The organism is Vibrio sp. 99-70-13A1, from assembly GCF_013114625.1.
GTDB lineage: Bacteria > Pseudomonadota > Gammaproteobacteria > Enterobacterales > Vibrionaceae > Vibrio.
Map to the genome: position 1 here is coordinate 57672 of NZ_VTXD01000006.1, position 57671 is coordinate 115342.

Here is a 57671-nt window from a genome sequence, read left to right on the forward strand (position 1 = left end):
CTATTGTTCAAAGCTTGCTGTCGTTCACTGGCACAATTCTAGGCTTATGTGTAATAAGCGCTGCTGTTTACTACGGTGTTGGTTGGACAAAAGATGTATTCGGCGATGCAGCAACACCTATCGTAACGATTGCTCTACTCATCTCTTACGTAGCGTTAGTTCGAGTATCAGCGAAATACGCAGTTGAAGGTGGACTCGAAATCGATGAAAACCTAACTGAAGTTCCTGAACCAGGTCCAACAGTGAAATCTGGTCTTCACTTTTTATTACCTATCGTTGTACTGGTTTGGTGTCTAACCGTTGAGCGTTTCTCTCCAGGCTTATCGGCATTTTGGGCAACGGTATTCATGATCTTTATCTTGATTACACAACGTCCATTAATGGCATTAATGAACAAGTCAGATGATCTTGCGACCCAAACTAAAGCCGGATTTATCGACCTTGCTGAAAGCTTAGTGTCTGGTGCGAGAAACATGATCGGTATCGGTGTAGCGACAGCGGCCGCAGGTACTGTTGTTGGCGTAGTAACGCTAACAGGTATTGGACTTGTAATGACTGATTTCGTTGAGTTTATCTCAGGCGGAAGCATCATTCTTATGCTTCTGTTCACAGCGGTTATCAGCTTGATCTTAGGTATGGGTCTACCCACTACAGCAAACTATATTGTTGTATCGACTCTAATGGCTCCAGTTATCGTAACGCTAGGTGCAGCGCACGGCTTAATCATCCCACTGATTGCGGTTCACTTATTTGTGTTCTATTTCGGTATTCTGGCTGATGATACTCCACCCGTTGGTTTAGCCGCATTTGCAGCTGCCGCTATCGCGAAATCAGATCCAATTCGTACCGGTATCCAAGGTTTTACCTACGATATCCGAACCGCGATTTTGCCATTCATGTTCATATTCAATACTCAACTGCTATTGATGGGCATTGATTCTTGGTGGCACTTAGCACTCACAATTTTCTCATCGGTTACAGCTGTCCTTATTTTTGCAGCAGCAACACAAGGTTGGTGGTTTACGAAGAATAAATGGTGGGAAACGATCCTTCTGATCGCACTTACTTTCACATTCTTCCGCCCTGGCTTCTGGTGGGACATGGTGTACCCAGCTAAAGTTCTTTCTCCAGGAGTTGAGATTGCTCAAATCACTGAAAATCTTTCTGTGGGACAATCACTTGAGTTAAGAATTGGTGGTGAAAACTTAGAAGGTGACTATTCTGAGAAAACCGTTCGTCTTCCATTTGAAGATTCAGCGATAACAGCGGATGACAGAATCGCATCAATGGGATTAATGCTAACGGAAACTGACGGCAAGATGATTGTTGATATGGTTGAATTTGGTAGCCCTGCAGAAGCGTCTGGTATTGATTTTGATTGGGAAATTAAATCCATCATCCAACCAGCTGAAAGACCAATGAAAGAATGGGTATTTTTACCAGCATTGCTAATTTTAATTGGCTTAGCGATGAATCAAAGAAGACGTGCTCGTAAGGATGAGATTAGTGCGTAATGTATTTAGCCATACGGGCTTTATACTATGGAAAGGATCATTACAGCACCTAGCCTAACCTAGGTGCTGGTTAAAAAGAGAATAAAACATGTATAAACAAATCCTTGTTCCTGTTGATCTTAATGATAAAGGCTTTGCTGATAAAGCCGTTGAACTTGCAGTTTGGCACGCAAAGCACAGCAATGCAGAAGTACATTTACTGAATGTTCTACCGGGCATTCATATGTCAATGGTCGCATCTTATTTTCCGAAAGATGCAGCAAATCAGATGAAGTTGGATGTAAAAAACCAGCTGAAAGAATTTGCTGATAAACATATTGATGATGAAATCATTTACAAAGTACATGTATCGGAAGGTAAAGCTTATTCGACTATTTTAGATTTCGCAGAAAAGCTTGGAGCAGACCTAATCGTTATGCCAAGTCATAAGCGTTCTAAGATCGATAAAGTAGTACTTGGTTCAGTGGCGAGTAAAGTCGTACAAAATTCACCGATTAATGTTTTGGTCGTAAAGCCTCAAGGCTAAACATGCTTTTCTAATAAAGATCAAAAACTTCAATTCGATATCAAAAAAGGTTGCTCTAACGGCAACCTTTTTTATTTCCTAACTCGTCAATTTATACCACTCGATTAAGCCTTTCATCACGCATAAAACTATTCAGATTTTCTATCAGGATATCGGATAAAGCTTGAATTGCAGAGTCACTTCCCCAAGCAACATGCGGCGTTAAAATAAGATTTGGCAAATGGCTATTCGCCAACAATGGATTACTTTTATCGGCGGGCTCTTCACTAAAGACATCAACGCCAGCCCCTGCAATCTCGCCAGTTTGTAATCCATCCACTAATGCTTGTTCATGAACTAAGTTACCCCGACCTGCGTTAATTAGCACGGCACTTCTTTTCATCAACAACAGCTCACTTTTACCAATGAGATGATGAGTTTCTTCATTTAAAGGGCAATGCAGAGTGATAGCATCAGATTGTTGAAGCACTTCTTCAAATGGCAAGTAACCCTCTCGACAAATGCTTGCGCCTTTTCTTTCTGAAAAAAGTACATTCATCCCAATAGCTTTCGCCAGTAAGGCTGTGGCTTGACCTAATCCGCCACTACCAATAATTCCAAGCGTACTACCTGATACATCTTGAATAGGGTGAGTAAAAAAACAGAACTGCTTATCTTTTTGCCATTCACCCTTTTCAATATCTTGATGATAGCCTACTAAGTTTCTCTTCAATGCAAATAGCATCGCGATAACATGCTCAGGCACGGATTGAGTGGCATAACCTTGAACATTAGCGACCCCTATCCCATTAGCCTTACAGTAGGCTGTGTCTACGTTATTCACACCGGTTGCCGAGATTGCAATAAGTCGTAAGCGAGTCGCTTGTGATAAATTTGGGGCATTAAGAATGACTTTATTGGTAATCACAATGTCTGCATCAATAATGCGTTCTTGAACCTGTTCAGGCTTCGTAAAATCAAACTCTACCCAAGTATGCTCAAAGTTAGGTTTCTTTAATTGGATCTGAGATGGAATCGTTGCGCGATCTAAAAATACAATTTTCATTTGTGCTTTGGCATCCTTGCTTTTACGTATTTATGCTTAGAAAAATTCGAGAGCTGTAACGGTTAAACTTAAGCTTTTAACTTTTTATAGTCTGGTAGCTCTGTCGCAATCTCAAAATGTTGGCGGACTTGCGGCTCTGCTTCTTTATAAAAATCACACGGAACAAAGGCACTGAATAATTGATTATCAGCAGGGTGATAAAAACTCAGCTCACACGCATGTAACTCTAAGCGGTCAGAAAAAGCATACGCTTCAGGTGAAGCATAAAACTCATCACCGACAATTGAGTGACCAATTTCCATGGAATGCACTCGTAATTGATGTGAACGCCCAGTGATAGGTAATAGGCGTAGCAGCGTAGTATTCTGATCATACTGAACAACTTGGTAACGGGTTTGCGAAGGCTTGCCATGCTCATAGCACACTTTCTGTCTTGGTCTATTTGGCCAGTCACAGATGAGCGGTAAATCAATCATTCCCTCTTGCTGTTCTACTTTTCCCCATACTTTCGCGTAATACACTTTATGGGTAAGCCTGTATTGAAATTGTTTTTTCAATGAACGCTCAGCTTCTTTATGTTTGGCTAAGAGCATCAATCCTGATGTCGACATGTCTAAACGATGTACTACTTGGATTTCGGGAAACTCGGCAACCAAGCGACTCCACATGCTGTCGTAATGTTCAGGCGCTCGCCCCGGTACAGACAGTAAACCAGGTGGTTTATTGACAACCAAAACATCGTCATCTTGATAAACAATATCAATCCAAGGTTCTGTTGGAGGGGTGTACTCGAGCATCGCCATAATTGTTCTCTTCTATATGTTAGCTGCGGAATGTTAGTTAGCTTCGGAATATTAGTTAGCTGCGAAATATTGGCTGCAGAATGTTAGCCGCGGAGTATAGCAGAGCAAACACGATGAAAATATTTCCCAAACATCAATTAAACCGTACAGATGTATTGACGACAAAATCAAATGTGTTAAAGATGGTTTCCTTAACAATAAAATAACACATCAAAGGATGGATGATGGAAAATACGGCTCACCCGACAAAAGAACCCCAAAAATCTAACGCAATAACAAAACTGCTCAATTCTTTAGGTCCTGGGATCATGATGGCAGCTGCGGCTGTTGGCGGTTCTCACCTTGTAGCTTCAACTAAAGCAGGTGCCATTTATGGCTGGCAGCTCGCGGGGCTCATTCTTTTAGTCAACGTTTTCAAATATCCATTTTTCCGAGCCGGTGTTCAGTACACGATGGGGACGGGACAAAGCTTAGTTGAAGGTTACTCACAATTAGGTCGTCCTTACCTTATTATTTTCTCAATTCTGAGCAGTATTTCTGCTGTCGTAAATACCGCCGCTTTATTGTTATTTAGCGCCAGTCTGCTCAGTTATTTTATTCCTGTCGAACTCGCCACCACCACGCTGTGTATGATTGTCCTAGCCACTTGCCTGATTATTTTATTTGCAGGGCACTACCGCGCTTTAGACAGCTTATCCAAAGTGATCATGGCAACCCTAACCATTACGACATTAGCTGCCGTTGCGATGGCTCTTGGTTCCCCTGTTGAGCCTGCCGACGCATTTGTTCCGCCATCGCCTTGGTCTTTAGCCGCAATTGGGTTTATCGTCGTAACAATGGGCTGGATGCCTGCGCCAATCGAGATTTCAAGTATCACTTCAATGTGGTTAAAAAGTCAGGTAAACAAACAGGATGTTACCGCTAAGTCTGCTCTATTTGATTTTAATATCGGTTATATCGGCACAGCGTTATTAGCCATTGTATTCCTTGCTCTTGGTGCTTTAGTCCTGCACGGATCTGGTGTTGAATTTTCAAGATCAGGTATGGGGTTTGCTCAACAACTTGTTGGGATGTATGCCACAACGATTGGTGAATGGTCTCGACCGCTTATTGCCGTGATTGCCTTCTTCTGTATCTTTGGCAGTACAATTACGGTTATTGATGGCTATGCTCGTGTGTTAGCTGAATCTCAACGTTTACTCTTCAAACAAGAAGCAAAACCTGGGTTCACTCAAGCCTGGATTATTGTTATTTCAGTACTGGCTTTGGCAATTGTTGCCTTTTTCACTTCAGCACTGATGCCAATGCTTAACTTTGCGATGATTATGGCTTTTGTGACGACACCATTTTTTGCCCTTCTTAACTACATTCTTGTAAGCAAAGCTGAGTTGCCGGAAGAACTGGCGATGGGTAGTAAGCTCAAAGGGCTTTCAATTATAGGCTTAATCTACCTCTTTGGTTTTCTTGCTGTATTCGTTTGGTGGAAATGGTTTATTTAATCAGTTCTTTAAACCGCTTACTTAGAGTAAACCTCCGAAACCTAGATACAAATAAGGCCTTCAAATGAAGGCCTTATTTAATATTTCATGATGCTTTTATTACTGATTAATTATGAGAAACCACAATCAGACGTAATGAATCTAGCTGTACTTGCGCTTTACTGATGTAACCCGTTAGTTGAGTAATTTGAGTCTCAATCGCTTCAAGTTCTTCATCACGGATATTAGGGTTAACCGCTTTCAAGGCCTGTAAACGTTCTAACTCACCATTAAGATTCGCCAGCATGTCTTGTTGAGCTTGCTCTCTCACTTCCTCAACCTTCGGCAATACCTGAGCTTCACCAGCTTCAATCAAACTATGAATATCGGCTTGAACTGAGCTTACTAGCTTACTTGCCAGGTGTCGGTTAACAGGACTTAATTGACGGTTAAAGCTATCAAATTCCACTTGAGCAGATAGGTCATTACCACGAGCATCCATCATTAGACGAATTGGCGTTTTAGGTAAGAACTGACTGATCCCACTTCGTTTAGGCGCTTGCGCATCCACAAGGTATACAAGCTCAAGTAAAATGGTGCCAACCGGCAGCGCTTTATTTTTCAATAATGAAACCGCAGATGTGCCCACGCCTTCGCTGAGTAGTAAATCAATACCACCTTGAATCATCGGGTGTTCCCAGCTAATGAAGTTCATATCTTCACGAGAAAGCGCTGTTTCTCTATCAAATGTGATCGTTGCCCCTTCATAAGGCAGGCCAGGGTAGCTTGGTACCATCATATGCTCTGACGGTGTTACTACTAACGCATTTTCGCCTTTATCATCTTGGTTCAAACCAATCGTATCGAATAGGCTCAAAGCAAAAGTAACAAGGTTTGTATCGCCGTCCGTAGAAGCTATTTTCTCTGCAATGTCATGCGCTTTATCGCCGCCATTAGAATGCATTTCTAATAGACGATCTCGACCTTTTTCAAGGTCCGATTTTAACGCTTTATTCAGTTTTGCAGACTCTGCAATGACTTCATCAAGCTGCTCAGTGTTACCTGAAGCAAGCATAGAAATCAGTTCACCTGAGAATTTGTCATACACGGTACGACCAGTTGGGCAAGTTTCAGCGAAAGCATTCAAGCCTTCATCAAACCAGCGAGCAAGAATTGCCTGAGATGTACCCTTCAGATAAGGAACATGCACATCAATGTCACGCAATTGACCAATACGGTCTAAACGACCAATACGCTGCTCTAATAAGTCTGGGTTAAATGGCAAATCGAACATAACCAGTTGATTTGCAAATTGGAAGTTACGACCTTCAGAACCAATCTCACTACAAATAAGAACCTGCGCTCCGCCTTCTTCTTGTGCAAAATACGCCGCTGCTTTATCGCGTTCAATAATAGACATGCCTTCATGGAAGACTGTGGCACGAATACCTTCACGTTCACGCAGAGCTTGCTCTAATTGCAGAGCGGTACTAGAACGAGAAGCAATAACCAACACTTTCTCACTGCGCTTTTCTTGGATTTTTTCAAGTAACCAGTTAACGCGAGAATCAAACTGCCACCAGCTTGAATCTTCCCCTTCAAACTCTTGAAAAATCTCTTCAGGGTAAAGCATTTTCATGGCACGAGCTTCAGGAGCCATCTTTCCACCAATCATGCCAGATACACGCATTGAAGTAGTGTACTGAGACGGGATGTCCATTGGCAGTAAATGTACGTTTCGCTTAGGGAAACCTTTAATCGCAGCACGCGTATTTCGGAATAACACACGTCCAGTGCCGTGGCGATCCATTAAGTTATCAATCAACTCTTGGCGTGACGCTGCTTTTTCTTCTTCGAGGCTATCGCCTTCAATAATGCGGAATAGTGGCTCTACATCTTGCTCAGACAATAGCTCTGTAATTTGGTTTTTAGCGCTATCTTCAAGCTTCATTCCTGAGAACAAAGCCGTTACAGCATCTGCAACGGGTGCGTACTGATCTTCTTCTGCAACAAAAGCCTCGTAATCATAGAAACGATCAGGATCCAATAAACGAAGACGAGCGAAGTGGCTTTCACGACCTAGCTGCTCAGGTGTGGCGGTAAGCAATAAGACACCAGCCGTTTGCTCAGCTAAACCTTCAATAACTTGGTACTGACGGCTTGGTTTTTCTTGGCTCCACTCAAGGTGATGAGCTTCATCAACAACCAGTAAATCCCATTCACCTTCAAGTGCTTGTTCAAAACGTTTGCGGCTTTTTCGTAAGAAATCAAGAGAGCAAAGTACATATTGCTGAGTATCAAATGGGTTATCTGATTCAGCAAAAGCTTCGATGCAGCGCTCTTCATCAAAGATAGAGAAATGCAGGTTAAAACGACGCATCATTTCAACAAGCCATTGATGTTGCAGCGTTTCGGGTACAACGATTAAGATTCGCTCAGCACGACCAGCCAACACTTGTTGGTGAATGATCATACCCGCTTCAATGGTTTTACCTAAGCCAACTTCATCAGCGAGTAATACTCGCGGTGCATGACGACGACCGACTTCATGAGCAATATAAAGCTGATGAGGAATTAGACCTGCACGCATTCCGCATAAGCCACGCATAGGGCTTTTATGCTGTTGATATTGATTGCTTAGTGCTCGGTAACGTAAAACAAAGTTGTCCATGCGATCAATCTGACCGGCATACAATTTATCTTGAGGTTTGTTAAAACGAATTTGATTGCTCAAAAAGATCTCACGAAGAACAATGCCGCCTTCCTCAGTGTCTGTACGCGTGCCTAAGTAAGTAAGAAGACCTTTATCTTCAATCACTTCTTCGACGCTCAAAGACCAACCTTCTTGACACTCGATGACATCACCGACATTGAACGTTACTCGGGTTACGGGTGCTTCAGTTCGTGCGTACACACGATTTTCTTCTGACGCCGCAAACATTATTGTAACTGTGCGAGCATCCATTGCTACAACGGTACCTAAACCTAAATCGCTTTCCGTATCGCTAATCCAGCGTTGCCCCAAAGCAAATGTCATGAATCGACTACCTCATCTTAATGTGTGTAATTTGGTCTTTTTCAAAATGGCTATTTTTATAGTAGTGAAAAAACGTTCAACTTTCCGCCACTTTTCTAATCAACGCTCGATAATAAAGCTTGTTAGAGAATGGTATAGAAAAAGGTCGCTAATCTTACTTGATGCTGTGATTTAGGTCACGTCTAAAGGTCGCTATTTCCATGCTTTTTTTTAGTTTTCTTAAATGAAATAAAACTGAAAAAAATTCATGCTTAATCTATAGATAGCAGATTAATAGAAGTGACGGTATGGAGCGTATTTCAAATAAAAATACCAAGCCCAATACTTTTTAATTTGCCTCATTGGTTAAGTATTTATCTACACTTACTCTAATACTTAACGACTTAAACCCGTATTCAATCAATGCAATACAAGCCGACTTTCGGCAAGGAGATGCTATGGGCGATACCACACGGAAACTGTTCGTTTTAGATACCAATATCCTACTTCATGAACCTTATGCGATTTATTCATTTCAAGAGCATGATGTCGTCATTCCAATGACAGTCCTCGAAGAGCTCGATCGAATTAAAGACAGTAAGCGCGATGTAGCTCGCGATGCTCGGGTTGCCATTCGAACTTTAGAAGATCTTTTTCACGATGCTACTCCTGACCAAATATCTGAAGGCATCCCTTTTTCTAAAGACATACAAGGTTCAGGGAATAAAGGAACTGAAGCATCTGGCACCATTTCGATACTTGCAGATTATGAGCTTCAAGAAACGGTCAAAGCTTTCAATGATGATAAAGCGGGCGATAATCGAATTCTCAACGCTGTTATCTATTTACAGAATAAACGAGCGCCTCGTGAAGTCGTTCTCATCACTAAAGACATCAACATGCGTTTGAAAGCTAAAGGCGCTGGCGTTCGCTTTGTTGAAGACTATCAAACCGATCAATTAATTGATGATATTCAATATTTAACGAAAGGGTTTCAACAGCTTGAAGGCACATTTTGGGATGGTATAGAGAATGTAGAAAGCCGAAACATTGCAGGTAAAACGCTGCATACCATGGATAGAGAACCTTTTGAGCCGACTTTTATTAATCAATACATCATCGACCAAGACAGTGACTTTGCAGGGCGAGTGGAAGAAATTACCACAGAACAGATAACGCTGAGAGATTTAAGCCGAGAAAGGATAATGAACCGCAGAGCGTGGGACATTACTCCTAAGAATGTTTATCAAGGCATGGCGATTGATGCTCTGCTCGATCCTGACATTGATCTGGTGATCTTAACCGGTGCAGCGGGAAGCGGTAAAACGTTATTAGCGATGGCTGCCGCCCTTGAACAAACCATCGAACGCAAGATGTTCGATAAGATCATAGTGACTCGAAATACTCCAGATATTGGTGAGTCCATCGGTTTTTTACCAGGTACAGAAGAAGAGAAAATGCTTCCTTGGCTGGCAGCAGTAACCGATACACTCGAAGCGTTACACAAAAACGATCACTGTACTGAAGGTTCGATGAAATACATTTGTGACAAAGCCAACATCCAATTTAAGTCGATCAACTTTATGCGTGGACGATCCATCCAAAATGCCTTCGTGCTATTGGATGAATGCCAGAACCTGACCGCTTCTCAAATCAAAACTATTATTACCCGTTGTGGTGAAGGCACCAAGATTGTGTGCTCTGGTAATTTAGCGCAGATTGATTCGGCTTATCTTACTCCAGTGACTTCTGGTCTCACCTATATGGTAGAAAGATTTAAAAACTTTGAAGGCAGCGCGAATATTCATTTAAATGGAGTAGTGCGCAGCCGACTAGCCGAGTTTGCAGAAGAGAATATGTAATACCTCTGTCGTATCCCAAAATGCAGATTCTAAACAGGTTTAACCTAAAGCCGATATAAATCGAAACCAATAAAAAAGCGCCTCACAATGGAGGCGCTTCTTATCTATTATTGGTATAGCTATTCGTTATTTTATCTATTCATTTTTAGCGAATGAGTTTTCACTAAGCCGATATGAGGTTCGGCTTACTCTGTACCACCGACAGTTAGAGAGTCTAGCTTCAATGTTGGCTGACCAACACCTACAGGTACACTTTGCCCCGCTTTACCACACACACCAACACCGCGGTCGATGCTTAGATCATTACCCACCATAGAAACTTGCTGCATGGCTTCAATGCCAGAACCAATTAACGTCGCACCTTTCACTGGGTGAGTGATTTTTCCGTTTTCAATCATGTAAGCTTCTGATGCAGAAAATACGAATTTACCAGAAGTAATATCAACTTGGCCGCCACCGAAGTTTGGAGCGTAAATACCTTTCTCAACCGTTGAAATAATTTCTTCCGGTGTATGCTCGCCCGGCAACATGTATGTGTTTGTCATACGCGGCATAGGTAAATGTGCATATGATTCACGACGACCATTACCTGTTGGCGCAACACCCATTAAACGTGCGTTCAACTTATCTTGCATGTAGCCTTTTAGCACACCCTTTTCAATCAAGGTATTGTATTGACCATTCACACCTTCATCATCCACGTTCAGTGAACCACGTAGGTCTGTTAGCGTGCCGTCATCCACGATAGTACATAAGCTAGATGTTACTTGCTCGCCCACTTTACCAGAGAACACTGAAGACTCTTTACGGTTGAAATCACCTTCTAAACCGTGACCTACGGCTTCATGCAGTAGAACACCAGGCCAACCAGAGCCTAATACAACAGGCATTGCACCAGCTGGTGCAGCAACTGCTTCTAAGTTGACTAATGCTTGGCGAATCGCTTCATCTGCAAATTGGAAAGCGACTTTAGAACCATTTTGGTCAGATAAGAAGAAGTCGTAACCGAAACGACCACCGCCACCAGCGCTGCCTCTTTCACGGCGATCACCTTTTTGTGCCAGCACGCTAATAGATAGTCGAACTAACGGGCGGATATCACCGGCGTAAGTTCCATCGGTTGCGGCAACAAGCATCTGCTCATGAACGCCACTCAAACTTACCGATACTTCCGTAACCATTGGCTCTTTAGTGCGAATGTACGCATCTAATGATTTCAATAGTTCTGTCTTCTGCTGTTTTTCCCAACTCGCTAGTGGGTTTACAGCATCATAGTAAGCTTGATTTTGATTACGTTTAAACGCTTGAACTGAAGCGCTTTGACCTTGCTGTGCAATACCACGAGCAGCAATAGCACTTTGCTTCAGACCTTCAAGTTGGATTTGGTCTGAATAAGCAAAACCTGTTTTTTCACCTGCAACAGCGCGTACACCCACACCGCAATCAATGTTGAATGAGCCATCTTTGATGATGCTATCTTCAAGTACTAAAGATTCGTGCCAGCTAGACTGGAAATAGATATCGGCATAATCAACCTGGCGGGTCGCAATGCTCGCTAATGTATCTGCGATGTCTTGCTCCGTAAGCCCTGTAGGGTTGAGTAGCGCTTCTTCAATTTGACTAATGCTCATATCTAGCTCTTATTATTTAAATTAAAATTGGTTGGTAAAACGAGTGTGTTGCGCTATCGGCATATTTTTTCTGATGGATTCACAACTTGTAATATCTAACTCGACCACCACACTTTCTGCTTGCTGTCCTAATTGGGTCACGATTCTTCCCCATGGGTCAATGACCATCGAGTGACCCCAGGTTTCTCTTCGGCACGGGTGAATACCACCCTGACCAACAGCAACAACCCAAGATTGGGTTTCAATAGCTCTGCATCTTAACAATGCTTCCCAATGCGCCTCACCTGTTACAGCAGTAAAGGCTGCAGGGACAATCATGACTTGCGCACCTTGCTTACGTAATTCCGAATACAGGTTAGGAAATCGCACATCATAACAAATACTCAAACCCAAGTGACCAAAAGGCGTTTCTGCGGTAACGACTTTATCTCCAGCCGTAAAAATATCAGATTCGCGATAATGTTTTTGCGCATCTGCAACATCCACATCAAACATATGCAGCTTGTCATAGTGGGCAACTATCGCCCCAAAATCATCAATCACTAATGTCGTAGTGGTGACGCCTTTTGAGGTCTGTATTGGCATACTTCCAATCACAATCCAAATTCGCTGCTCTCTAGCTAATTCGGATAACTGCGTTTGAATAACACCTTCGCCGATCTTTTCTGCGTATCGGTGGTAATCGGATTTCGCCCCGAATATTAATGCATTTTCAGGACACACGACCCATTTAGCGCCGAGAGCTTTACATCGAATCACTTCTTTGGTGATGTAAGCTAAGTTCAGTTCAGGGTCCGCTCCTGAAGTCATTTGGATTAAACCAACACTATCCATGTGTTTGCTCCATTCTTTATTGAGTATAGCCTGACTCAATAGCTGCTATTAAAAACAGCTATCTATTCGGCTAACTTTCTTAATTTTTCAGGTAATTTAAACTCACCTTTTCTTCGTGATAATTCACTAACCGTAGGCGAGTCTAAAGGCCCTTTCACTGAGTAGTTTACTTGAGTAAAGACTTCCACAACTGGCGAGATAACCGTTGTAATCGCAAGCACATACAAAGCTGTTTGTGGGGTTACCGCAAATGCAGTCAAAACTGGAATACCGGATGTGATATCAGGCGTGAAATTCACTTCAGCATCAACCAATCTAGTATTCAAGTTTGCAATACCATTGATCTGCATTTCACCCGCAACGGCATCCATATTCAGATCGTTGGTTAAGAAAATCCCACTTTGAAACTCACCAGTACCGGTAATGGAGTTAAATGCCATCCCTTTATCAAATACGTCAGAGAAATCGAGCTGCATTTTACGAATGATCGAGTCCAAACTAAACAGACCCAGCAATCGGGCAGCACCACTGACATCAGAAATGATCCCTTTACCAAACTTAGTCTCGACGTTACCGTCTAAAGTATCTGTCTTGATTCCCCATGGCGATCCGTCCCAAGTCATATTCGCTTGAAGATCAAATGGGGCTTTTTGGATCCCAGATGTGATACCAAAACGCTCCATTAACTCACTATTATTTTCACCTTCGATATCAACATTCAATGTCGACTGGCTAATATCACCATCCAGTTTCCACCAACCACTAATATCAGCTTTATTCGTACCACTGCGAACCTGAATCTTTTTCCACTCAATACGATCCTCTTGACGCAATAGCTCAACATTCACTTCACCGACCTTATAACCTTGCAGCCAGAAGTCGTCGATTAAGAGAGTGACATTCGGCATTAGATCATGGATCTTACGGTCAAAGTTTGAGATCAACGGAGCCTGTACTTCCTTAATTTTTAATAATTGATCTGATTTCTTTTCTGTGGACCATTCAGGAACAAACACGTGTAATCTATCCAGAGAAACACTCAGGTCATATGGCTCTAAATAGTGGATATCCCCTTCAACTTCTTGACTTTTAAGTTGTACTTTCCAAGCCGAGTTCTGCTTGCGAGCTTTAAAATCGACATCATTCCACTGAATACCCGCTAATGTTAACTGCTTACTTTCGAGAGTAACTCGCTCCGGCATTGGGATTTGAGGTGTGTTCATGGTACTCAGCACAGCCTTGCTATCCACGCCAGAGTACTCGGTTACACTAAGCCAATCATCCAGGTTAAACTTATCCGTGCGAATGAGGGCATGGTGCCCAACGACAGGGCTAATTTTGTATCCACCACGACCGAGCACTAAATTGGTTGCGGTCAGAACCGGCACTTCACCAGTTATATCAATCTCAGTTTGATACTTGCTATTCGGCAGTTGCAAGCGAGCAGTAATAGACTCTTGATTACCCGATGCTTGTAATCTCAAGGATCCGTTTTCTAGTGATTTTTTCGCTAACGGATAAGGGTATTCACTCGCAATAAATTTCAGATCAGACTGTAGATCGAGCTGGTAAGTAAAACCAATATCATTTAATTGAATATCAATTCCTGTTTGCCAAGGTGCATGACCCGAAATACGATTCAACCAACGCTCGCCAATGTACGGTACTAAAGGGTCAGTATCCCAGTCCCCCAGGGCATCAATACTAACAGCATAACCTGCGCCATCATTCTCACCTTTGAAATCAACAGAAATACCTTGCTCTAATAGTTCAGCGGCCAAACCATTAGCGGTGACAACATCATTATCAAATTCAATTCGACCAGTCACATTATCCAAGGTTATTGGCGGAGCTTCTATATCAACATGATTACCTTTTAAATCTGCATAGCCCCACGCTCGGGAGTCTGAATTGGAATCAAAAGGAATGTATAGCTGGAACTTAGAATCAACCTTTCCATCGACTTGTAAAGCAGTTAAAGCCGCACCCACTGAATCGACAAGTGGAGAGGATGTCATATAGTCACGTACCGCGTTACCAGAAGCTGCAGCACTGGCTTCAATTTCTATGTGCCCGCCTTCACCGAGGTAAGGAATACGTCCTGTAATTCGCTTCGCTTTCACATTCATTAATTGTGCAGAACGAGAGTCCAGGTACATAGCATCATTTTCAAATAAGAGATCTAATTGCAAATCAGTGATAAGTGGCCAGGCTGTATCAAAACTGAATTTCGTTTCTTCTAGCCCAACCCATACTTGGAAAATACCATCATTATTTGAATATGGATATTGAGCTAGTTCACCATGCCATAGTAGCTTCACGGTTTCCGCTTTACCTGCTTGGATAGCGGTAGAAAGGTAGTCGGTAAGATCTTGCCCTAACGCGAGAGTCGGTAAGTAGCGCCAAGTTTCACCCACATTGTACGCATCTGCCTCACCATAAAACGATAAGAACGGGCTACTATCATTGGGGAAATCTAAGCGAAACGCGCCCAACACTTGCAAATCTGGCGTGGCTGCAGTGACTTTATCTGACCATAGCCTCCAGCCAGATTCATCTTGTTGCCAAACAATGTCTACTTGACCTTGTTTAATGTTTAAAGGCGCTTGAAAGACTTCACCATACGGAAATACGTCATCAATAACTGACAGGCTGGTATATGCTTGATTAGATGAACCGGAAACCCTTCCTGAGACATGATTAAAACCAGGTAATAAATCCCACTGTTTTAATGACATATCACGGAAACTTGCAGAATAACGAAGACTTTCTATTTCTTCACCCAGTGAAATTCGAACATCTTCAATAACACCTGTAGGGGTGAGCCTTTCAATCCATTCGGTAGAAGTTGCTGAATCAGGCAAAAGTTTAATTAAAGGAGTAAGAGCAGCCACCTCAACTTGAGATACATTTAAATTCCATAAATCTTTTTGCCAATCAAACGCCACATCAAGTTCAGGCCATTGAGTATCATCCGTTCTCAAATTAAGTGAGTGACCATTTACTTGCCAGCCATTTTCAGTTGGAGACAACTTGAATATGCCAGATTCTACTAAAAAGTCGTGATCTCCATCTTCAGTCCAACTCAGCTCTGAAGGTAGGATTTCAATATATGCATCAACAGGTTTACTATTTTTTAGTGTCAACCAACTGTTTAAACTAATTGTCCCACTATTAATACCAGACTCGGCCTGCATGTAGTGAGTCAGCCAAGGTTGAATTGAAACGCTGTCCGCAGTGACATAAAATTCACCAGACACATCAATTAATGACCCATTATCAATAAAGTTAGCACTTACTGACAAAGAGTTTAAGTTGGCATCTTTTATACTGACGACGCCTTCAGCTAAATGTTGTTTACCTGAATTTCGCCATTTAAGGTGTTCGATGTCGAGTTGACGTTCTTCACCAGAAATAGAAATATATTGGATGGAGGAGTCTTTAACCGTAAAGTCTACAAGTGTTTTCAATAAGAAATTATCTAACTCTTCTATCATTTTAGACTTTGAGGACTCATCAGAATCCAAACTTTCTTGCGCCGTTTCTAATGACTCATCTTTTGGATTAGTACCTAAAATATCTAAAGAACGCACATCCAATGCCATGTCATTCATGATCAAGTCAGTAACAACAGGCTGCATAAGCAGAACTGACTGAATAAGGTCAAATTCAACTTCTACGCGATCAACTGAAAACTGTAAATTTTCCGATTGAGGGAAAACGGCTTTAACGCCTTGAATAGCAATAGAAGGGTGAGTATTGCGCCAAAAGCCACTCACATCTTGAATAGAGAACTCAAATCCTGAGTTTTGATTAACCCAGGATTCGATATCTGATTGATATTTATTTAAATTTGGTAAAGCAACACGCAACGTTGTTACTGCTATCGCCAACATGACCAATACAGTAACAACCAACCACAAAAGTGCGCGCAGTAAACGGGTAAGACCTGAACTCACAAAAGACCCACTACATCATGACTACGTCAAACTGTTCCTGAATATATAGAGGTTCAGCTTGGATTTTAACGTCTTTTCCAATAAAGACTTTAAGCTCAGCTAACGCGTGAGACTCATCGCCTTCTAATGTTTCAGCAACAGCTGGTGAAGCATAAGCAACAAACTTATCGGCATCATAAGCTCGGTTCACACGAGTAATTTCTCGCAAGATTTCATAGCACACCGTTTCCACTGTCTTGACGCTACCTCTGCCTTCACAAGTAGGACAGCTAGAACATAGGATATGTTCAATACTTTCTCGCGTACGCTTACGCGTCATCTCAACTAAACCAAGCTGAGTAAAACCATTGATGTTAGTTTTAACTCGGTCTTTATCAAGCGCAGCTTCTAATGAAGTAAGTACACGCTTACGATGTTCTTCTGAGAGCATATCAATGAAGTCGATGATGATTATGCCGCCTAAATTACGAAGACGTAATTGACGAGCAATGGCCTGAGTCGCTTCAACATTTGTATTGAAAATGGTTTCTTCAAGGTTTCGACGACCAACGAAGGCACCAGTATTAATATCAACCGTCGTCATTGCTTCCGTTTGATCAATGATCAAATATCCGCCAGATTTAAGCTCGACTTTACGATCAAGAGAACGCTGAATTTCGTTTTCGGTATCGTACATATCAAAAATAGGCTTATCACCTTCGTATAGCTCAAGTTTATCTGTTAGTTCAGGAACATACTCAGAAGTGAACTCTTTCAAGTTTTCAAACTCTAGGCGAGAATCAACTTGGATTTTGCTTAATTCTGTACCAACAAAATCACGTAAAATACGCTGGCTTAAACACAACTCACCATACAAGCGAGTGCGGGCTTTATGCTTACCTTTACGCTCAAGTACCTTGAGCCATAAACGCTTTAAGAAAGCGGCATCTTGAGCCAGCTCATGAGAATCAGCGCCTTCAGCGGCAGTACGAATAATAAAGCCGCCATGCTCATCACAATATTTAGAGACAACTTTCTTTAAGCGGTTACGTTCAGATTCAGTTTCTATACGTTGAGAAACGCCAACATGGCTTGCCCCAGGCATAAAGACTAAGTAGCGAGAAGGCAAAGTAATATCCGTCGTCAAACGCGCACCTTTTGTTCCAAGTGGGTCTTTGACTACTTGTACAACGATATCTTGCCCTTGACGAACAAGCTCAGATATATCTCGAACTTGAAACTGCTTCTTTTCATTTTCAGCAACACATTCAGTGTGAGGGACAATATCTGACGCGTGTAAAAATGCGGCTTTTTCAAGCCCAATATCAACAAACGCGGCTTGCATCCCTGGTAATACTCGGCTTACTCGACCTTTATAAATGTTCCCAACGATCCCACGTCTCGAATCACGTTCAACATGGATTTCTTGAAGAGATCCCCCTTCAATCATGGCCACACGAGTTTCACTCGGAGTCACGTTCAGCAGCAATTCAGCACTCATGGTGCACCTCAAATTTTAAAACTATAAAAATTCTTGCAATAGCTGGTCTGTTTCAAATAAAGGTAAGCCGACTACGGCGTAAAAACTACCTTCAACTCGGGTGACAAAGCGCCCACCAAGTCCTTGAATACCATAACTACCTGCTTTATCGCATGGCTCCCCAGATTGCCAATATTGTTCTATTTCTTGTTCGCTAAGGGGCTTAAACCATACGTCTGTAATAACAACATCTGTTTTTTGCTTTTCGCCTGTCACCACGGAGACGGCTGTCATCACTTGGTGCTGGCTATTTGATAATTGCTCAAGCATTCGCTTTGAGTCATTGAAATCTTTTGGCTTTTCTAGCACTTTGCCTTGGCTGACCACGACTGTATCTGAGCCAAGTACAATGGAACCACTTTCTGATAAAGCTAAACCAGCCATCGCCTTATCTAAAGATAGACGTTTTACGTACTCTTCTGGAAGTTCTTGATCTTGTTTTACTTCTTCAACATCGGTAATCAAAACAGAAAAGTCATAACCCAATTGGCTAAGAAGTTCTTTCCTGCGTGGTGAGCCTGAAGCTAAAATTAATTTATGTTGCTCAATCATTACATTACCTAACATGCCAGTGACGGCGGACACGTCTCATTAACAAAAACATCCATGGCCAAAGTATACAGTTTATCAACGCACTCCATAGCGACAATGGGTTGAATACCACATTTTGGATCAAATATTCACCAAAGAATATGAAGACTTCAAACAAAACGGTGAGTGCAGCAATGATCATCGCTTGCTGCCAAAGCGCTAAGTTACGAATGACCAAGAAGTTCAAGGCGATAATATAGACCACGATGGATATCATCATGCCTCGAATACCGAGGGTAGAACCAATCAGTAGATCCCATAGTAAACCTAAAATTAAAGCGGTTCCTACATTAACTCGGTGTGGTAATGCTAATACCCAGTAACAAGTGACCAATAACAACCAAGACGGTCGGAATAAATCTAAACTGCCAGGCCATGGGATCGTTTGTAAAACCAGTGCAACCAAAAAGGAGCAGCCGATAACGATTTTACTTCTCAATACACTATTGGCCATTTTCACCCTCTAGCATGACTTGTTCAATGCTCGACTTCTCGACTTGTAATTGTTTATTTTCATCCGGCCAAATCAGCAGTAAATACCGAAGTCTATCGAACTCAACGACTGGCTCGGCTTTGATCACTGCAAACTCACGTTGAGGATCATAGTCAACAGAAGAGACATAAGCGACTGGATAGCCTTCCGGATAAATACCGCCAAGCCCAGATGTCACAAGCATGTCTTCATTTTGAATATCCGTACTGGTTGGAATATGCTCTAACTGAATTTCATCAACTTTACCGTTACCGGAAGCAATAACACGGATATCATTGCGAATAACTTGTACAGGAATAGCATTATTTGCATCAGTAAGCAGTAACACTCGGCTATTGTGCGCTGCAACAAACGTCACTTGCCCAACAATACCCTTTTCATTGATGACAGGCTGACCTTCATACACACCATCAATGGTGCCTTTATCTATCACAACTTGATGGCGATAAGGTGAGGTGTCTACTGCCATAACTTCAGTGACTACTTTTCTTTCATCTCGAACAAAAGGAGAGCCAAGAAGCTTACGTAAGCGCTGATTCTCTTCTTGATACTGTTCAAGAAGAATTAACTCGCTTTTTAGGCGTAGGACTTCTCGCTTTAGAGAATGGCTTGATTCGATCAACCCTTGCCGAGTACTAAACCTTTCATAAACACCATCAAACATAGTGCGTGGCAGATTCGCAGTGTACTGGATTGGGGCAACCATGCTATTCAATAGGTAGCGTACATTTGAGAACGCATCTAAACGACTATCAGCCAGCATAAGGCTGGCTGATACGATTACAGCAAAAAACAGGCGCAATTGTAGAGAAGGGCCTCTACCAAAAATTGGCTTCATTTTAAATGGGTCCTAGAGCTATATGTGATCCTATAGACAAGGTCCTAGGTTATTTTGTATTAACGCTAAATACAAAATAACCTAACACTGAATGATTATTCTTCGCTGAACAGATCGCCGCCATGCATGTCTATCATCTCAAGCGCTTTCCCGCCACCAAGAGCCACACATGTCAGAGGTTCTTCTGCAACAACAACAGGGATACCTGTTTCTTCAGTAAGCAGACGATCAATATCTTTAAGTAGTGCACCACCACCTGTCAGTACCATACCATTTTCTGAGATATCAGAAGCGAGTTCTGGTGGACACTGTTCAAGTGCAACCATTACTGCAGAAACGATGCCAGATAGAGGCTCTTGAAGTGCTTCAAGGATTTCGTTTGAGTTAAGGCTAAAACTACGAGGTACACCTTCTGCAAGGTTACGACCGCGAACTTCGATCTCTTGCACTTCATCGCCAGGATAAGCTGAACCGATTTCGTGTTTGATCTTCTCTGCTGTCGCTTCACCAATCAAGCTGCCGTAGTTACGACGAACGTAGTTGATGATTGCTTCATCAAAACGGTCACCGCCGATACGTACAGAAGACGAATAAACCACACCGTTTAGCGAGATAACGGCAACTTCAGTCGTACCACCACCGATATCAACTACCATTGAACCTGTTGGTTCAGATACGCGTAGGCCAGCACCAATCGCTGCAGCCATTGGCTCATCGATAAGGTAAACCTCACGAGCACCAGCACCTAATGCTGATTCACGGATAGCACGACGCTCAACTTGCGTTGAACCACAAGGAACACAAACCAAAACACGTGGGCTTGGTTTAAGAACACTGTTGTCGTGCACTTGCTTAATGAAATGCTGAAGCATTTTTTCTGTTACGTAAAAGTCTGCGATTACACCGTCTTTCATTGGACGGATCGCTGAAATGTTACCAGGCGTACGACCAAGCATTTGCTTAGCGGCGTGACCAACAGCAGCAACACTTTTTGCCGATCCAGTACGATCTTGGCGAATAGCGACAACGGAAGGCTCGTCAAGAACGATGCCTTGGCCTTTTACATATATAAGGGTATTGGCTGTACCTAGATCAATCGATAGGTCGTTTGAAAACATGCCACGAAGTTTTTTAAACATATTCTTCGCTCATCCTGCAAGAATTAGAAGACAAAAATTGCACTAAATGTACCAATGCCTTGCTGTAACGGCAAGGCATTGAAGTATAAACATGGACTGAAACCCGCAATTTCTGACAGATTCCTTACTTAACAGCTAAATTTTATATTTATTACTGACCAATGAGCCCGCTTTCTCCACGGAAGATCACTCGATCATTACCTTTGTATATACCGAATGTCACAACAGTTAAGGGTTCTTCTTCTTCTCAAGTGTATCTCAGTCGTGATGTATTACTTTATTATTCCTTCACCCATACTTCTTGATTACGTTGAACTGTACTAATTCCCGAACCACAAATAACTGATGACTCTAAAACATAGAATACCAAGCCATCTAATTCACCACGGTTTGAACAAGCTAAACTATCAAGGGAGCAATTCATTGGTGACCTAGCTACTAAAGAGTTAGCTTCTAAAACCACTCCAGGAGACATTGGACTAACACATACCGTTGAAACTGCAGAAGAGGCAAGTGGATCAGGATTCGGGTAAAACTGAGTCATGACATACTCATTAACAGAGTGGCTTAACAACCAAGCCTGTGTGCCAAGCACGGTTCGCGTGTTCGAATCATTATCTGACCAACTTGTTCGACTCAAACTTGTGGCTAAAAAGCCAAGTACCACGATGATAAAAATCACAATGATCAGCATGCCGCCTTCTTGATTTGATTTACGGGACATTGATCACCTGTATATCTTGCTCAAACGTCGTAGATTCATTGTTTTCTTCAAACTCTAAGACTACTTCAACAATGCCATTACTCTGCACTGTCGCTGGTTGGTAGTTTAGTACACTGTTATTGCTGACCACTCGATCACTGATAGTAACTCCATTACGAGTCATTAAATTATTAGCCGCTAAACAATACTGAACGAGATTATCAGCATCAAAAATATAATGACGATTACTAACCGAGCCACCAATAAGAGTGACGGCTCCACTTGGTATCGTGAAGAAGTCGCCTGCTGGTAAAGACGTTATATTACCGAGAGAAAATACGTTATTTACACCACCACTTACTCCAGTATGGGGCTGAGTAGGGTTAATGACTAATGACATGGATTGCAATGATGCACTGGTGGCACCAGCATCACTTACTAGAAAATTAATATCACTTCCAGAGACCGCGTAAAAACCAGAATCCACAATTGGATAAAATGAAATACAACCGCTATTTTCTGCTGCTGGAAAGATATTAGGCACGGCATGTCTAACTTCACGAGATAATTTCTCTAAGACAAACCTTGCTTCTGTTTGTAAACGAAAACGCTCAACAGAACCAAAATATCCTCTCATTCCAAGCTCAGTAAAGTTAGCTACGCCAAGCAAAATTATACTTGAGACAACAATTGCTAGGATCATTTCAATCAGGGTAAAGCCTTTACTTATCATCAGTAATTCCCTTTAAAAGCCACAATCGTAATTGGCGGGTTGTTACTTGCCGTGATGGTTAAGGTAATTTGTTGGAGAGAGTCTACCGTATAATCCTCAACGGAGAGATCAACATTAAAATTAGTATAACTACTACCTAAATCAATAGGAGTTCCGCTACTCACAGTCCCATAATCTCGAGCTAAAAGATCAGTCATTATACTTTGACCTAAAGCAGAAGCGCGGTTTGTGTAATTTGCTTGTCCAGATAGTGCTGACTGTGGAGCGAGAAAAGTTGAAAATGCAAGCATCGCAAAACCCAGCAGCACAATCACAATAATTGATTCTATGAGTGTAAAACCACGTTGAGTAGTTTTCTTTATCATGGGCACACCTGATTGCTCGGGTAAACAAAGCCTTGAGAATTAATACACACCCAAACACTGTTAGAACTATTAGTTGGTGAGATGGTAATTTGAACACCTGCAGAGGCGGTATTCTCTGGATTGCCTAATAGGCTAAATTCAATTGGAGAAGAAAAACTGGAGGCAGGCAAAGATACAAATGTGTAGTCGTTATTAGCAACCACATCACTTCTTGTATCTAATGGATTATTACAGGCACTCTGGGAGCCAATACAATTATTTTCAGCCATCAAACGTAAATCTTCAGCACCAGAAGCGGACATGTCCATATTCGACTGCATTCGATTAAGTTGAACTTGTCTTACAACTGAGGTGACCTGTTCTTGCAGCGCATACAACTCATAACTCTGCCGTCCACCAAAGCGACTGATTGCAACCGCAGAAATAATAGCAAGTAAAAGAATCACTACAATTAATTCAACAAGTGTAAATCCATATTGGTGCGGTTTATTATTCATATTTCATCCACTTACCAGAGCTCATTTTATTATAAGACAGTAGTTAAGTGAATACAGCTAACTAACAATATGATCGTGTGATCAATAACAAAAAGGCCAGCAAATGCTGACCTTTTTATTACAACTAAAAACCTAACCGTTACAACCAGTACCCAAAGTAACTGTTGCAGAAGCTGCTGAAGCTGCAGTTGTACCAGTAGCTTCAGTGTAAGTAACTATACACTCACTTGTACCAACAGCTGTACCATCGAAACTAAATGAAATGGTACCAGTACCACCACTAGTTACATCTTCCCAGTCCGTATTAAGACCTACAACAGCAGCACCGATACCGGCAGATGTAGCTGTTGGGTAACCAAAGGCGATAGCAATACCTTCAACATTAGATCCTGAAGAAATAGCCTCTAAGCCATCAACTGCAGATTTACCATAAACGATACCAGATGCTCCATCGATAGCACCTTTTAATCCTTGTAAAGATGAAGCTCGAGCGTCGTCTTGCAGGTTAAGAAAACGAGGTGCTGCAGTTACTGCAAGAATACCTAAAATAACAATTACTACCACTAATTCAATTAGGGTGAAACCGCCTTGTTTTTTCATAGTTGGACTCTCTCTATGTTTCAAAATAAGCAGGATTACTGCAAAGTTACGGTCACACGACCAGTTTTAATTTCGTAAACGAATTGGTGCTCAGTATTGCCTTCTAATTGAATATAGGTGCAATAAGCATTCCCACTATCCGCTTGCGCTGAATATTTATAATTCTCACTATTCACCACCTCAGTTAAAGTACCAACTTTAGGTGGATTTTGTAGCAAATTATCCATTAACTCGACACATGCCGTATCTGTGATACTGCCAGGGAATGAAGTTGAGTTTTCATTCAATGCCCATGGGTAGCCATCTCGAAAATCAGTATCAACATTGCCACTATCTTTTGATCTTGTTAACCAAAAATCAACACCATCATAATTTACCGTATTGTAAACTTCGCCACCAATAGTTTCTGAAGGTCTTGCTTCTGCTTCCCATTGTGCTCGTGCCGATAATACGCCGGTAGCAAAGCCGCCTGCGACACCTTCTATACTTGCTTTTTTAGCTTCGTCGGTTACATCCAAGAACTTTGGAAGTGCAGCAACTGCCAATAAACCGACAACAACTATTACAACAACTAATTCGACAAGGGAGAAACCCTTTTGATTTTTAATCATTTTCTACCTACTTATCTAATTGGTATAACATATTATACATTTACGGACATATAAGAAACATCAAAATACTGTCAAAAAATCATAAAGCCAATATATTGGCTTTTACGTTAAATCGTTCTTGATTTAGCCGCACATCGATTTGATATTTTTTTGTATAATGGTAACGGCAATGAAACTGCGTTTGATCACTCATATCTTCAATACTAGGGAAGCCTACCCCTAAAATTTCTGTTTTAGGATAAAACTGAGAAAGCCAAAAACTACAACTACGCTTGTTATCTTTAATCGGCAGTAACCACCCTGTTTTGCTATAACTCAATCCACCACTAAATGGCTCTATATCATGCTGCTTTCTATCTAGTAAATATTGCTGTTTGAATAAATTGGCTCTATCGAGGATCCGCTTGCTTGCAACAATCACGGCAGTGTTTGTCGCTTCTTCTTCAACAGATTGCCAAACACTCATAAAACTCATTAATAAAATAACGATGGATGAAAGCCAAATAACAAATCGCGCTCGACGCTGTTCAAGAATGATAACCTAGCCCTTAATTGCGTCTAACATTCCCCACATTGGTAAGAAAATACCTAGGGCTAAAACCAATACCATGCCAGCAACCACAACAAGCAAGATCGGTTCAATCCTCGCTGTTAATGTTTTTAAATCGTAGTCTACTTCTCTATCATAAAAGTCTGAGACCTCTAACAGAAGCTCATCTATTTGACCGGTTTCTTCACCAACAGAAATCATTTGAATAACCAAAGGCGTAAATATTTCGCTATTAATTGCTGTAGAAGAAACGGTGCTACCCGCTTCTATCGCCGCTTTCATCTCTAGAACCCGCAGTTCTAAAAATCGGTTATCTAACGCTTCTGCTGATAAAGACAACGATTGATTTAAAGGTACGCCCGCTTTGAGCATTAAAGCAAAAGTACGAGAAAAGCGAGATAGGAGAGCTCTATTCACAACTCCGCCAATGACTGGCATTTTTAAGCGGAATTTATCCCACGTTTCTAAGCCTTTATCTGTGCCTTTCCAGGTTTTAAACGCAAAGATAAGGCCAAATATAATCCCAACAAGTAGCCCCCAGTAATTAACAAAAAAGTCCGACATGCCTATTAAAATTCGCGTAGGGAGAGGTAAATCCACCCCAAATCGGCTGAACATGCTAGAAAATTGCGGGATCACTTTTACATTAAGAATAAATAAAGCTACGACAATAAAGCTGATGACAAACGTCGGGTAGCGCATTGCGGTTTTGATGCGCTTTCGTGTCTCAACTTCTTGTTCGTAATAACCCGCGAGCTGTAATAATGCTTGATCAAGTCGACCGGTATTTTCACCCACACTGATCATTGAAACAAACAAAGGTGTGAATACTTTCGGGTGCATCTGCATAGAGGCAGATAAACCACGTCCATTAGTCAGTTCAGCCACCACTTCTTCAAGAGCCGTTTTCAATTGTTTATTTTCGCAATTTTGCGTTAAACCTTTCATCGAGCGAAGAAGAGGAACACCGGCTTTAGTCAAGCTGAATAGCTGCCGACAAAATAGTACAAGCACTTCCAGTGGAACTTTGGGAGTAAATAAAGCAGAGACATCCATATTCAGCATAGAGCCGCTGCTGCCTAGCGAGATAGATGTGGGAATAATGCCTTTCCCCATCAAACTCTCTGCGGCTAGATCTTCAGAATTAGCTTCAACCTGTCCTGAAACTTGGCTTCCATCTGAACTGCGACCTACATATCGATACGTTGCCATAACTTACCTTCCTACAGCAAGATAGCATCAGCAGAGCCTGATGCATCTCCTTCACCTAAGTTCATCACCTCATCTAAGCTAACAATACCTTGTAATGCCAACTCCATTGCAGATGCTAATAACGGTTTGTAGTTTTTAGATTGGCGAGCAGCATGGGCAAAACCAACGGCATCATTTGCTCTTAGTGCATCCATCATGTGATGTTCTAATTCCAACATTTCAAAGACACCGATTCGACCTTTATATCCTGTCAGATTACAGTTCTGACAACCTCGTCCTTTGGTAAAAGATGCCGATGCTTGATTAGGAAAACGAACATTCAACCACTGTTTTCTCGCTTCATCTAATTCATCATCAACTTTACAATCGGTACAAACTTTTCTAACCAGTCTCTGAGCAACCACAGCTCTAACCGCACTGGCAACAAGATATCCAGGCGCGCCCATGTCCATCATACGAAGAGCACTATCAACAGCATCATTGGTATGCAGAGTACTCAATACTAAGTGACCAGTTAACGCAGCTCTTAGTCCAATTTCTACCGTTTCATGATCACGCATCTCACCAATCAGAATAATATCGGGATCCTGACGTAAGAAAGTTCTTAACACATTAGAGAAGTCTAAGTTGATCTTGGGGTTGATCTGTACCTGGTTGACACGTGGTAATCGATATTCAACCGGATCTTCCGCTGTAATGATCTTTTTACTTGCTTGGTTCAACTCAGTTAAAGCGCCATAAAGAGTGGTTGTTTTACCTGAACCGGTTGGACCGGTCACCAAGATCATCCCATGCGGGCGGCGTAGCTGAGATCTTAACCTTACGAGTAAATCCGCAGGTAAACCAGATTCTTCTAACTTTCGTAAACCAGCAGATTGGTTAAGCAAACGCATAACTACTGATTCACCATGCTGCACCGGCATCGTTGACATACGAATATCAACCGATTGACCTTTGGCGCGAATATTAAACCGGCCATCTTGAGGTAAACGTTTTTCAGAGATATCTAAATTTGCCATCAGCTTTAAACGTAAAACCAATGCTGAAGCAATATTCACTTCATTCAGTAGTGTTTCGTGTAACACGCCATCAATACGCTGACGCAGTCGCAGTACATTAGCATCAGGTTCAATATGAATATCAGAGGCGCCGACTTGAATAGCATCTTCAAATAAAGAGTTAATCAGTTTTACAACGGTAACTTCGTCACTATCTTCATCTGTAATATCAAAATCGAAAGCTTCGGTTACTTGGTGCTCGGCTTGCAGTTGCTCTGCAAAAGATGCGATCTCTTTAGTTCGACGATAGTAGCGATCAAAGCCATCAACTAGCTGCCTTTCAGGGGCAACAACAAACTCAATAGCATAATCGCCAAGCTGCCCAAGGAGTGATTCTTGAGCAAACAAATCAGCAGGATCACTCATGGCAATTCTTAAAGTATCGCCATTACGCCCAATGACTAACGCTCTTAATCGACGAGCATGTACTTCAGGAAGGAGTTGTACGGCATCAATATCGACATTAGCTCGGCTTAAATCGATAAGTGGAATATCGAGTTGCTGAGACAAGAAAGTCAGCATTTGCTGTTCGGATAAGAACCCAAGTTCAATGAGAGCATCACCAAGCTTGCGACCTGTACTTTTTTGAGCCGCCAATGCTTGCTGAACTTGAGGTTCAGTGATAATCCCCTCTTCAACTAATAAGTCACCAAGGCGCTTTCTTAATCTAATTTGCACTCGCCGCTCCTTCTAAATCTTTCAATATTTTTAATCTGTCACGAACGAAGTTCTGCGATTGAGATGAAATTCCAACTCTGACTAATGCCTGCTTATATGAATGAGTCGCGCCAGCTAAATCAAACTGCCTTTCTTGCTGTATTCCTAACCCTAGCCACCAGCGAGCATTATCTCCATCAAGATTCACAAGTTCTTGATAACTTTCTAAAGCCATTTGTTCCTGCTGTGCTTTTTGACTTAAAGCGGCACGCATTGATAGGTAATCTTTACTTGGCTTAGGAGGAAGGTGAACTAACGGGCTTAAAGCAGCTTCCGACTGATTAGCCTTAATCAGTAACTTAGATAAGCCCAGTCGTAACTCTTCACTGTCATTATTCAAACGGATACCGGTTTGTAGTAGCTCGTAAGCTTTACGCGTATCACCTTTTCCGAAATAAAGAATGGCGAGCTTTTGTCTCACATCTTCATTACGCGGTGTATAGCGCAATGCTTCTGTATAGCTGGTTAGTGCGGTAAGTAAGTCATTACCATCTAAAGCTTTCTTTGCTCGACCAATTGCATTCGCAGCCAACTGTTCAGGTGTAAGCTCTACTTGCTCGATAAGGATTGCGGATGAAATATTGCTTTCATCCTCTGTGCTTGTCGCCACTTCAGACGCTTGTTGTGGCTTAGTTGTATTAGGAAGAGAGCTCACCTGAGTCGTTTCTTTTTGAGCAACTTTAGCCACAAGTACAGGTGTCACTTCTTTTCTTTTTTCAGGTGGCTGGCTAGAAATAGGTTCTGCCTTCTTTTTTTCTACAGTGACCGGCTTAAGGTTCGCTGCTTTATTTTCCTTGATGACGGCTTTAACTGGCTCTGCACCTAATACGATCTCTTGAGGTTCAGGTAAAGATGCGGGTGCTATAACTTTTTGAGTGACAGGTGTGATGACACGGTTTGAAGTATCTTCTACTCGCTCTATCGACTCTGTATGAGTTGAATTCGAAATTGAATCGCTATAATCAATAGTGGGTGATTGAGAGATTGCCCATCCACCGACAGTTAAACTAATGGCAAAGCCTGCTGCTATCCAAACCCACGGTGAACGAGCTTTTACTGGAGGCACTACCGCAGCTTCAATCGTAGATGAAGAATCTTTCTTTGATAGCTCAGATAAAGCGTTGTTAATAACACTCATAGTTAATTCCATCCCCACAATACTGGGGTTTTAAATTTCGGCTTAGCCACATCATACGTTTCATGCATCGCAGTAAATAAATGCTGATTTTCAATTTGATTTTTTTGTTCGCTATAACAAAGTAGCAATGCTTTATGACACAGTTGATTGATCAGTCTCGGTATTCCACCTGAAGAACGCCAAATTGCTTTTTTTTGGCTCAACTCAAATAGAGCGTCGCTCCCACCAGATTTCTCAATACGGTTATTGATATAAGCAACGGTTTCATCAAGCTTTAACGACCTCAACTTAGAACTGAAACTGATCCTTTGTCGAAATTGGCGCAAGTGATGAGCCTCTAGCCTTGAATCTAACTCAGGCTGACCTAGTAAAACGATTTGCAATAATTTTTCGTCTTCTGTCTCAAGATTTCCAAATAAGCGTAATGTTTCTAAGGCTTCATCAGAAAGCACTTGAGCCTCATCTAAAACGGCAACCGCTCTTCTTCCTGCTTTGTGTAACTCAATCAACTTATGCTGGATTTCATCAACCACAGTGATTTCATTGCTCGTCACTAACCCCAACTCTTTGGCGACGGCTTGTCGTAAATCGGCACCAGATAAAACAGGGTTAGGCAAATAAATAAGGGCTGTCGAAGCTTGCAGGTGATTGACCAACATTCGACAGACCATAGTTTTACCAGTACCTACCTCGCCAGTGACTTTGATTACCCCCTCTCCCATATTTAACGCGGATATTACCGTTTGGATTGCCTCATAATGAGGAGGTAATCCATAAAATAAATCGGTATTCGGCGTTAAAGCGAAAGGTTGCCGTTCAAAACCAAAATGAGATTGATACATTCAGCAGACTTAACCTCTACTCTTCATCTGGGAACCATTGCTGAAGTAGATCACGAGAACGTTCTAACTCTTTTTGCCATGTATTTACACCGACAATCGTTGGTTTTAATAAGATCACTAGTTCAGTTTTTTGAGTAATTTGAGACGTATTTCTGAATAGATGCCCCAAAGCAGGGATATCACCTAAAAAAGGAACCTTCGATACATACTCAGTATTATTCGACTTCATCAAACCACCAATCACGACTACATCACCATCTCTGGCTCTAATTACTGAGTCAGACTCGCGAATTGAGCTCTTAGCAAGCGGTAAAATAACGTCGCCCGTTGAGGTACCAAGATTCAACTGTTTCGTTTCTTCTTCTACCTCAATAACTGCAGGGTGTACATGTAGGAACACGTTCCCTTTGTCGTCAATCTGTGGTGTTACATCGAGAGATATGCCCGAGAAGAATGGAGTCAGTTCAACTTCTGGAGCAACATTTGCGTTATCTCCACTTCCTACGGAACTTGATAGATCGGTGACATAGTACTCATCAGTACCGACTTTAATGACGGCTTTTTGGTTATTTGAAGCGGTCACCCTTGGGCTAGAAAGCACGTTCAAATCACCTTGAGTATCCATAAAGCTCAGCACAGCTTCAAAGCTACCACTAGAAATTACAATGTTAGATTGGCCACCAAGTGCCGCCCCGATAGCATCTAGCCCTGGTAGATTTCCTGGTGTAATCACTCCTGCTGCATCTTTAACAATTGAACCTGCACCAATGGTGTAATCAGTACCGCCAGATGAGAACATCTTGGTCCAGTTGATCCCTTGCTGATAACCATCACTTAGAGTGACTTCAAGGATTTTGGCTTCTAGTATTACTTGGCGTTGCAATCGCTTTTGAGAAATCCCTAAGAATTGACGAACCTCGCGAATCTCATCAGGATACGCGCGCACAGTGATAACACTTGCTTGCGGTGTAACCACAACACTTTGACCATCGCCAAAGCCTATAAGCTGTGCAACCGCTCTCTCTAGTTGAGGCCAAAAATCACTTTCAGAGGTAGTTTCAATTTCAGTTCCGCCAGTAGCAGTACTGCTTGATGAAGAATTCGATGAGTTAGAAGAGTTCGAGCTCGAACTAGAAGAACTTGAATCTGAGTTACTCACGGTACCTGTCGTAATTGTCGTTAACGATCGACCTGTACGCTTCACTTGCAAGTAATCAACCGGTATCGTCACCGTACGTAGACCCGCTGGATACACTTGAATCACTTTACCGCGCTTTTCAATATCATATCCATACATGTCTTGTACAACATTCAAGACCTCATCAAGTGTTACGTCTGTTAGATTTACCGTTACTCGCCCAGACACACTCGGGTGAATCGCGGCACTGAATTCAGTCCCTTTAACCAAACTTGCAAAGAATGTTCGTGCATCTACATCTTTTGCTTGAATTCGAAAACGCTTAACAAGCTCAGCATTAGCACTTCCAGCATCCGCCTCAAACTCAGGCATCAAGTCATCTTGAACTGAAGATGGAAGATCTTGGAGCGCGCGGCTATTAGCTTCATTAATAGATTCATTTAGGGCTTCTTTTATCTCAACAGGATCACGATGCCCCATTGAACAGCCAGCTAAAGATGAGATTATTATTGCTACGACAAGTTTTCGCATTTTTTCACTCAAACCTTAATTATTCTTAATATCTAAAGAGAACATTTCTAACTTCCAATGTTTAGAATTTCTCTGCAGAGTGACATATTCTGAGTTTATTTCTTTTACTCGATAGCCTTGGATGGTTTCACCTTGAGAAAGTATTTCATCATTCAACACGGTGTAACAAGGTAGTTTATCTTTACAAACAATGCCTTGTAACGTCGGCAATCGATGTTTTACTGTTTTCTTTTGTACAGGTACGGCTTGTGTTTGACTCGGTGTCATCCACCCAAGTGGCGCTGTGGGATCCTGTTCTGCCCATGCAACTTGAGAGGTCATCAATACTACCAATCCGAATACTCTAACCACCGATAAACTCCTGTCTTGTACCCAATGTGTACACCTCAAAAACTAACTTAGCATTTGGATATTCTTCAACCGTGTATTGGAAATTTCGCCAATAGTAACGAACGGGTAATGCCTCTAGAGCCTGCAAGTAAGCCGCAATATCAAAATAGCTTCCGGTTAGCTCCATACGTACGGGGTGAAGAAAGTACCCTGACTGGTCACTTGTGGATTTATTATTCGAGATGGATTCAGGCTTTAATGACTCCAATGAAACGAGCTTCAGTTTCTTACCTGAAGATAAAACATTTTCAAGTAAGTCTGTCATCTGTGTTGGTGAAATAAGTCCATCAATCACTTCAGATAATTGCATTGAGAGGTCTTGGCTTTGCACTAATAACTTTTTATATTCAATATCAATGTCTTTATCGGGATTTTTTTTCAGCTTAGCCTGCAATACTAATAGCTCACCTTGTAGCCTTTGGTTGCCTTGAACCAAGTTTCGATGTTCGATTTGATTAGCCTGTAAACTTTTATAAGCCGGTTCTAACACCATGGTGAATAACACCAAAGATAAGCCAACGACACCACACAATGTCACTAGCCACTTTTCTCTTGAACTCAGAGCTAAGAATTTATCGCTGATAATTGTCCATTGCTGCATTACTTTTTCTCCCTACGAGTACGTAACTCAAAAGTAATGACATCTTGTTCTGTTCGACCTATTTTCAATGTTTCAAAAGCTCGACCGACTAAGTTCATTTGACCTTTAAACTGACTAACCCAATTAGGAATTACATCTGCATTTCGAGCGTAACCCGTTAAATCTAACGTATTGTGATTCATATAAATATGAGCAATAGAGATATCATTCCGACCTAATTGCGCCAATGCTGTCATAACACCTGAATAACCAATTTGTTGAGATTCATCGTATTCTCCCACAGCAGTTAGCGCGTCTTTTTTCGACTGTATCTCACGCTTTAATCGAGAAACCGCTGCCACTTTTTCAGGAGAAGGCTTATGTTGCTCAAGTTCAGCTTTCAACTTACTCACTTGTTGATTCAAGCTTCGAGATTCAGCCCTTTCAATAACCAGTTTGTTATTTAATGATTCCGCTTCAAAATACACATAAGCATAACTGCTTAGAGACACAACAATGATCGCAAGCCAGCTTCCCACAACATTCGTTAGCGTGAAGTACTCTTTTTTGGGGCGAAGGTGAGCTGGGTATAAGTTGACCTTTGTCTCTGAGATTGTCTCAGCAATTGAAATGAGAAAGCTTCCAGAACTTTCTCTTTCCACCTCAGTTAATCGAGAAACCTTGGAGCTTAAAGTGTCGTTTAATACATTTTGTAATTCATCTTCATCTTCTTCGTCACAGCAAATTTTAAGCTGATGAAGTTGCGTACCTTTTATTTGTGAAGACAAGTAGTCAATTGAACGTTGTAGTTCAAGTGCTAAACCGTCAAGTTGTAACGCACTCGATGCAACACCAGTTAATGGAGGGGTTACACTACGAATGGTTCTTTGGAAACAAACGGTATGCTCTACATACGCACCAAGTTTAAAGTGACCATTTTTACTACGCTGGAGTAAAATAAAATTAGATAATTCACCTGCAGAATGTCCCCAAATCTCATCTTCAGGCACAACGTCTTCAAGCTCAACACCTGAGACGGTCACAATATGAATGAGTTTATTCAGAATCTTTTTCGGAAGAACGTAAACTTGCAGTTTACTGCTTGTAGGCAGTGCCACAGCGTTGGCAACAATATCCGTAATTTTCTCACTGATAAGGTCTTTTAAGAGAAATGGAAGAGCGACCGGCCACTCACTTTCTGGCATTTCCGGTTTTTCAATTTGATATGTTTGATAAAAAGTTGAGCTTAGGATGATTCGAACTTTACCGCCTCGAGACTCTTCACTTTTTAACTGCAATTCAAGAGCAGACTCCCAATCACCATTTTGAGCTGTTGTTACTAAAGGCGTGGAAGTTTCTTCATTCGATGACGCATAGATTGCATCAGGAAAAACCATCACCGTTTGAGCTTGGCCTTTTCCCTTTGCAGGTTTAATTTTGTTTAATATCGATTTTAAGTTCATTGTCTAATTACTACTCTTTCGCCATCGATTTCTACGTCCTAACTTAACAACGGATTCAGGTTGAGGCACTGGTATAATTTGACTCTCTTTCGAAAAAAATCGCCCTTGCGAACCATGTACACCTAACTCAATTAACGTCTCTTGCTCTTGCTTATTTTCAACCCCAACAGCAATAACTTTAGCCGATGAAGTGCCACATGCACCAATTAAGCTACTTACAAACAATTGATTTTCGTGCCTACGATCTATTTTTTTGATCAAACTTCTATGCAGTTTTAAATAATCAACTTTTAGGTCTTTGATATAGTGGGTGCTTACAATCGTCCTACCCGCTTGACCAACAATTACCGTACACCCTAAGCCCGATAGCATTTTTACAACTGGTCGCATATAGTCGAGATGTTGAATTAAGCGCCCTTCTGGAAATTCAAAGCTCAATTGGCTTCTCATTGCAGTCGTTAATTGTAATAACTCATTCCTAAACCATTTGAAATACCGCTTGTTAGAAAACGGTACGACATTCAAATTTATAGAGTAACATATCGGTTCAGGTGAATCTTTCAACTTATTGAGCAATAACATAAGGATAGACTTATCCATCTGAGATTCATACCCGACCTGTTCAATAGCCGACATAAATCGCGAAGCCTTCAACAGACCTTTCTCCGGGTCTTGAATCCGAACAAATACCTCTTGATGTAACTCTACTGGTTGATTGATATTTGAAAGCAAGTAACAAGGCTGTGTGAAAAGAACTAAATTATTCGGTTGTAATGCAGTATCAAACAATGTTCTCCAGCGAACGCTGCCTCTATCGAGTTCACTCTTGCTTTTCTTCGGGTAACGACTCCAATTATTCACTTGCTCTAATTGTGCACTTTTGAGTGCAGTTTCAGCTTCATCCATCACTAAACTATGTCGTTCACCTTCCCAATACATAGTCACCCCAATATGGCACCAATTATCCGAATCTAATGGTTGAGGAGGTGTGACTTTTTCAAGCTGTCTTAAACATTGAGACGCTAAAGCAGCAATATCTTTACTGCCTTGATGGGGAATAAATACCGCAAAGTCTGCATCATAATATCGAGAAAAGATGACATCAGGATAGCGCTGAACAATATTCGATAATATTCCGCCTACTTCAATAATAAAGTCATCCGCGACGTGCTTATCATTTTCTTCGCAGATCTGTTCCCACTCTTCGAGGCGAATTAAGAGAATGCCGCCTCTTGCTCCACTTTCTAGTAATGCCGATTCAAGCTTATTATCAAATAGAACACGATTAGCTGTACCCGTTAATTTATCAAGAAAGGTTTGTGTACGAATAAATGTATCAAAGCGGCTACGCTCTTGCCGAGCATCTTGTAACTCATCAATTAATACATCTAAAGCTTCACTAGCAGTATAAGGCCACTCTCTTAAATCACCTTTAGCATGAGCTTCTACTTGACCAGCTAAGATCATTCGACCGCGCTCTTCCAACATTTCAGAGCCTAGTAACTGCTCTTTTAACCATTGAACACCACGAGCTAAGCAAAAAATAATCAAAGCAACAGCGATGGTAATTGACCACATGGCTTCTAATGAATAGCTGTAACCAATATATGGGGGTAGCGCTTTAAATGAGATTTGGTAGCCTTCATTACGATCAAGTGAAAATGTTTCTTCATAAAGGCGATTTGAGTCAATTCTAGGAGAGGTGTTTTTAAACCGATAAACGATGCCAGTGGAGTTCGAAAGGGTCATTTCAACAATGTTACTTGCTTGCAACATTTTAGGCATCCAACGCTGCATAGAATAGGCGGCATCGGGGTCTTCCATTTCTTTATCTACAACTTCAACAATACCCACCAAATAATGGTTTAAGTATTCTTGACCTATTCGTTTGAAAGACAATGTTCCTCCAATAAAAAGGATAAACATTGCGCTAATAACGATAACAGTGACAAATGCAACTAATCTTGTGCTCAACTTCAGCGTAGGGGTATATCTCATGAATAACGAAATCCTTTCAACTCATACTATACCGTATTGCTACTTATACTATAGATGCAGTTGTAAACAAAGCGTGAACAACTTTGGATAACAAAAAGCCGCGATGAACGCGGCTTTTCCATTTTTAACAATGAATCTTAGATTACATTTAAATAAAAATGTGGGATTTAGAACGGAATGTCGTCATCAAAATCCATTGGTGGCTCATTGTATTGCGGCTGAGCTTGTTGAGGAGCTTGCTGCGGTGCTTTTGGTTGAGCAGGGGCGTTATATTGCTGTTGTTGCTGCTGCTGAACAGCTGGCTGTTGCGGTTGACCCCAACCACCTTGCTGTTGTTGACCCATACCGCCTTGAGCTGGTGCACCACCTTGAGCGCGACCACCTAGCATTTGCATAACGCCGTTAAAGCCTTGTACAACAACTTCTGTTGTATAGCGGTCTTGACCGCTCTGGTCTTGCCATTTACGAGTTTGAAGTTGACCTTCAATGTAAACTTGAGAACCTTTACGCAAGTACTCGCCTGCTACTTCAGCTAATTTGCCAAATAAAGCAACACGGTGCCACTCTGTTTTTTCGCGTTGTTCGCCTGTTGCTTTGTCACGCCATGATTCTGACGTTGCAATAGTAATGTTCGCTACAGCACCACCATTTGGCATGTAACGAATTTCTGGGTCATTACCTAGGTTACCCACCAATATAACTTTGTTAACTCCACGGCTAGCCATGATTTGCTCCGTCTAAATTCATAGTGTCATAAAATTTTTAGCGAACAAGAATAACATGCTTTCCTGTGCTGATAAATCGCAATCCTATACTTGTCACAAACCAAAAAATAATTGCTTAAGAAATCATGATTTTCAGAGGTGTATAACTCAAACGCCAACTAACAAACCACACATTTACTTTTTGCATTGATATGCAACGCAAGTCATCCAATCTCATATAGTGAATAAATACATTGAATGCCAACGTAGTATAACTGCTTAATCGAAAGGTAATTCAATGAAAAAATCCAGTTATGCTCGTACTATTCATTTTTTATGTTTAGACCCTGAAAGTGTTTATTTGCATGTGGATCAAATAAAGAAACACATGACTGTTCCATTACAACTAATTACCCCAGATGAACTCCTGTTAGTAAACCAAAAACAAAGAAATAGAATTCTTCTCGTCGATCACAAACAGTTCGAAAACCTGTTAAGTCACTATGAAAACCTTCCAGTAATTTGGAAGCACTATGAAATCATTCTTTTTAATGTAACGAAAAGGCTAACGACTGCAGAACTGATTGTCTTTGGGATACTCAAGGGGTTGTTTTACAGCAGTAGTAATCAACAGGATATCGCAAAAGGATTACATGCCGTTATAGATGGTCAAAACTGGTTACCTAGACAAGTAGCTAGCCAACTTCTGTTTTATTACAGAAACATTGTGGATACCAACACCACCCCCACAAATGTTGATTTAACGATCAGAGAGCTCCAAGTACTTCGCTGCTTACAAGCTGGATCATCAAACATTCAAATAGCAGATGACTTATTTATTAGTGAGTTTACGGTCAAGTCACACCTTTATCAGATTTTTAGAAAGCTTGCAGTCAAAAATAGAGTTCAAGCCATTGCATGGGCGAATCAGAATTTACTGTCATAAAAGTTAAATCAAGGTAAACATTAATTGGATTAAGGGATTTTGATACTCATGAAAATTTCACATTGGATATGCTAGAATTTCAGACATAAAAATAATCCATTGATAAAGAGCTTACCATGATTAAAAAATGCCTTTTCCCTGCAGCAGGCTACGGTACACGATTCTTACCAGCAACGAAGTCCATGCCAAAAGAAATGATGCCAGTAGTCAATAAACCACTCATCGAGTATGGCGTTGAAGAAGCAATTCAAGCTGGGATAAATGGTATGTGCATCGTAACAGGTCGAGGTAAGCACTCTATCATGGACCATTTCGATACGAACTACGAACTAGAGCATCAAATCAGCGGTACAAACAAAGAAGAATTGTTAGTTAATATCCGAGAAACTATAGAAGTTGCTAACTTCACATATATTCGTCAGCATGAAATGAAAGGCTTAGGTCACGCAATTTTAACGGGACGTGAACTTGTAGGTGATGAGCCGTTTGCTGTTGTTTTAGCTGATGACCTATGTGTAAACGAACAACAAGGTGTTCTCGCGCAAATGGTGGCTTTATATAAGCATTTCCGCTGTTCAATTGTTGCAGTACAAGAAGTCCCTGAAAATGAAACTCACAAGTATGGCGTGATCTCCGGCGAAATGATCAAAGACGATATTTATCGCGTTGAAAATATGGTAGAAAAACCAGAACAAGGTACCGCACCGAGCAACCTTGCTATCATTGGTCGTTATATTTTAACCCCAGATATCTTTGAATTAATTGAACAAACCGAACCAGGTAAGGGCGGTGAAATTCAAATAACCGACGCTCTAATGAAACAAGCACAATCAGGCTGTGTACTTGCGTACAAATTTAAAGGCAACCGATTTGACTGCGGTAGCGTCGAAGGCTACATCGAAGCAACCAATTACTGCTTTGAGAACTTATATAAAAAAGATCAAAAGAAAGTTGAGCTAGATAAGCATTCAACAAAAAAAGAAGCGTAAACAACGACTTCAATATTTAATTAGAAGGCGGCCTTAAAGGTCGCCTTTCTTTTTACTGTTTTTTTATCCAGTAAAACTTTGCACAAATCTCACACTATGTAATACTTTACCCACTAAAAACACAGGGTCGGTAGAGATGGATAAAATAGAAATTAGAGGCGCGAGAACGCATAACCTTAAAGACATTAATCTAACAATACCCCGAGATAAACTGATTGTTATCACGGGTCTTTCAGGTTCTGGTAAGTCCTCACTGGCATTCGATACCCTCTATGCAGAAGGGCAACGTCGATATGTTGAATCCCTTTCAGCATATGCTCGCCAATTTTTATCTCTCATGGAGAAACCCGATGTCGACCACATTGAAGGCTTATCTCCAGCAATCTCTATCGAACAAAAGTCAACATCCCACAACCCGCGATCAACGGTTGGTACAATAACCGAAGTTTATGATTACTTACGTTTATTCTATGCAAGAGTTGGTGAGCCTCGATGCCCTGAACATCACACTCCTTTAGCAGCGCAAACCATAAGTCAAATGGTAGACAAAGTTTTAGAACTTCCTGAAGGTTCTAAAATGATGTTGCTCGCCCCGATTGTGAAAGAACGTAAAGGTGAGCATGTTAAAACGCTCGAAAACCTTGCCGCTCAGGGCTTTATTCGCGCTCGAATTGATGGGGAAACTTGCGATCTATCCGATCCACCAGCCTTAGAACTTCATAAAAAGCATACTATAGAAGTGGTTGTTGATCGTTTTAAAGTGCGCCCTGATTTACAGCAGCGACTTTCAGAATCTTTTGAAACAGCACTAGAGCTGTCTGGTGGAATAGCAGTCGCTGGTTGGATGGATAAAACCGACCAACCGGAGATTGTCTTCTCTGCTAATTTTGCATGTAATCAATGCGGTTATAGCATGCAAGAATTGGAGCCAAGGCTCTTTTCTTTCAACAACCCAGCCGGAGCATGCGGTACCTGTGATGGTTTAGGTGTTCAGCAATATTTTGATCCAAGCCGAGTCATTCTTGACGAAAATCTAAGTATTGCAGAAGGCGCAATTAAAGGTTGGGATCAAAAAAATTACTACTACTTCCAAATGCTCACCTCTTTATCTGAGCATTACGGATTTGATCTTTTTGCTCCTTTTTCTTCGCTACCAAAGAAAACTCAAGACATCATATTAAAAGGATCTGGCCGTACTGATATTGAATTTAAGTACATCAATGACCGTGGTGACATTCGCGTCAAAAGACATCCTTTCGAAGGCATTCTAAATACCTTAGAGCGTCGCTATCACGACACCGAATCGAGCTCGGTTCGTGAAGATTTAGCCAAATACATTTCGACAAAATCTTGTTCTAGCTGCGGCGGAACAAGATTAAGAGTTGAAGCTAGAAATGTTTTTATTGCAGATACCGCTTTACCTGAAATTGTAGAATTGAGCATTGCAGATGCACTGCACTTCTTCCAAACATTGGAACTAGAAGGTCAGCGAGCCCAGATTGCAGAAAAGATTATGAAAGAGATTAATGATCGCCTGCACTTCCTCGTTAACGTTGGCTTAAATTACCTGAACCTTTCGAGAAGTGCGGAAACCTTATCTGGTGGTGAAGCTCAACGAATTCGCTTAGCGAGCCAAATTGGTGCGGGATTGATGGGGGTAATGTATGTCTTAGATGAGCCTTCCATAGGTCTCCACCAGCGAGATAATGAGCGTTTATTAAAAACATTAGTTCACCTTCGAGATCTTGGTAATACTGTATTAGTTGTTGAACATGATGAAGACGCTATCAGATGCGCAGATCACGTCATTGATATTGGTCCGGGAGCAGGTGTGCATGGTGGTCATGTAGTGGCTGAAGGGACAATGGCTGAAATCATGGAAAACCCTGACTCACTGACAGGTCAGTATCTCAGTGGTAAAAAAGAAATCGCTATTCCAGAAAAAAGAACACCGATTGATAAGAAAAAAGTGGTCGAGATCATCGGAGCGACCGGTAACAATTTAAAAGAGATCACGGCAACAATACCTGTTGGATTGTTTAGCTGTATCACTGGCGTGTCGGGCTCGGGTAAATCTACTCTAATCAATGACACCTTCTTTAAGGTTGCACATACTCAATTAAATGGTGCTACCACGGCAGTGCCGGCTCCCTATAAAAAAATGAAAGGGTTAGAGCACTTCGACAAAGTTATCGACATCGATCAAAGTCCAATAGGCAGAACGCCCAGATCAAATCCAGCGACTTACACGGGAATCTTCACTCCAATCCGAGAATTGTTTGCAGGAACTCAAGAGTCTCGTTCTCGCGGTTATAAACCAGGAAGATTTAGCTTTAATGTAAGGGGCGGTCGATGCGAAGCGTGCCAAGGCGATGGCGTCATAAAAGTAGAGATGCACTTTTTACCTGATGTTTATGTGCCTTGCGATGTTTGTAAAGGTAAACGCTATAACCGAGAAACTTTAGAAGTAAGATACAAAGGAAAAACCATTGATGAAGCATTAGGCATGACTGTCGAAGATGCACATGAGTTCTTCAAACCAGTTCCGGTAATAGCTAGAAGATTACAAACACTAATGGATGTAGGACTTTCTTACATCCGATTAGGTCAAGCGGCAACAACACTTTCTGGTGGAGAAGCTCAACGTGTCAAACTGGCACGAGAACTGTCCAAACGCGATACAGGAAAAACACTCTATATCTTGGATGAACCAACCACAGGGTTACACTTCCATGATATTCAACAGCTGTTGGTGGTTTTACACAGGCTTAGAGATCATGGGAATACTGTTGTCGTCATTGAGCATAATTTAGATGTAATCAAAACAGCAGATTGGATCATTGATTTAGGTCCAGAAGGTGGACAAGGCGGCGGTGAAATCATTGCATCAGGAACACCTGAAGATGTGGCGCAAGTCGAAGGTTCTCATACAGCTCGATTTCTTAAGCCCATGTTAAAGTTATAAAAAGCTATAATCGTCGAGAGTAAATCTCCGACAGCGAGCAATCGCAAAAAATGTTAGTGTGTGGAGCTTGCTTGATAAGGCAAGCTCTTCTTTTTCCAAGGTTAGGATATATGGTCACAATACATAAAAGCGGGACGCAGTTAGATAATCATACTCAAGCACTTCCTTTGAATAGAGTATTTCTTGCTTCCTTAGCAGTAGTGTTTCTTCTTGCTATGCATTTTTTCATGCCTAACCCTGGAGGTTCAGGCTTAGCACTCTCTTTTAATCCAACCACTTGGTTAGCACTCAGCTTAAGCCTGGCTATTGGCTTTTATCAACTGGCAACAAACCGTGTAATTCGCTACACCAAATTGACTATAGGTTTATTCATCAGCTGCACCATACTCACGGCGCCACTTCTATATAGTAACGCTGATATTTCAGGAGCAGCAGGTCGGTTAATAGGGCTGTGGACCGGCTTTGTTTTCTTTGTTTTATTGCAACAATTTCATTTCAGCAATAGGCATAAACAACGCCTTTTGTGGTTCATTGTATTAGGCGTCTTACTACAAGCTCTTTTTGGCTATGTTCAATTTTTCTATCTAGAACCAGGCAATATCTTTGGCTATAACACCATAAGTAATAGACCTTATGGTATTTTCCAACAGCCGAATGTAATGGCAAGTTTTCTTGCTACAGGTCTCGTGCTTTCCGCTTATTTGTTGGCAAGACAGCCCCACAAATATAACCATAAACTCAGTGAATCCACTCTTCTTTACTTGATTCCAACAATTACTATTCCTCTATTAATCATAATTGCATCTCGCACTGGTTGGCTTGCAAGCGTCATTGGTGGGTTATTGATTCTTCCGTATTTATATCGTTTTTCAACAACAAAACGTTTTCTGGGTTGGTGCATCTCGGCAGCTATCGGGATTACCATTGGTTTTGTTGTTATAAACACAGGGGATAGCCTAGCATCTAAGAGAGCTCATTTAGAGAGCCCAAGAGCTTACACCTTTCCCCAAGCTCTCGATATGCTGACAGAAAAACCATTAACGGGTTATGGTTATGGTAAATTTGAATCTGAATACACACTCTATACCGCGCGACAACACCAATTAAACAATGACTATCACCCTGGCTTACCCGCAATGGATCACCCTCACAACGAGTTATTGTATTGGGGTGCGGAAGGCGGAGTTTTACCCTTAATTGGTATTTTTCTCGCAGCTGGATTGGTGCTTGTTAGAATTTCTAGTGCGAGTAAAGGGACTCGATTAGCCATGCTGGCTCTTTTCATCCCTATTGTTTTACATTCTCAACTTGAATACCCATTTTATCATTCTGCCATTCATTGGATTACTTTCATCATTTTACTTTACTGGGTTGATCAACGCGTCTCACGCTATTCTCAAAAAAGCTTTGGTGTAATTAATAAAACAACATTTCGGGTAACCAGTTTAGTCCTGCCAATACTTGTTGGCTTTTACATGCTAAGTGCATTGCACACGAATTATATATTGACCAAATTTGAGCAATCACGCCCAAAAAACCCAGATATCCTGAAGCAAGTCACCAACCCAGTAGTTTGGAAGGATAGATTTGATTGGGATGTTTATAGTACTTATTTAAATATAGGTTTGTATAAAAACGCCCCAGAGCTAATTCAGCCGTACATTGATTGGTCATTACAAATTATAAAAAGTAAGCCTAGACCCGCGTTCTACAGTAACTTGATCTTAGCTTATCAAGGCTTGGGAGAGCTAAGTAAAGCCGAACAAATACGTAACGAAGCGGAGTTTTTATTTCCATTAAAAGACTTCTCTCAAATACAATACCAACCAGTATCAACGGCTGCATCAACGGCTGCATCAACGGCTAAATAATACAAAAAAGCCCTTCCTCTATGGCTAGTAAGGAGGGCTTTTCTTTCAACGAGGCAACTCTACTGGCTAGCATATTTAAGTTACGTATCTATTTATCAACACTAACTATGTAAATAGATAAATCACCTAGTTACCAGTTAGTTCATGACTTCCTCTAGCGCTCTCAAGCATAGAGACACATTTTCATTTCTCGCGCCATAGCCCATTAAACCAATACGCCAAGCCTTTCCAGCTAATGAGCCCAACCCTGCGCCAATTTCTAGGTTGTACTGCTCAAGTAGATCCCCTCTGACTTTAGCTTCATCAATCCCTTCAGGTATATAAATAGCGTTCAATTGAGGTAAACGACTTCCTTCTGCTACTACAAACGTAAAGCCGAGCTTTTCAAGCCCAGCCTTTAGCTTGTTATGCATGCTTTGATGCCTTGCCCATGCTTGCTCAAGCCCTTCATTTTTAAGCGCAACTAAGGATTCATGTAGAGCGTATAAACTATTTACTGGAGCCGTGTGGTGGTAACTGCGCTTCCCTTCTCCACTCCAATAACCTAAGACTAAGCTTTGGTCTAAAAACCAACTTTGTACAGGGGTCTCACGCTTTTGAATTTTATCCACGGCTTTTTTAGATAAGGTCACAGGAGATAACCCCGGCACGCACGACAAACATTTTTGACTACCTGAATAAACTGCATCTAACTGCCATTCATCAACAAGTAAAGGCACACCACCAAGAGAAGTTACTGCATCAACGATAGAAAGCACATCATACTGCCTTGCAACTTGAGAAATAGCCTCAGCATCAGAGAGTGCGCCTGTAGAGGTTTCTGCATGAACAAATGCAACTGCAACTGCATCAGGATTAGCTTTTAATGCCTGCTCGACCTTTTCAACAGAAACAGGAGCGCCCCACTCATCATCAACTAAAATGGCTTCACCTCCGCAACGCACTACATTTTCACGCATGCGTTCTCCAAAGACGCCATTTCGGCAAACTACGACTTTCTCACCTGGTTCTATCAAGTTAACAAAGCACGTTTCCATACCCGCACTACCTGGCGCAGAGACAGCAATTGTGAATTCATTTTCAGTTTGGAAGGCATATTTCAATAGCTGCTTAAGTTCATCCATCATGCCAATAAATAAAGGGTCAAGGTGACCTATAGTTGGGCGGCTAAGCGCTTGAAGAACTTGAGGCGAAATATCGGAAGGTCCTGGTCCCATCAACGTGCGGTGAGGAGGAATAAAGCTTTGGATAGAATTTGGAGAGTGAAAACTAGACATGTGCATCCCTGAGTCAGTGATTTAGATATCCACACTAAAACAATTTTTCGCAGGCATCAATTAGCCGTAAGTATGAGGTCAAACCAGTGTCACAAACTTGTTAAATTTAATTTACTATTTATATTCAGTTACCGATTGACATTCTTATCACAAAAACGTTCAATGAAATGGCTATCAAGCAGAAGAGGAGCATTGCCCAGGCAGATATTTTGTGGAACCTCATTTCCAATACAAAATATTCAGGGGGAGCAATGCCGAGATAATACAAGCATGTGGACTTGCGTTATCGGTTGATTGGGTTGAATCCCGTCGACTGTCATCATTTCTATATGGTGAAGAGCTTCTGAGGTTTACAATTCTATTAATACCTCTCTATTTGCTCAAAAACTCTCTTCAAACATTGGATGTTGGATTACCAACCGTAATTTTATTTAGGAAGTCGTGGGAGAAACATCGTGAGCGCAATTAATGTAGCTGGTTCTTTTAATGTCGCTAAGTTTGGTGGAACAAGTGTTGCCAACTTTGAATCAATGAGCCGTTGTGCTGCTATTATCGAAAACAACCCGAATACAAAACTCATTGTGAGCAGTGCTTGTTCAGGCGTGACTAATCTTTTAGTCGAACTTGCCAATGGTGTTCAGGATAAAACTCGCCGAGTAGAATTGCTCCGTCAATTAACTGAAATTCACCACGCCATTTTGGATGAGCTTGCTGATCCAGTTGCCGTTGAAAAAGATCTTCACTCAATTTTAGATAACATCGCTAGCGCCGCAGAAGCTGCATCATTCCAGTCGAGTGCAAAACTAACCGATCATCTTGTTGCTTGCGGTGAACTAATGTCGACTCACCTTCTCGCTCAAATTTTACGAGAAAGAGGCACCCCAGCTGTTCGTTTTGATATTCGTGAAGTACTAAGAACAACCAATGCTTTTGGTAAAGCTGAACCGCTATTAAATGAGATTTCATCACTCGCAACAGAAAAGCTAATCCCTTTGTGTCGTTCTCAAGTCGTTGTCACACAAGGCTTCATCGGAGCGGATAGCGAAGGAAACACCACTACATTAGGTAGAGGCGGAAGTGATTACTCAGCAGCGTTAATTGCGGAGTCTGTGCAAGCATCTGGGCTAGAAATTTGGACCGATGTTCCTGGGATCTATACAACTGACCCTCGAATTGCCCCGAAAGCCTCTCCTATTCCTGAGATAAGTTTTAGTGAAGCCTCTGAGATGGCGAACTTTGGCGCAAAGATTTTACACCCTTCAACCCTTGTTCCTGCTTTACGTCATCAAATACCAGTTTTCGTTGGTTCTTCTAAAGAGCCCGAAAAAGGCGGCACCTGGATTCGTCAGCAAGTTGAAAGCTCCCCTCTATTTAGAGCTTTAGCTTTGCGTTGTAACCAAACGATGGTCACTTTACGCAGTGCCAATATGTTCCATGCTTATGGTTTTCTAGCCAAAGTCTTTGAGATTCTCGCTAAGCATAAGATCTCGGTAGATCTAATCACCACGTCAGAGATCAGCGTATCTTTAACTCTAGATCAAACAGATACATCTGGCGGATCTCCTGAGCTACCAGAATCGGCAAGAATTGAACTAGAAGAACTGTGTACCGTAGATATTGAGCACAACTTATGTCTGGTTGCTTTGATTGGTAATAATATGAGTGAAAGCAAAGGTTACGCAAAACAAGTTTTTGGTACACTAGAAGACTTCAACTTGCGAATGATTTGCTATGGAGCAAGCCCGCATAATTTATGCTTCTTACTACATGAATCAGTCTCTCGCTCTGCGATTCAAAAATTACACAAAGAGCTATTTGAAAACTAGTCTCAGATTAAATATTTCAATACGAAAAAGGGTTGCTCATTAGCAACCCTTTTTTATGCGATATCATCCCAGGTAAAACTAGTTAATGTTTGGACCTAGCCATTTTTCAGCTTCTAACATATCCCAACCTTTACGATCAGCATAGCTTTCCACTTGGTCTTGCTGTATTTGAGCAATAGCAAAATAGCGAGAGTCAGGGTGTGAGAAATACATCCCAGAAACAGAAGCACCAGGCCACATGGCGTAACTGGTTGTTAAAGACATATCAATTGCCTTCTCAACATCCATTAACTCCCATAAGGTTCCTTTCTCAGTATGCTCAGGGCATGCAGGGTAACCAGGTGCAGGGCGAATACCTTGGTACTTTTCACGGATTAAATCATCATTTGTTAGATCTTCATCCGGTGCATAACCCCAAATACTCTTGCGCACTTCTTTATGTAAGTACTCTGCGAAAGCTTCAGCCAATCTATCAGCAACCGCCTGAATCATAATCGCATTGTAGTCATCCCCATTCGCTTTATATTCATCTGCTAATTCACGTTCACCAATGCCACCTGTCACAGCAAAACCACCAATCCAATCAGGCTTTCCACTTTCTTTTGGTGCAATGTAATCAGATAAGCAGTAGTTAAAACCTTTCGGTTTCTCTGTTTGCTGGCGAAGGTTGTGCAACACTTTCAGCACTTCAGTACGAGACTCATCAGTGTAAACTTCAATATCATCACCAACGCTATTGGCGGGGAACATCGCACACATACCACGAGCTTCGAGTAATTTTTCTTTCTCGACTCGATCTAGCAGCTCATTTGCATCTTTATATAAACGCTTAGCTTCTTCACCGACTTCTTCATGATCTAGAATTGCAGGGTATTTACCCATTAACGACCACGTCATAAAGAAAGGAGTCCAGTCGATATACTCTCGTAACGTCTTAATATCGAAGTTATCGAAAATATGAACACCAGGGTTAACTGGAGCTGGAGGAGTATAGTTTACCCAGTCAATATTCACTCGATTTGCTCTAGCTCTTTCTAAAGATACTGGTTTGGTTCTTGGCTTTTTACGATTATGCTGGTCACGAACTCGTACATAATCTAACTCTAGCTTTTCAACAAACGCCGGTTTTAGTTCATCCGACAATAAGGATGTACACACGCCTACAGCACGAGATGCATTGTTAACATACACAACTGGCTCTGAATAATTTTGTTCAATTTTTACAGCAGTATGTGCTTTCGATGTCGTCGCACCACCAATGAGTAACGGAAGTTTAAAGCCCTGACGCTCCATTTCTTTAGCCACATGAACCATCTCATCTAAAGACGGTGTAATCAGACCCGACAGACCAATAATATCGACATTCTCTTCTTTGGCTACTTTGAGGATTTTTTCACAAGAAACCATTACACCAAGATCGATAATTTCATAGTTATTACACTGAAGGACAACACCGACGATATTTTTCCCAATATCATGGACATCACCTTTTACTGTCGCCAGTAGGATCTTACCGTTAGTTGCACCAACATCTTTAGTGGCATTAATGAAAGGCTCTAGATGAGCTACAGCTTGCTTCATAACGCGCGCTGATTTGACCACCTGAGGCAGGAACATTTTACCTTCGCCAAATAAGTCACCAACAACGTTCATGCCATCCATCAAGGGACCTTCAATCACCTCAATAGGGCGAGAAGCATTTACGCGGGCTTCTTCTGTATCATCAACAATGAAGTCAGTAATCCCTTTGACTAAAGAGTGTTCTAAACGCTTTTCAACAGGCCAAGTACGCCACTCTAAAGCCGATTTATCTTCAACTTTTCCAACGGCGCGTTCTAGATATTCAGTCGCAATATCCAGCAAACGTTCAGTTGAATCATCACGACGGTTTAGAACGACATCTTCAACTGCTTCTCGTAAATCTTCAGGGACGTTGTCATAAATTTCTAGCTGTCCAGCATTTACGATTCCCATATCCATACCGTTTTTAAAACAGTGATATAGGAATACAGCATGAATAGCTTCACGTACGTAATTGTTTCCTCGGAATGAGAATGAAACGTTAGAGACACCACCAGATATCATTGCATGGGGCAAATCACGTTTGATATCACCGACAGCCTCAATAAAATCAACTGCATAATTATTGTGTTCATCGATACCAGTCGCAACAGCGAAAATGTTCGGATCAAAGATAATATCTTCAGGTGGGAAACCAACTTCATCGACAAGGATGTTATAAGCATTGGTACAGATTTCTAATTTGCGTTCTCTAGTATCAGCCTGACCAACTTCATCAAATGCCATCACAATTACAGCAGCGCCGTAACGTCGTACAAGTTTAGCTTGCTCTACAAAGTTCTCTTTGCCTTCTTTCAAAGAGATTGAGTTTACGATGCCTTTACCTTGAATACATTTAAGACCCGCTTCAATTACCTCCCACTTTGAAGAGTCAACCATGACAGGCACTTTAGATATCTCAGGTTCAGATGCACAGAGGTTTAAGAAACGAACCATACAGGCTTCTGCGTCAAGCATGCCTTCATCCATGTTGATATCGATGATTTGAGCACCGTTTTCAACTTGTTCACGCGCGACACTCAATGCTTCATCGTACAACTCTTCCTTTATCAATCGCTTGAATCGCGCAGAACCAGTTACGTTAGTTCGTTCACCAACGTTAACGAATAATGATTCTTTTGAAATAGTAAGAGGTTCTAAGCCTGATAACCGACAAGCAACAGGGATGTCTGGTAATTGACGAGGTTTTACCCCCTCTACAACTTCAGCCATTTGACGGATATGTTCAGGTGTTGTACCACAGCAACCACCAATTAGGTTGAGGAAACCACTTTCAGCCCACTCTTTAACATGCTCTGCCATATCCTCAGGGGTAAGGTCATATTCACCAAAAGCATTAGGCAGACCAGCATTAGGGTGAGCAGAAACACTGCATTCAGAGATCCGCGATAGCTCACTTACGTATTCACGTAATTCATCCGGGCCTAATGCACAGTTAAGACCAAAGGATATCGGTTTTACATGGCGTAAAGCATTGTAGAAAGCTTCTGTTGTTTGGCCAGAAAGAGTTCGCCCTGAAGCATCAGTAATTGTACCGGAGATCATCACTGGTAAAATAATACCATCTTCATCGAATACGGTTTCGACAGCAAAAGAACAAGCTTTAGCATTGAGAGTATCAAAGATAGTTTCAATTAAGATTAGGTCCGCACCACCTTTAATAAGTGCACGGGTTGACTCAGAATAAGCCTTTACTAATTCGTCAAACGTTACATTCCGAAAGCCAGGGTCGTTCACATCCGGAGATATCGTACAGGTTCTATTAGTAGGTCCAAGAACACCTGCTACATACCTAGGTTTATTTGGAGTTTTAGCAGTCCATTCATCTGCAGCTTCACGAGCGAGTTTTGCCGCGGCGAAATTGATTTCTTCACTAAGGCTTTCCATGTCATAGTCAGCCATGGCAATGGTAGTCGCATTAAATGTATTCGTTTCTAAGATATCAGCCCCAGCCTCCAAGTACTGGTTATGAATATCTTTGATGAGTTGAGGCTTAGAAAGCACAAGCAAGTCATTATTACCTTTAAGATCACAATGCCAATCAGCAAAACGATCTCCTCGATAATCATTCTCTTCTAACTTGTAGTCCTGAATCATGGTGCCCATACCACCATCAATCAGTAAAATTCTCTGTTCTAATTGAGCAACAATTTGTTGTCTAATATTACTTCCCACAGTACAGCCTCATTCCTTTAGTTATCCATCCATCCTACCATATAAAAAGTAGAAATCTAGACGTCTAAAATAGCTTTAATTTAGTAAAAGACTAATAAGTCAAATTCACAATAGCATGACAAAAAGTGGTTGCTATTTACTCTCTTAAAAATGAGAATCCTATGTAATAATTTGTTACATAATAAGAGCTCAATATGTCGGTCTACTATACGCTTTGCTTCCTTTCTGCAGCAGCAATGCTCATTGCATTTATAAATAGCAAAATAGGTAAGATGCAAACAACTATCGCGATTACAGCAGGATCAATGATGCTGTCATTACTGATTTTAATTGCAGGACAAAACGATTGGTTTCAACTTTCCGAAATTGCCTATGACACAGTAGCAAGCATTAACTTCGAAGATTTCTTACTTAAAGGGATTCTAGGTTTTTTACTTTTTGCAGGCGGATTAGGAATTAAGCTTCCCAATTTAAAAGATCAAAAATGGGAAATTACGGTTCTTGCATTGGGAGCAACACTCTTTTCTACATTCTTTATTGGTGGAGTACTTTATGTATTTTGTCGATTGATAGGAGTCGAATTTGATTTTGTCTATTGCCTGTTGTTCGGCTCATTAATATCGCCAACCGATCCAATTGCCGTTCTTGCCATTGTCAAAAAACTGGATGCGCCCAGACGCATTTCAACTCAAATCGAAGGAGAGTCATTATTCAATGATGGTTTCGGTTTAGTGATTTTTGTAACTATTTTCACTATCGCTTTTGGCACAGAAACACCAACGGTTGGTAGTGTAAGTATTTTATTCGCGCAAGAAGCAATAGGTGGCGTTGTTTATGGCTTTGCATTAGGTCTACTATTCCACTATCTAATCAGTGCAACCGATGATCACTCAATGGAACTGTTGCTGACAATAGGTATCCCAACGGCTGGGTACGTGTTTGCAGATGTTATACATGTGTCAGGACCTCTTTCGATGGTTGTCTCTGGCATTATGATCGGAAATTGGACACGTTTTATTGGCTTCTCGAAGGAAAGTGAAGAGCATTTAGATAGTTTCTGGGAACTTGTCGATGAATTCCTAAATGGTGTCCTATTCTTGCTGATCGGTATGTCTATGCTACTTTTTGATTTTCATAAAGAAGACTGGATATTGATGGCATTTTCAATTCCTTTAGTCCTAGGAGCTCGCTACCTAAGTGTCTATATTTCATATTTAGGGTTTAAACGTTACAGACAATATAACCCTTGGGCGATAAAGATACTGACTTGGGGTGGATTACGCGGTGGGCTGGCTCTCGCTATGGCATTATCGATACCATCAGGAGTTCTGGTTATCCCAGATAAACTCATTGATGTAAAAGAGATAATTCTGGTGATGACCTATTCAGTTGTCGTTTTTTCTATTTTAATTCAAGGCTCAACAATCACACCTATGATAGAAAAAGCAAAACTTGCCGAAAAAGATTAATGAAATACATCAACAAAAATAGAAAAGCAGATAATCATTTATTATACCAATTCCATTAATTAACCTATCAATCGAGTCCAATCTCTACAGCATATAGATTGGACTCTGCGTTTATCTTCACAAAAGCTGTTTAAGCATTGCACACTGAGTTCATTATATCGTTATAGTTTGTAAAACACCTATTCGCTAACTTGTACTGACAAAGCCATTACCAAACTTACTCTGTCGGGTTTAATTCTAGTAAATATGGTGGGATATGAATTATCGTGATGTTTTTAAAATGATTGGCTAAGTGTGTTTGATAGCAGCTCGCTTGATCCATTATAAGCACGGAATGTTTACCAGCAGGTGTCGCTGTTGAGATCAATTCAAGGTGCTTCGTCATTGCTGCCATGTTGCTTAGCGGAGAAACCATCGCTTCAGCTTCGCCCGTATTGATACAAACGCCTCCAAACAAATAAGCGTATGCAAATTATTGCTGTTGAATGGCTCTAAGCCACGAGTTCCTTTTTTAGCCTAAATCTTCGTTGTGGAATTCCGTTGACCAAATCTCGCTTCGTCTTGAAATCAAACAAGCACTTCTTGTAGGTGGGTATGCCCAAGGGTCTTAAGGATCGTGTCTATTGGGAATTTTTTAAAAGATTCTTGAGCTTCAACTGACTGCTTAGGATGTTTAGAGCGAGTAGTAACCCAACTCAAGCCTATGTCATGTAATAACTGATAGAGCGCCGACTTTTATATGATGTATTGAAGTTGCTTTCTATATAGAGCCTAATGTCTCTCGCTTGAAGACGACCGCCACTCTCATTTACGGCATGTTCGATAACATATTCTTTGAGCTGTGATTTTTGCTCGTCTGTTAGGCGGTGGGGTCTATCAGAATGTGGTTTCTCTTGAAGTCCTTCAAAGCCATTATCGAGATATGCTTTGACCCATTTATTGACGCTTACTCTGCTAACTTTAAAGTATTTAGCTATTTGAGTGCGACTTTTACCGTCAATAAAATGAGAAACGGATAAATACTTATTGAATCGTAGATATAAAAAAGCCGACGTTTAACGTCGGCTAGATGTTTTATAGCTTAGCTGTTTACGCTGGTTGTATTAGTTCTAATGCTTTACGAGATACCTCGTGAGCCGCTTTAGTTAAATTCTGCTTCTCTAGTGCATCTGATAAATAGCCGTAGTCAGAAACGTTTGCACGAATCTCTAATGCCTTCTCAAGGTGAGTCTGCGCATCAGTCCACTTCTCTTCACGTAAATAAAATTGAGCAAGTGCACTATGAGCGCCCGCATTGTTCGCTTCTTTCTTAAGCGTATTTTGCAACATCACGACGACAGGGTGATGATCCGGTAAGTTCATCTCTGGCAATAGAGCGTATAAGGCAGGAATATCAGACTTCTTCAAGCTTTCTTTGATAACAGTAAATGCTTCGGAATCCGCTTTACGAGCAATTAGCTGTTTCACAAAGCAAGCGATGAGGTGATCGTTCTGCTTTTGCTTCTTAGGTAGCTTATTCCAATGGCTGATTAACCCCTCGCTTCCTTGCTGCTGCGCTATCTCTGATAACAAGCCACATTGAGCTTTTTGGTTAAGCTCTGCGTGTTCTTCATTCGTGAGTTGATTTTGCTTCACTAGTTTAGGTGCTAAATCGATAAGAGGCTGCCAGAGGTTTAACTTAATGTACGTTGTTTTAAGTAAATTAAGAACGACAGGGTTATTGGGGAAATTACTTTTTAGCGTTGAAAGAGTATCAAATGCTAGCTCATAGTTTGCTTCAGCAATCTGTTGTTTTGCTCTAGTTAGCTCAACCGCTAGCAATGAATCATCTTGTTGACTAGCAAGTGTTAGGTAGTGATCGCGCTTGCTGTTGTTACCTTGCCCATGAGCAGCTTCAGAAGCGACAAGATAGCAGAGCAACGGCATATCATGATGGTTAGCCCAGCGAGTAACTTTCTTCTCAGCTGCTTTCCAGTCGCCTTCAATTAATTTCACAATGCCTTCATTGGTATAGCGTCTTGAACGTTTTAGCTTTCTTACACTAAACCAATTCCAGGTTGTTGAACTTGCGTACATTAGCTTTTTAAATAGGTATTCAAGTCCGAACAAAATAGCGAGTAGGGCAACAATACAAATCACAAGGGTGGTTACGCTCATTTCTATAGTTTGGTTAGAAATAGAAATTAATACATAGCCTTGTTGACCAGAAAATTGAGTACCTGCAAATAGACCAGCTCCAAGAACTAGAAAAAGAAAAATCCAACGAATCATTATTTCTCCTCCGAAGTCATGGTGGTTACTTCACGGCGTAAACGTTCACGAATAACATTGGATAGGTCGTTCTGCGATTCCAGTTTAACCGGGTATTTCACCGAAATGTTTTGTTTACTTAATTGGTTAAGAGTTTTTTCAAATTCAATAACGGCATGATCATCTTGGTTGAGGTAAGCCGTCGACCACTCATTAGCTGTGGCTAGAGCCGTTGTGTAGATGTCACCTTGTTCTTTGTAGACTGCACGAATAGCCGTTTCTAATTTACCTTTAATATTTTCACGTAGGTAAAAGTGTTGCTCAGGTGAAAGCAGTGGGATTACATTGCCTTCTCGGCTACGGAAAGTAATAAAGTTTTCAGAGAAATCCTTCATTGAAGTCATCAAATTATTTTGCCAATCATTGATATCTTGCGATACCGCTTCTTTCGCTTCTTTTGGTGCGTCCGGGAGAATAGCATTCGCTAATGGCAATCCATCAATTTGTTGTTGGAGGCTGGTAATTCGAAGGACTAAACCATCTCTATCAATAAGCGGAATGGTGCGCAATTTAGTAATGTCGTTAGCCATTGATTGGCGAAGGGTTACTAGGCTGGGATCATTTAATGCTGCAATACGTTGATCGGCACTTTCCATCAGCTTTGTTGCGCTGACTGCGTCATGTTCTAAGAATAATTTGCGCCCAGCGAGTTTTACCAAATAATCGGCTTCAGCAAGTAACCAATCATTTGGTCTACGTCCTTTTACATCGGCTACCGCAACTTGAAGGCTCTCGATGCTTTTTTGCTGTTGAGACAAAACAACCTGAGTTTTTTCTACAGTAACTGATGCTTGTTGAATGGTTTCTTGTTTTGTCTTTTCTAATTCTTGATTTAGCGCTGACTGAGTCGTTTTTAGTTGGTTCTGTAATGCTGTGATTTGTTCTGCTTGCAAACTATTTTGTTGCTGCATCTGGAAAGCAATACCACCACTAAAGATGATTGAGATTGCTATAGCTATAGCACCGAGTTTTACTCCTCGCTTACCTTGTTTTTCTGCTTTCTCTATTTGCTTTGAATCTTGTGATTTTTGGCTTGTTGTTTTTGATTGACTCTCAACCTGTGTGTCTTCTGTAGTTTCGGCTGAAGATGACTCTACAACATCTTCCACTGAACTCTTTTCTGGTGAATCAGTAGCGTTATCTTGCTTTGGCTCTGAAACTTCGTTCTTTTGTTCAGGGACAATTTGGTCATTATTTTTTTTGCTTGTCATACTGATTTCCTATTCTAGCTATGGCTGGAGAGCAGCCAGTAATATTTGATTAGTTGCGCTTAAAGTATTGTTGACTTTAGAGAAGCCTAATTGTTGTGCTCGATTAGCAATGCGTTGGCTTGGTACGAATAAATGGCAACCTTGTAGCCAATGAATGTCATCTTTAGGAGTTATGGACATTAAATATTCCAATTGTTCCTGGCTAGTGATGACTATTTTTGAAATACCACATTGAATCCAATCTTTAAAAATATTGCGATCAGTTATTGGAATATATTCTCGATGATAAGTCTCACTATAAGTGACGGTTGCTCCTCTGCTGAGAAGTGAGTCTCTTATGAGTTCTCTACCCCCATTACCTCTAAGAATGGTAATTCGTTTACCTTCGACATCTTGGAGTTCTTTGAGTTGAAGAAAATGTTCACTATCACTGACTTCTGGATAGTTTACGGGTTGCTCGCAAAGTTTGCTTAAAATCTGTGCGGTTTTTTGACCAACGGCAAGATATAGAGGGTGTGATGGCCATATATCAGCTGATAAAGAGAGAATATTTTGTGCGGAGGTTGCTGCATGTTGACTGACAGCGATGATTAGATCGCTTGTTTTTAACTGGAGGTGAAAATTATCTACTTTCTGATTATCGGCAATACGAATAAGCGGATGATGGATCGCTTGGATACCTTCATCCGCTAATTGTTGGCAAAGTGCTTGCCCTTGTTTTCCAGGGCGCGTTACCAACACTGTCATGATTAATCGTGATCTGCGTAAAGTTTAGTTAAGATCTCTTTTGCGCCATCATTGAGGAGTTGGTTAGCTAGTGTCACACCTAAAGATTCAGCATCTTTACGTGAACCACGGATTTCACCTCGAACGATTTTTGAACCGTCAGGTTCTCCAACTAGTGCTCGTAGCCAAATGTCGTCTTCACCTTCAAGTAATGAATAGCTGCCAATTGGAACCTGGCAACCACCCTCTAAAGTAAGGTTCATCGCTCGTTCACATAGCACGCGGTCAGCGGTGTCTTTATCGTTTAGAGGTTCTAACAACTTAATTAGACGCTCATCGTCTAAGCGGCATTCAATGCCAACAGCGCCTTGACCAACAGCGGGAAGTGACTGTTCTGGCTCAATAAAGCTGCGGATACGTTCTTCTAGATCTAAACGCTTTAAACCAGCAGCGGCTAAAACGATAGCGTCAAATTGGCCATCATCCAGCTTACCTAAACGAGTTCCTACGTTACCACGAAGTTCCTTGATGATTAGGTCTGGGCGAGCTTCAAGTAGCTGACATTGACGGCGTAAGCTGCAAGTACCGACAGTTGCGCCTTGTGGAAGCTCATCAATGTTGTTGTAAGTGTTTGATACAAAAGCATCACGCGGGTCTGCACGCTCACAGATGGTGACAAGACCTAAGCCTTCTGGGAAGTCGACAGGTACATCTTTCATTGAGTGTACGGCTAAATCGGCTCTGCCTTCTAGCATGGCAACTTCAAGCTCTTTAACAAAAAGCCCTTTACCGCCAACCTTAGCTAATGGCGTATCAAGAATGATGTCGCCTTTGGTCACCATTGTGACTAACTCAACCTCTAAACCAGGGTGAGCAGCTTGAAGCGCATCTCTTACGTAGTAAGCTTGCCAAAGGGCTAGCGGGCTTTTTCTGGTTGCAATGCGGATAGGTGCTGAATTTGTCATGGTGTTTCCGATATGAGTTCTTTGATTGCTTAATCCTACCACTGTGAGGTGAAAATTCTTACTGTTTGATCGATGCTGACTTTGATAGATATATGATTTGCATAAGTTCACCAAAATAGTGTGATTGGCATCTCATTTGAAACATGGGCTATTATTAGAAATAGAGAATAAAGAGGACACTACGTGATCGTGATATCTCATTCTTTATGGTGAAAAGACACGTTAGCCCGTAGGTTCCTCTTCTTTACCGATAAGCTTAAAAGTGTTAGATTGATCACGTTT

Annotated in this window: 44 protein-coding genes, 1 pseudogene and 1 riboswitch (1 of these 46 only partly in view); of the genes and pseudogenes, 10 read left to right on the forward strand and 35 right to left on the reverse strand. The window is 41.3% G+C overall.

The genetic code is table 11. The features are described 5' to 3' along the window. Window positions 1-1514: the 3' portion of a TRAP transporter permease gene (locus F0226_RS06530; protein WP_171734891.1), read on the forward strand. It extends 1066 nt beyond the left edge of the window; only the last 1514 of its 2580 coding nucleotides appear in the window; the start codon falls outside the window, past its left edge; its stop codon occupies window positions 1512-1514. 88 nt (window positions 1515-1602) lie between these two features. Beyond that, on the forward strand, window positions 1603-2040 hold the full coding sequence (locus F0226_RS06535; protein ID WP_137374414.1) for a universal stress protein: 438 nt from the start codon (window positions 1603-1605) through the stop codon (window positions 2038-2040). A gap of 91 nt (window positions 2041-2131) precedes the next feature. On the opposite strand, the gene F0226_RS06540 is transcribed toward F0226_RS06535, so the two are convergent. Further along, window positions 2132-3085 carry a D-2-hydroxyacid dehydrogenase gene (locus tag F0226_RS06540; RefSeq protein ID WP_171734892.1) on the reverse strand — a complete coding sequence of 318 codons (954 nt, stop codon included), beginning with the start codon at window positions 3083-3085 and terminating at the stop codon, window positions 2132-2134. Window positions 3086-3153: 68 nt separating this feature from the next. Continuing rightward, window positions 3154-3888, reverse strand: a complete 735-nt coding sequence (gene rluA / locus F0226_RS06545; protein WP_171734893.1) for a bifunctional tRNA pseudouridine(32) synthase/23S rRNA pseudouridine(746) synthase RluA — start codon at window positions 3886-3888, stop codon at window positions 3154-3156. Between the two features lie 224 nt (window positions 3889-4112). On the opposite strand from rluA, the gene F0226_RS06550 reads away from it, so the two are divergent. Further along, entirely contained in the window at window positions 4113-5387 is a 1275-nt protein-coding gene (locus F0226_RS06550) for a divalent metal cation transporter (protein ID WP_171734894.1), read from the forward strand. Window positions 5388-5493: 106 nt separating this feature from the next. Here F0226_RS06550 and rapA read toward each other — a convergent pair whose 3' ends face one another. Then, complete coding sequence (gene rapA / locus F0226_RS06555; RefSeq protein ID WP_171734895.1) at window positions 5494-8403, reverse strand: RNA polymerase-associated protein RapA; 2910 nt, start codon at window positions 8401-8403, stop codon at window positions 5494-5496. A gap of 437 nt (window positions 8404-8840) precedes the next feature. On the opposite strand from rapA, the gene F0226_RS06560 reads away from it, so the two are divergent. Continuing rightward, window positions 8841-10244, forward strand: a complete 1404-nt coding sequence (locus F0226_RS06560; protein ID WP_171734896.1) for a PhoH family protein — start codon at window positions 8841-8843, stop codon at window positions 10242-10244. A 185-nt stretch (window positions 10245-10429) separates the two neighbouring features. Here the strand turns inward: F0226_RS06560 and tldD are convergent, their stop codons facing one another. The 25 genes from tldD to F0226_RS06685 form a co-directional block, all read right to left on the reverse strand. Beyond that, a complete protein-coding gene (tldD, locus tag F0226_RS06565) occupies window positions 10430-11875 on the reverse strand; it encodes a metalloprotease TldD (protein WP_171734897.1) in 1446 nt (481 codons plus the stop codon). Between the two features lie 21 nt (window positions 11876-11896). After that, complete coding sequence (locus F0226_RS06570) at window positions 11897-12709, reverse strand: carbon-nitrogen hydrolase family protein (RefSeq protein WP_171734898.1); 813 nt, start codon at window positions 12707-12709, stop codon at window positions 11897-11899. 62 nt (window positions 12710-12771) lie between these two features. Then, window positions 12772-16668 (reverse strand): YhdP family protein, encoded by a 3897-nt coding sequence (locus tag F0226_RS06575; protein ID WP_171734899.1) that lies wholly within the window; start codon window positions 16666-16668, stop codon window positions 12772-12774. A 10-nt stretch (window positions 16669-16678) separates the two neighbouring features. Further along, the gene (gene rng, locus F0226_RS06580) at window positions 16679-18148 is read right to left on the reverse strand and encodes a ribonuclease G (protein WP_171734900.1); all 1470 of its coding nucleotides are present in this window, start codon (window positions 18146-18148) and stop codon (window positions 16679-16681) included. Window positions 18149-18169: 21 nt separating this feature from the next. Then, window positions 18170-18736: a Maf family protein gene (locus F0226_RS06585; protein ID WP_345776510.1), complete on the reverse strand. Its 567-nt coding sequence runs from the start codon at window positions 18734-18736 to the stop codon at window positions 18170-18172. A 7-nt stretch (window positions 18737-18743) separates the two neighbouring features. Continuing rightward, complete coding sequence (gene mreD / locus F0226_RS06590; RefSeq protein WP_171734902.1) at window positions 18744-19232, reverse strand: rod shape-determining protein MreD; 489 nt, start codon at window positions 19230-19232, stop codon at window positions 18744-18746. Continuing rightward, complete coding sequence (mreC, locus tag F0226_RS06595) at window positions 19222-20109, reverse strand: rod shape-determining protein MreC (RefSeq protein ID WP_171734903.1); 888 nt, start codon at window positions 20107-20109, stop codon at window positions 19222-19224. Before mreC ends, mreD begins: the two co-directional genes overlap by 11 nt. Before the next feature lie 95 nt (window positions 20110-20204). Then, window positions 20205-21248, reverse strand: coding sequence for a rod shape-determining protein (locus F0226_RS06600; RefSeq protein ID WP_171734904.1), 1044 nt, complete (start codon window positions 21246-21248; stop codon window positions 20205-20207). Window positions 21249-21528: 280 nt separating this feature from the next. Beyond that, complete coding sequence (locus F0226_RS06605; RefSeq protein ID WP_171734905.1) at window positions 21529-21972, reverse strand: MSHA biogenesis protein MshP; 444 nt, start codon at window positions 21970-21972, stop codon at window positions 21529-21531. Beyond that, window positions 21962-22684, reverse strand: a complete 723-nt coding sequence (locus tag F0226_RS06610; protein WP_171734906.1) for a prepilin-type N-terminal cleavage/methylation domain-containing protein — start codon at window positions 22682-22684, stop codon at window positions 21962-21964. Before F0226_RS06610 ends, F0226_RS06605 begins: the two co-directional genes overlap by 11 nt. Beyond that, window positions 22684-23049, reverse strand: coding sequence for a type II secretion system protein (locus F0226_RS06615; RefSeq protein ID WP_171734907.1), 366 nt, complete (start codon window positions 23047-23049; stop codon window positions 22684-22686). The genes F0226_RS06610 and F0226_RS06615 overlap by 1 nt, the downstream gene beginning before the upstream one ends. Beyond that, window positions 23046-23546 carry a prepilin-type N-terminal cleavage/methylation domain-containing protein gene (locus tag F0226_RS06620; protein ID WP_171734908.1) on the reverse strand — a complete coding sequence of 167 codons (501 nt, stop codon included), beginning with the start codon at window positions 23544-23546 and terminating at the stop codon, window positions 23046-23048. Before F0226_RS06620 ends, F0226_RS06615 begins: the two co-directional genes overlap by 4 nt. 132 nt (window positions 23547-23678) lie before the next feature. Next, on the reverse strand, window positions 23679-24146 hold the full coding sequence (locus tag F0226_RS06625) for a prepilin-type N-terminal cleavage/methylation domain-containing protein (RefSeq protein ID WP_171734909.1): 468 nt from the start codon (window positions 24144-24146) through the stop codon (window positions 23679-23681). 35 nt (window positions 24147-24181) lie between these two features. Further along, window positions 24182-24757, reverse strand: coding sequence for a prepilin-type N-terminal cleavage/methylation domain-containing protein (locus tag F0226_RS06630; protein WP_171734910.1), 576 nt, complete (start codon window positions 24755-24757; stop codon window positions 24182-24184). Between the two features lie 79 nt (window positions 24758-24836). After that, window positions 24837-25295, reverse strand: a complete 459-nt coding sequence (locus F0226_RS06635) for an MSHA biogenesis protein MshF (protein WP_171734977.1) — start codon at window positions 25293-25295, stop codon at window positions 24837-24839. A 3-nt stretch (window positions 25296-25298) separates the two neighbouring features. Then, on the reverse strand, window positions 25299-26519 hold the full coding sequence (locus F0226_RS06640) for a type II secretion system F family protein (protein ID WP_171734911.1): 1221 nt from the start codon (window positions 26517-26519) through the stop codon (window positions 25299-25301). Window positions 26520-26530: 11 nt separating this feature from the next. Then, the gene (locus F0226_RS06645; protein WP_171734912.1) at window positions 26531-28255 is read right to left on the reverse strand and encodes an ATPase, T2SS/T4P/T4SS family; all 1725 of its coding nucleotides are present in this window, start codon (window positions 28253-28255) and stop codon (window positions 26531-26533) included. After that, on the reverse strand, window positions 28245-29444 hold the full coding sequence (locus F0226_RS06650; RefSeq protein WP_171734913.1) for a tetratricopeptide repeat protein: 1200 nt from the start codon (window positions 29442-29444) through the stop codon (window positions 28245-28247). Before F0226_RS06650 ends, F0226_RS06645 begins: the two co-directional genes overlap by 11 nt. Then, window positions 29435-30274 (reverse strand): AAA family ATPase, encoded by an 840-nt coding sequence (locus F0226_RS06655; RefSeq protein WP_171734914.1) that lies wholly within the window; start codon window positions 30272-30274, stop codon window positions 29435-29437. The genes F0226_RS06650 and F0226_RS06655 overlap by 10 nt, the downstream gene beginning before the upstream one ends. A 16-nt stretch (window positions 30275-30290) precedes the next feature. Further along, complete coding sequence (gene mshL, locus F0226_RS06660; RefSeq protein WP_171734915.1) at window positions 30291-31943, reverse strand: pilus (MSHA type) biogenesis protein MshL; 1653 nt, start codon at window positions 31941-31943, stop codon at window positions 30291-30293. A 15-nt stretch (window positions 31944-31958) separates the two neighbouring features. Next, window positions 31959-32294: an MSHA biogenesis protein MshK gene (locus tag F0226_RS06665; protein WP_171734916.1), complete on the reverse strand. Its 336-nt coding sequence runs from the start codon at window positions 32292-32294 to the stop codon at window positions 31959-31961. Next, the gene (gene pilO, locus F0226_RS06670) at window positions 32287-32934 is read right to left on the reverse strand and encodes a type 4a pilus biogenesis protein PilO (RefSeq protein ID WP_171734917.1); all 648 of its coding nucleotides are present in this window, start codon (window positions 32932-32934) and stop codon (window positions 32287-32289) included. Before pilO ends, F0226_RS06665 begins: the two co-directional genes overlap by 8 nt. Continuing rightward, the gene (locus F0226_RS06675) at window positions 32934-34376 is read right to left on the reverse strand and encodes an MSHA biogenesis protein MshI (protein WP_171734918.1); all 1443 of its coding nucleotides are present in this window, start codon (window positions 34374-34376) and stop codon (window positions 32934-32936) included. The genes pilO and F0226_RS06675 overlap by 1 nt, the downstream gene beginning before the upstream one ends. Before the next feature lie 3 nt (window positions 34377-34379). Then, on the reverse strand, window positions 34380-36374 hold the full coding sequence (csrD, locus tag F0226_RS06680) for an RNase E specificity factor CsrD (protein WP_171734919.1): 1995 nt from the start codon (window positions 36372-36374) through the stop codon (window positions 34380-34382). A 167-nt stretch (window positions 36375-36541) separates the two neighbouring features. Continuing rightward, complete coding sequence (locus F0226_RS06685) at window positions 36542-37099, reverse strand: single-stranded DNA-binding protein (RefSeq protein WP_171734920.1); 558 nt, start codon at window positions 37097-37099, stop codon at window positions 36542-36544. Between the two features lie 277 nt (window positions 37100-37376). Here F0226_RS06685 and F0226_RS06690 point away from each other — a divergent pair, with 277 nt between their 5' ends. The 4 genes from F0226_RS06690 (at window position 37377) to F0226_RS06705 (ending at window position 43849) form a co-directional block, all read left to right on the forward strand. After that, window positions 37377-38024 carry a LuxR C-terminal-related transcriptional regulator gene (locus F0226_RS06690; protein WP_171734921.1) on the forward strand — a complete coding sequence of 216 codons (648 nt, stop codon included), beginning with the start codon at window positions 37377-37379 and terminating at the stop codon, window positions 38022-38024. Window positions 38025-38140: 116 nt separating this feature from the next. Continuing rightward, window positions 38141-39013 (forward strand): UTP--glucose-1-phosphate uridylyltransferase GalU, encoded by an 873-nt coding sequence (gene galU / locus F0226_RS06695; RefSeq protein WP_171734922.1) that lies wholly within the window; start codon window positions 38141-38143, stop codon window positions 39011-39013. A 136-nt stretch (window positions 39014-39149) separates the two neighbouring features. Further along, window positions 39150-41978: an excinuclease ABC subunit UvrA gene (gene uvrA, locus F0226_RS06700; RefSeq protein WP_171734923.1), complete on the forward strand. Its 2829-nt coding sequence runs from the start codon at window positions 39150-39152 to the stop codon at window positions 41976-41978. Between the two features lie 110 nt (window positions 41979-42088). Further along, window positions 42089-43849 (forward strand): PglL family O-oligosaccharyltransferase, encoded by a 1761-nt coding sequence (locus tag F0226_RS06705; RefSeq protein ID WP_171734924.1) that lies wholly within the window; start codon window positions 42089-42091, stop codon window positions 43847-43849. 137 nt (window positions 43850-43986) lie between these two features. Here F0226_RS06705 and F0226_RS06710 read toward each other — a convergent pair whose 3' ends face one another. Then, a complete protein-coding gene (locus tag F0226_RS06710) occupies window positions 43987-45126 on the reverse strand; it encodes an alanine--glyoxylate aminotransferase family protein (protein ID WP_171734925.1) in 1140 nt (379 codons plus the stop codon). A gap of 174 nt (window positions 45127-45300) precedes the next feature. After that, window positions 45301-45477, forward strand: a riboswitch (Lysine riboswitch). A gap of 104 nt (window positions 45478-45581) precedes the next feature. Between F0226_RS06710 and lysC the strand changes: the two genes are divergently transcribed. Next, window positions 45582-46952 carry a lysine-sensitive aspartokinase 3 gene (gene lysC, locus F0226_RS06715; RefSeq protein WP_171734926.1) on the forward strand — a complete coding sequence of 457 codons (1371 nt, stop codon included), beginning with the start codon at window positions 45582-45584 and terminating at the stop codon, window positions 46950-46952. Between the two features lie 78 nt (window positions 46953-47030). Here the strand turns inward: lysC and metH are convergent, their stop codons facing one another. Continuing rightward, window positions 47031-50708 (reverse strand): methionine synthase, encoded by a 3678-nt coding sequence (gene metH / locus F0226_RS06720; RefSeq protein ID WP_171734927.1) that lies wholly within the window; start codon window positions 50706-50708, stop codon window positions 47031-47033. Window positions 50709-50902: 194 nt separating this feature from the next. Between metH and F0226_RS06725 the strand changes: the two genes are divergently transcribed. Beyond that, window positions 50903-52177 (forward strand): sodium:proton antiporter, encoded by a 1275-nt coding sequence (locus F0226_RS06725; protein ID WP_171734928.1) that lies wholly within the window; start codon window positions 50903-50905, stop codon window positions 52175-52177. Window positions 52178-52236: 59 nt separating this feature from the next. On the opposite strand, the pseudogene F0226_RS06730 reads toward F0226_RS06725, so the two are convergent. The 5 genes and pseudogenes from F0226_RS06730 to hemC all read right to left on the reverse strand — a co-directional run. Further along, window positions 52237-53202, reverse strand: a pseudogene (locus F0226_RS06730) (IS630 family transposase); the annotation flags it as partial. 64 nt (window positions 53203-53266) lie between these two features. After that, on the reverse strand, window positions 53267-54448 hold the full coding sequence (locus F0226_RS06735) for a heme biosynthesis HemY N-terminal domain-containing protein (RefSeq protein WP_171734929.1): 1182 nt from the start codon (window positions 54446-54448) through the stop codon (window positions 53267-53269). Further along, entirely contained in the window at window positions 54448-55698 is a 1251-nt protein-coding gene (locus tag F0226_RS06740; protein WP_171734930.1) for a uroporphyrinogen-III C-methyltransferase, read from the reverse strand. The genes F0226_RS06735 and F0226_RS06740 overlap by 1 nt, the downstream gene beginning before the upstream one ends. A gap of 18 nt (window positions 55699-55716) precedes the next feature. Then, window positions 55717-56445, reverse strand: a complete 729-nt coding sequence (locus F0226_RS06745; RefSeq protein ID WP_171734931.1) for a uroporphyrinogen-III synthase — start codon at window positions 56443-56445, stop codon at window positions 55717-55719. A gap of 2 nt (window positions 56446-56447) precedes the next feature. Beyond that, a complete protein-coding gene (gene hemC / locus F0226_RS06750; protein WP_171734932.1) occupies window positions 56448-57389 on the reverse strand; it encodes a hydroxymethylbilane synthase in 942 nt (313 codons plus the stop codon). Window positions 57390-57671 lie beyond the last annotated feature (282 nt).

Bases quoted from the DNA above. Each gene is read 5' to 3' on its own strand.
- tldD (WP_171734897.1), bottom strand. From the start codon at position 11,875: ATGAGCATTAGTCAAATTGAAGAAGCGCTACTCAACCCTACAGGGCTT.
- F0226_RS06690 (WP_171734921.1), top strand. From the start codon at position 37,377: ATGAAAAAATCCAGTTATGCTCGTACTATTCATTTTTTATGTTTAGAC.
- uvrA (WP_171734923.1), top strand. From the start codon at position 39,150: ATGGATAAAATAGAAATTAGAGGCGCGAGAACGCATAACCTTAAAGAC.
- F0226_RS06705 (WP_171734924.1), top strand. From the start codon at position 42,089: ATGGTCACAATACATAAAAGCGGGACGCAGTTAGATAATCATACTCAA.
- F0226_RS06610 (WP_171734906.1), bottom strand. From the start codon at position 22,684: ATGATAAGTAAAGGCTTTACCCTGATTGAAATGATCCTAGCAATTGTT.
- csrD (WP_171734919.1), bottom strand. From the start codon at position 36,374: ATGAGATATACCCCTACGCTGAAGTTGAGCACAAGATTAGTTGCATTT.
- mreD (WP_171734902.1), bottom strand. From the start codon at position 19,232: ATGGCCAATAGTGTATTGAGAAGTAAAATCGTTATCGGCTGCTCCTTT.
- F0226_RS06630 (WP_171734910.1), bottom strand. From the start codon at position 24,757: ATGATTAAAAATCAAAAGGGTTTCTCCCTTGTCGAATTAGTTGTTGTA.
- F0226_RS06625 (WP_171734909.1), bottom strand. From the start codon at position 24,146: ATGAAAAAACAAGGCGGTTTCACCCTAATTGAATTAGTGGTAGTAATT.
- rluA (WP_171734893.1), bottom strand. From the start codon at position 3,888: ATGGCGATGCTCGAGTACACCCCTCCAACAGAACCTTGGATTGATATT.
- F0226_RS06605 (WP_171734905.1), bottom strand. From the start codon at position 21,972: ATGTCCCGTAAATCAAATCAAGAAGGCGGCATGCTGATCATTGTGATT.
- mreC (WP_171734903.1), bottom strand. From the start codon at position 20,109: ATGAAGCCAATTTTTGGTAGAGGCCCTTCTCTACAATTGCGCCTGTTT.
- F0226_RS06570 (WP_171734898.1), bottom strand. From the start codon at position 12,709: ATGGATAGTGTTGGTTTAATCCAAATGACTTCAGGAGCGGACCCTGAA.
- rng (WP_171734900.1), bottom strand. From the start codon at position 18,148: ATGAGTGCTGAATTGCTGCTGAACGTGACTCCGAGTGAAACTCGTGTG.
- F0226_RS06620 (WP_171734908.1), bottom strand. From the start codon at position 23,546: ATGAATAATAAACCGCACCAATATGGATTTACACTTGTTGAATTAATT.
- F0226_RS06655 (WP_171734914.1), bottom strand. From the start codon at position 30,274: ATGTATCAATCTCATTTTGGTTTTGAACGGCAACCTTTCGCTTTAACG.
- F0226_RS06745 (WP_171734931.1), bottom strand. From the start codon at position 56,445: ATGACAGTGTTGGTAACGCGCCCTGGAAAACAAGGGCAAGCACTTTGC.
- F0226_RS06685 (WP_171734920.1), bottom strand. From the start codon at position 37,099: ATGGCTAGCCGTGGAGTTAACAAAGTTATATTGGTGGGTAACCTAGGT.
- F0226_RS06560 (WP_171734896.1), top strand. From the start codon at position 8,841: ATGGGCGATACCACACGGAAACTGTTCGTTTTAGATACCAATATCCTA.
- F0226_RS06740 (WP_171734930.1), bottom strand. From the start codon at position 55,698: ATGACAAGCAAAAAAAATAATGACCAAATTGTCCCTGAACAAAAGAAC.
- F0226_RS06735 (WP_171734929.1), bottom strand. From the start codon at position 54,448: ATGATTCGTTGGATTTTTCTTTTTCTAGTTCTTGGAGCTGGTCTATTT.
- F0226_RS06615 (WP_171734907.1), bottom strand. From the start codon at position 23,049: ATGATAAAGAAAACTACTCAACGTGGTTTTACACTCATAGAATCAATT.
- F0226_RS06600 (WP_171734904.1), bottom strand. From the start codon at position 21,248: ATGTTTAAAAAACTTCGTGGCATGTTTTCAAACGACCTATCGATTGAT.
- rapA (WP_171734895.1), bottom strand. From the start codon at position 8,403: ATGACATTTGCTTTGGGGCAACGCTGGATTAGCGATACGGAAAGCGAT.
- F0226_RS06640 (WP_171734911.1), bottom strand. From the start codon at position 26,519: ATGGCAACGTATCGATATGTAGGTCGCAGTTCAGATGGAAGCCAAGTT.
- hemC (WP_171734932.1), bottom strand. From the start codon at position 57,389: ATGACAAATTCAGCACCTATCCGCATTGCAACCAGAAAAAGCCCGCTA.
- F0226_RS06535 (WP_137374414.1), top strand. From the start codon at position 1,603: ATGTATAAACAAATCCTTGTTCCTGTTGATCTTAATGATAAAGGCTTT.
- F0226_RS06650 (WP_171734913.1), bottom strand. From the start codon at position 29,444: ATGGAATTAACTATGAGTGTTATTAACAACGCTTTATCTGAGCTATCA.
- mshL (WP_171734915.1), bottom strand. From the start codon at position 31,943: ATGCGAAAACTTGTCGTAGCAATAATAATCTCATCTTTAGCTGGCTGT.
- F0226_RS06710 (WP_171734925.1), bottom strand. From the start codon at position 45,126: ATGTCTAGTTTTCACTCTCCAAATTCTATCCAAAGCTTTATTCCTCCT.
- pilO (WP_171734917.1), bottom strand. From the start codon at position 32,934: ATGCAGCAATGGACAATTATCAGCGATAAATTCTTAGCTCTGAGTTCA.
- F0226_RS06550 (WP_171734894.1), top strand. From the start codon at position 4,113: ATGGAAAATACGGCTCACCCGACAAAAGAACCCCAAAAATCTAACGCA.
- F0226_RS06725 (WP_171734928.1), top strand. From the start codon at position 50,903: ATGTCGGTCTACTATACGCTTTGCTTCCTTTCTGCAGCAGCAATGCTC.
- galU (WP_171734922.1), top strand. From the start codon at position 38,141: ATGATTAAAAAATGCCTTTTCCCTGCAGCAGGCTACGGTACACGATTC.
- F0226_RS06675 (WP_171734918.1), bottom strand. From the start codon at position 34,376: ATGAACTTAAAATCGATATTAAACAAAATTAAACCTGCAAAGGGAAAA.
- F0226_RS06540 (WP_171734892.1), bottom strand. From the start codon at position 3,085: ATGAAAATTGTATTTTTAGATCGCGCAACGATTCCATCTCAGATCCAA.